Below are 56687 nucleotides of genomic sequence, written 5' to 3' on the forward strand. Positions count from 1 at the left end.
TTGCTGCCGAAGGTCCAGCCCGCGGCCGCGATCGTGGCGACCACGACGACGGCCGCGGCGATCCACGTGCTGCGGCGCCGGAACAGCTCGGCGAAGCGGTCGCGGCCCGCGAGGATCAGGGGCAGGGCGATGGCGAGCAGCACCCAGAGCGGCGACAGGCCGCGCGTGTTCACGGCGACCGCTCCGGCCACCGCGACGAGGGCCGCACGGCGCGGCAGGCGGGCGGGATCGGGGTCGAGGACCGCGGCGATCATCGCGGCGAACACGGCCAGGGTGGTGGTCGCCTCCAGGCCGTTGGGGTTCACCGAGCCGCCCAGGAACAGGAGCGCCGGGGTGACCCCGACGGCGAAGCCGAGCACGACCGCTCGGCGCTGGGGCAGCCTCCACAGCACCGCGAAGGCCAGCGCGGCGAACAGCGACGTGAGCAGCGCACCGACCACCCGCATGGCGTAGATGCCGGAGTCGTCATGGAGCAGGAGGGTCGGCCAGCCGACCGCGAGGTAGAACACCGGGTTGTAGAGTCCTGCCGTGGTCGCCGCCGTGGTGGTGTCGTCGTCCTGCGGGGCCCCCGCCGCGGCGGGGCAGTCGGCGCTCAGCTCGGGGTGGAAGGCGAAGCAGGTCGTCTGCTGCGTCCGCGCGACGTACCCGGGCACGCTGACGAGGTGACCGTCGGGGGAGGGCGTTCCCACCCACTCGCCGCGGGCGACGCTGGCGGCGCGCACCAGGTGGGCGGGCTCGTCGGGCGAGGCGCTGATCGGGGTCGCGAAGGCCCAGCAGACGGACAGCATCGCCAGCAGCGCCCACACCGCGAGGAACGGGCGCATCCCCCCTGACACGCGGGCTACTCCTTCTCGCGGGTGAGCTGCGCGACCCGCTCCTCGAGCTGCGAGATGCGCAGCTCCTGCAGGGCACTGCGCTCGGCGAGCGTGCGCGACTTGCTCTCGAGGGTCGTCAGCTCGGAGCTGTGCTGGATGCAGACCAGGAACAGCACGGCGATGCTGACGAAGAAGACGAGGTTCACCGGAGCCCCGACGCCGATCAGGCGGGCGAACCAGTCCAGAATGACCGGGAAGACCCCGACCAGCAGGGCCAGCGTCCCGGCGATGATCCACCAGATGGCGTGGCGCTCGCGCATGCGGCCGCGGCGCAGCATCTCGATGACCACGCCGAGCGTGAGCAGTGCGGCGAGGATGCCGAAGATGTAGCTGGTGATGGACATCAGGCGGTCGCCGTCTCCTTCAGAGCCGTTCGGGGGCGCATCAGCGCGACCAGCAGGGCGACGAAGGCCCTGGCCAGATACACCGCGGCCTTGATCGGGTTGTGCGAGGGCTGGCCGGCGGCGCGCGGGCGCATCGTCACGGGCACCTGGGTGACCTTCAGGCCCGCGCGGGCGGCGATCACGAGCGCCTCGACCGTGTCGCCGAGGTACTCGGCGGGGAACGAGTGGGCGAACAGCGCGACCGCCTTCGGTCCGTTGGCCTTGAAGCCGCTCGTCGTGTCTTTGAGAGGAGACTGGACGACGCGGCTGAGCACCCGAGACAGCACGGTCATCGCCCAGCGGCGCGGGCCCTTCACCTCGTAGTCGCCCTGGCCGGAGAACCGCGCACCGATCACGAGGTCGGCCTCGTCGAGGGCCGCCAGGAGGCTCGGAACGCCGTCCGGGTCGTGCTGTCCGTCGGCGTCGACCTGCACGACGACGGGGAAGCCGTTCTCCTTCGCGTACTGGAAGCCCAGCCGCATCGCCCCGCCGACGCCCATGTTGAACGGCATGGAGGCGACGCGTGCCCCGGCCGCCTTGGCGACCTCGGCTGTGCGGTCGAGAGAGCCGTCGTCGACGACGAGCACGGTGATGCCGGGCAGCTTCGCCTCGACCTCTGCGACGACGGCGGCGACCGACTCCTCCTCGTTGAAGGCCGGCATCACGACGAGCGTGTCGGAGAGAGAGAAGGGCATGGCAGTCACGGTACTAGATCGGGGGCGGCGGGCGGGGGTGGCGGGCTCGGGCGGGCTCCGTCGGTCGACTATTCTCGCACGGACCCCTGAACGGAGGGCACGCCCAGGCCGCCCTGCGCGCCGCCACGCAGCCCGCCGCGCACGGCCCGGTCGACCAGGACAGCGCCCGCGGCGGCGGCCAGGACGGCGACCAGGGTGACGGGGAACCAGCCGCCCGGCGGCTGCCAGAGCGGCGCCCTGACGAGGTCGAGCCACGTCGTCGTCGCCGTCATGCCGGTGACGTACCGGCGCAGCATCCAGAGGAAGGCGCCCGCCTGGCCGACGGCGAGCAGCACGATCATGACGCGCACGAGGAGCGCGGTGCGGCGGTCCTCCCCGGGCTCGCGGAGCGCGCGGTCGAGGCCGATCCCGGCGAGCACGAGCAGCATGACGGCGGGTGCGAGGGTGTAGCGCCCCTGCCAGATGAAACCGGCGACCTGGACCACGGCCGCTTGCGAGAACGGCGGCACGAGCACGATCGCGAGCCCGATCAGGAGGGCGGCGATGCGCAGCCGCACAGGGCCCAGGGTCACGCCGACGAGCAGCAGTCCGCCGCCGACGCACGCCCACACGGCGACGGAGACCGCCGGGACCGGGATCTCCATCCAGCCGAACTGCGCGATCCACCCGTTCATGAACGAGACGGTCTGGTCGGCCGCCCAGGAGAAGCCCTCGAACCAGGTACTGCCCGCGCCGGTCGGCTGATACGCGGGGGTGAGCGGGCGGGGGCGCAGGTAGAACAGCGCGACGGCGGCGCCCACGACGCCGATCACGGCGACGGCCACCCAGGCGGGCCACCAGCGGAAGACGCGGCGGAGGACGGCACGGTCCGACAGCAGGAGCGCCGCGACCAGCGCGAGCAGCAGCCACAGCAGCGCGATCATCCGGGTGTTGACGAGCAGGAGGCTGACCACGGCGATCCCCGCGACCCGCCACGCCAGCACGGAACGGGGGGTCTGCGCCGAGAAGGTCGCCACCAGGAGCGAGAAGACCGCGACCGTGGCCGCCACCTCCAGCCCGTTCGGGTTGACCGTGCCGCTCAGGAACAGGGTCATCGGCGTGACGCCCGCCGCCAGCGCCAGCGTCGCCCAGCGGAACCGGGGGAGGCCGCGCAGCGCCACGAAGGCGAGCGCCAGCAGCGCGGAGCAGAGCGCGGCGCTCATCAAGCGCATCGCGTACAGGCCCTTCGCGCCGTCGAGCACGAGCGTCGGCCAGCCGACCGCCAGGGAGAACACCGGCGTGCTCACAGCGGTGGAGGAATGGCCGGTCGCGGGACGGTCCTCTCCGGCGATGGGGGCGACGCAGGCCGGGGTCTGCGTGATGTCCCGCTTGAAGCACGGCATGTGCGACTCGAGCTGGGCGAAGTAGGTGGACACCCGGAGGTCGATGGTGCCGGGGACACTGCGCGAGTCGGGCCCGAACAGCTGGCCGTGAGCCGCTGCGTATGCGCGCATGGCGTGCGCGGGCTCGTCCGGGCTCGCGCCCTGCGGAGTGGCCGTCGAGTAGGCTCCCATGAGCAGGAACAGGACTCCGAACGCCAGCAGGAAGACGCGCCACGGCCCGCTCGCGACGCCCCGGCGGACCCGGTCGGCGGGCTGGGGAGCGGTCGTCGGCTGGTGGCTCATCGGCGGATCGTCTCGCTCGTGGGTCGGTGCTGAACGGGCGGCCGGAGGGCCGCGCGGACTCGTCCGGAAGGGACACGTGGACACTATCAGCCGGGGCTCCACGGGCCGTCGAGGCCGCCGCTCCGAACGGCGCCGCTCCGAGCGCCGCCGCTCCGCCTCCCGCTGGGTCACAGCGGGGGTTCTCGCGGTGCTCGCGGCCGCGGCGGGCTGGCTCGCCCTCTCCGGCGGCACCGTCTGGCCGCTCGCCCTGGTGGCGGCGCTCGCCGTGGCGGCCGGAGTCGCGGGCTGGGCGGGCTGGACGCTCGGCGTCGCCGCCGGTGTCGTCGTCCCGCTGACGGCGGAGTCGTCCGCCGTGCACGTCTTCCCTCCGCTGCGCCTGGGGCTGGTCATCGGCGACGCCGTGCTGCTGCTCGCGGTCGCGGCGGCCGGGCTCGCGCTCCTGCTGCCGGCACGGCGCTTCCGCCTGCCGCGACGCGGCGCGTGGCTCGGGCTGGCGGTCGCCTCGCCGGTCCCGGTCGCGCTCGGCGTCTTCTTCGCCCTCCTGCCGACCGTCCGGGACGGGCATGCGCTCTCCTGGGCCATGCGCAACGACGCCGTGTGGAACCTCGTCACCGCCCGCTTCATCCTGACCGACGACGGACTGGTGCCGGACCTCCACCCCAACCCGTCTCCGCTCACCGCCGTGCTGCTGGCCGCCGGGATGGCGCCCGGCCGGCCCGGTTCGGACGCCCCCGGGCTGCTCCAGCACGACATCGCGGGGATGGCCGGCGTGCTCGCGCTGTCGACCATCGCCGCGGCGCTGCTCGCCGGGCTCGTCGCGGCCCGCATGGTGTCGCCGGCGCACCCGGTGCTGCGCTCGCTGGGAGCCGTGCTGGCCTCCGCGCTGATCGCCTCCTGGTTGGTCGCCGGGTTCACCTTCCAGCTCGGCTTCTACAACGCCATGCCCACCATCGCGTGCCTGCTCGCCTGCTGGCTCGCCTGGCTCGGGTCCGCCAGGCGCCCGGCCGTCGCGATCGCCGTGCTGCTGGTCGGCGCGACCGCTCTGCTCGCGCTCTGGGCCTTCCTCGCGCTGATCCCTGCGGCGCTCGCGGCAGCGGCTGCGCTGCGCTGGCTGGTCGTGAGGGGCGAGCGCCGCCGCGTCCGGATCGGCTGGGGCGGCTGGATCGCCGTCGCGCTCGCCGCTGTGCAGCTCGCGGCCTACGTGCTGCTGTTCTCACTCCCGGATCTCACCAGGGAGGCGGGCGCTCTGTCCCAGGGCGGCACCATGGCGCCCGTGACGCCCGCGTTGCTGTTCGTGCTGCTGGGCATCGGGCTGGCGCTCGCGGGCGCCACCGCGACCCGGCCGGCCGCACGCAGCGAGCTGCTGGGCGTGGCCGCCATCGCCGTCGCCGCGACGGCCGCCTACTTGTACCTGGGCCGGGAGGTGCGGCCCGGCGCCTACGGCTGGGGCTACTACCCGGCGAAGCTCGTCTGGTTCTCCGGCATCCTGCTGCTCGTGGTCGTGCTCGGCCTGGCGCTCGACCGGGTCGCGCGGGTGCCGCTCGGCGTCTGGAGCCGCGTTGCCGCCGTCGCCGGGACCGTCGTCGCGCTCGTCGCCGTCGCGGCGAGCGTGCTGCCGAAGCCGCCCCAGCCCGGCGCGCTCGTGCCGTACCTCGACATCGCAGGCGGCACAGGGGTCGCGTCCGGCGACGACGTGCTCGGCACCCTGTTCGCACTGCCGGACCCGGCCGCCGCGAAGACCATGGTCGTCGGCTACGAGGACTGGCGGGCGGAAGGGTTCCTGAACTCCTGGCTGCTGGGGGCGTCGGCGACCGACGACCGCGACCCCATCCGCGAATACGCCTACTCGCTGAACACGACCGACCGGGAGGCGGTGTGCGACGCGGTGCGCGCCTGGGGCGACGGCGTCGTGATCCGCACCCGCGTCGCCGACCTCGCCCGGCAGCTCCAGGCGCAGTGCCCGGCGGTCCGCGTCACGGTCGTCGTGGGCGCCATCCGCTGATCCGCGCCGAAGAGCGCAGAGCGGGGCTCAGCAGGGGCTCACCACCCGCGGATCAGGTGCCGCGTCAGCGCTCGCGTGCCGGCGCCGTCGCGCTTCAGCAGCGCGCCGGGGAGCTTGGTGGCCGCGTTCAGGCGCGACGACCAGTGCGCTCCGGCGACCCGCGCCGCGCGCCGCCAGCCGTGCTGCAGCAGCCGCCGTTTGATCGCGAGGAAGAACGCGCGCTCCTCGTCGAACCGGGTGCCGTCGCTCGCGGTGAACGACGAGACGCTGGCGGCGTGCCGCCGGTAGCGGAACAGCCGCTCCGGGAGCACCACGAGCGTCCCGCCGTCGAGTGCGATGTCGAGCTGCAGCTTCAGGTCGAGCACGACGTCGAACGCCGGGTCGAAGCCGTGCCGGCGCACGGCCTCCGTCGTCCAGCAGATCGACGGGAAGTACGTCCAGTTGCCGCGCAGCAGGCTGACCGCGAGCCGCTCGCCGGTCAGCTCGACCGGCTCGCGCACGGTCGGTGCGTACCAGCCCTTCACCCGGTCGGCGAGAGGGAGGGAGGGCGTGCCGTCGTCCGCGATCACCGTCACGCCCGGCTGCAGGTACGACGCCTGCGGGTGCCGCGCGATCGCGGCGCGCACGGTCTCCACGTATCCCGGCTCCAGCAGGTCGTCGCAGCCCATGAGCACGAAGTGGTCGGAGCGGACCAGGTCGACCGCCTTCGAGAAGTTGCCGCTCACGCCGAGGTTGACGTCGTTGCGGACGTACTCGATGCGCTCGTCGCCGAGGCCGGAGACCCAGCGGCCCGGCTCGAGGTCGGGGTAGACGTCGTCGATCACCACGAGCCGCCAGTCGGGGTCGGTCTGCGCCCGCACGCTCTCCACGGCGTCGCGGAAGAGCTGCGGGTCGCCGTAGAACGGCATCATGATGTCGATCGTCACTGTGCTGGCCTTCGTGCTCAGGCATTCGTCATAGGGTGGGGCTGCCGTGCGTCGCCCGGCGCCGTCCATCCTTCCATGCGCCCCTCGGAGGCATCCCATCACCGCGTACGAGCCGCTCAACGAGCCGACCCCCGACCTCGAGGCCGCCGGCGTCGACGGCGGTGAGGGCGGGGCGGGGTCCACCCGCAACTCCGTCGTGCTGATCCTCGGCGCGACGGTGATCGCCGGGCTCGCGGGGTACGTCGTGACCTGGCGGGTGTACACGGAGGTCGGAGCGGCCGGCTACGGCGTCTTCTCGGTGTTCTGGTCGGCGCTGTTCCTGGTCGTCGGCATCCTCTTCGGCCTGCAGCAGGAGGCCACGCGGGCGACCGCGGCGACCCAGGTGCGGGCGCGGGAGAACGCGGCGCCGACGAGCACCGGACGAAAGCGCGTCTCCGTGCTGGCCTTCGCAGCCCTCCTCGCCATCGCCGTCGCGGTGGTCGTGATGCTGACCAGCCTGCTGTGGGCCGCGCCGAGCCTGGGGCAGGGCAACCAGGGCCTGTCGTGGTTCGTCGCGGTCGGCTCGGCCTTCAACTGCCTGGTCGCCGCGGCCTCCGGCGTGTTCGCGGGCTCCGGGATGTGGCGGCAGCTCGCCGGGATCGTCGCGCTCGACGGCATCCTCCGCGTCGTGGGCGTGGTCGGCGTGCTCACCTTCTCGCACGACCTCGTGCTGCTGGCGACGGCGGTCATCCTGCCGTTCCCGCTCGCGCTGATCGTCGTCTTCCTGAGCGCGCCGCGGCGCATCCTGGAGAACGCGCGGGTGGCCTTCGGCATCGGCGCGCTGCTGGCCAACACCGGCCGCACGATGCTCGCGGCCTCGGCGACGGCGGTGCTGATCAACGGCTTCCCGCTGGTGCTGTCGTTCTTCTCCGGCCCGCAGAACCACGCCGAGCTCGGCTCGCTGGTGCTGGCCGTCACGCTCACCCGGGCGCCGATCCTGGTGCCGCTGACGGCGCTCTCCAGCTTCCTGGTGAGCAGGTTCGCCCACCACCCGCAGCAGGTCGCACGCACCGTCACGCTGTTGCTCGGCGGGATCGCCGCCGTCATCGTCGTGCTCTGCGGCGCCGCACTGCTGTGGGGCGAGCCGGTGATGTGCTTCGTGTTCGGCGACGAGTTCGACCTGAGCGCCGGTGTGCTGGCGGCGCTGATCGCCTCCTCCGGCCTGATCGGCGCGCTGTTCGTCAGCGGCTCCGCCGTGCTCGCACGCGACGCGCACGGGCTCTACGCCGTCGGGTGGGTGGTCGCGTCGGTGATCACGCTCGCGGTGCTGTTCGTGCCGCTGGAGCTGCCCGTGCGCGCGGCGCTCGCCCTCGCGGCCGGCCCGGCCGTCGGCCTGGTCGTCCACCTGCTCGGGCTGCGGACCGTCAGACCAGCTCGCGGTGCGGCAGCCGGAGCCGCCAGCTCATCCCCTGCGACGCCTTGACCGTGCAGATCACCAGCAGCATCCAGCCCGACTCCACCAGGATCGAGCTCTCGAAGACGCTGGTCACGAGCAGCGCGACGAGCACCAGCGGCGCCCACGCGTAGACGACGCTGCGGCGGTTGGAGGCGAGCAGCCACGACCGGCTGAACGCCAGCGCGATCAGCGCCACGAAGAGCAGCACGCCGATGATGCCGGTCTGCAGGTAGACGTCGAGGTAGGCGTTGAGCCCATTGGGGTGGAAGACGCCTGTCGTCGCCTGGATCGCCGTGAACGGGTACAGCTCGGTCGGCCACGCGCCCACCCAACCCCAGCCGATGGTCTGGTTCACCGGGATGAGCTCCCAGATCTGGATCCACAGCTTGTACCGCACCTGGAAGTCGGCGCGCGCGTTGAGCAGGTCGATCACGCGCGTGCGGTAGATGTACGCGATCACCAGCACCGCGACCGTGAGCACCGCGAGCCCCCACTGCCAGTACGTGCGCTGATGGGCGGGCACCTTGCGCAGCCCGTACAGCGCGAGCGTCGCGAGCCCGACGACGACCGACACGGCCGCGATGACGGGGGAGTGGGCGAGCAGGATGCAGAGCGCGGCGAGCGTGATCGAGAACGCCGCGACCGGTGGCCGGACCGAGCGCGTTCGCAGCTCGACCAGGAAGGTCACGAAGGCGATCAGCGCGACGATGCTGAGCTGGTTGCGGCTTCCGAACAGGCCCTGGATCGGGCCGCCCTGCGCGAGGTTGCCGAGGATGCCGAGGAAGCGGATCGGGAGGTCGAGCAGCAGGCCGCTCAGCACCTCCAGCGCCAGGGAGACGGTGAGCAGGAACCGCAGCGCGTCGCCGACGACGCGCACGATCTGGATGGCGTCGCGCACGAGGGCGATGTACACCGCGAGGAAGGCGAAGATCAGCTGGTAGATGACCCCCGCCAGCGTCGCCCACTGGTACTGGCTCCACAGCAGGGTCAGCGCGCACCAGCCGACGAACAGCAGCGCGGAGATGGGCAGCAGACCGTGCCACTCGATCAGCTTCCACTGCGCGGCGAACGAGAACCCGGCCAGCACGACCAGCACGGCGAGGGCGCCGATCAGTCCCGGCCAGCCGACGAGGGCGCGGATGGCGTGCGTCGAGAAGCCGACGCCCACGGCGACGAGCGCGAGCGCCGAGTTGAACCGGGCCGATCCGAGGAACTCGGTCACCGCGGCGGGGACCAGGGTTCGGCGGGACGAGTCCATACCTGGAATCCTACGGCGCTGCCTGCTTGGTCTTGACGGCGAGCAGCACCAGCAGCGCCCAGCCGCCCTCGAGCAGCAGCCGGCTCTCGGCGAAGCTCTGGGCTAGCAGGGCGGCGAGCAGGAGGATCGGCAGCAGCGTCAGCGCGGTGTACGGCGGGTGGTCTGTCGCCGTGAAGCGGGGCCGGTCGACGGCGGTGAACCACGACCTCCACAGCGTCCCGAGCACGAGCAGCACGAACACGACGAGCCCGATCCAGCCGAGCTGCAGCCAGACGTCGAGCCAGGCGTTGTGCGCCTGCAGGTACTCGACGCCGTTGCGCACCGCGAGACCCTCGAACGGCGGGGTCCACGGCACCCAGTAGCTGATCCAGCCCCAGCCCGCCACCGGCCGCTGCTGCGCGAGGCCGATCACCTTGTCCCAGATGTCGAGCCGGCCGGTGAGGTCCTCGCTCTTGCCGAACAGGGCGGGGAGGCGGGAGGCGAAGACCGAGACGAGCACGACGCCTGCGACGAGCACGGCTGCGGCGGTCAGGTACACCGGGCGGCGGCGCTCGGGCCCGACGCGCCTGGTCCAGAGCGCGAAGCCGAGCGCGACGGCGGTGACCAGCCCGGCCACGATGACGGTGGAGGAGCGGGTGAGCGCCAGCGTGAGCGCGGCCACCACGATCCACACGATCCCCGGCACGCGCCGCACCGTGCGATCGGCGGCCTGGAGGGAGAAGACGATCAGCGCCAGCAGCGCGATCATGGCGAGCAGGTTGCTGTTGCCGACGATGCCCTGGATCGGGCCGCCGTGGAACAGCAGGTCGCGGCTCCAGTAGAACGCCTGCGGCAGCCTGCCCGACGGGATGGGCTGGGGCGGCGTCAACGGCAGCACAGGCTGCCGCACGAACAGCGCGATGATCAGCTCGAACAGCAGCGACAGCCCGAGGATCCAGCGGAAGGCCCCGCCCAGCGCGCGCAGGATGCCCTGCCAGCTCAGGCAGAGCGCCAGGAACACCGCGCCCGCGGTCGTCGCGAGCTGCGCGAGCACGCCGAGCGCGCTCCAGCCCGGGTAGGCGGACCAGGCGATGGAGACCAGCGCCAGCAGCAGGAACAGCACGAGGGTCCAGGGCGTACGACGCCAGCGGAACGGCGGGCGCGCACGCACGAGCAGCACGACGGTCACGACCGCGAGCAGCCCGGCCAGCACGAAGTAGCCCGGCCAGCTGATCAGGTCGCGCCAGAACTCGCCGGCGAACAGCGTGAACAGCAGGAGGGTCGCGAAGGCGGTCAGCGGCGTGCCGCCGGCGTCCCGGACGGCGCGCACCCGCTCGGAGAGCGCGGTCGTCGGGGTGGTCACCTCGGCAGGATATCCGACGGGGTCGCGCCCGGCCCGCGCCGGTTGGGGGTCGCGACGAACACCGTGCCGGCGCCCGACACGGTGAGCGACCCCTCCTGCTCGGTCACGACCGCCGCCTCGCCGCGCGCCAGCCGCAGCGAGCCGGTGGCGCCGCTCAGTTCGACCTCGCCGTCGGTGCACAGCGCGATCGCGGTGCCGGAGAGGGCGAGCGGAGCCGACGGCACCTCGCCGCCGACCATCGCCTGGGTGAGCGCGAAGTCGGGGACGTCAGGGCGGAACACCTGCACGCCGGGCGCAGGGACCTCCGGCTGCAGCGGCGTCGCCCGGATGGGCGCGAAGTCGAGCACGCCGACCAGCTCCGGCACGTCGATCCGCTTGGGCGTGAGGCCGCCGCGCAGGACGTTGTCGGAGGCGGCCATCAGCTCGATGCCGAGGCCCCGGAGGTAGGCGTGGATGTTGCCGGCCGGCAGGTAGAGCACCTGGCCCGGGTGGAGGCTCGCGCGGTTGAGCAGCAGCGCGAGCACGATGCCGGGGTCGCCGGGGAACGCGTCCGAGAGCATCCGGACCGTGTCGGCGTCGCGGTCCTCCGGGCCGGAGGCGGTCGCGGCCGCCACCACCGCCTCCACGAGCAGCCGGATGTCATCGCCGCCGCCGAGCAGCCGCTCGGTCGCGGAGCGCAGCACGGCGCCGGGCTCGCCGACGAGCGTCGCGGCGAAACCGGTGAGGCGCTCGCGGTGGTCGCCCGTGACCGCCTCGGCGAGGCCTTCGAACGCCGCCCTGCTCTCGGCCGGGTCGCGGAAGCCGCACAGCGCCTCGAACGGGTCGGAGAGCGCGAAGATCAGCTCGGGCTTGTGGAAGGGGTCCTTGTAGTTGCGCTCCGGGGAGTCCGGCGCGAGGCCCGCGGCGTTCTCGCGCTCGAAGCCGGCGCGCGCCTGCTCGGGGGAGGGGTGCGCCTGCAGCGACAGCGGGCCGGCGGCGGCCAGCACCTTCAGCAGATACGGCAGCGAGCCTCCCGTGACCTCCCAGTCGGCCAGGTGCTCGGCGCCGCCGGTCTGGGCGGGGTCGAGGATGCGGGCGGGGGAGCCGGGGTGGGCGCCCAGCCACAGCTCGGCCTCCGGGCGTCCGCTGGGCTCGGTGCCGAGCAGGCCCGCGATGGCGGTGGTGGAGCCCCACGCGTAGTCCCGCGGTGTGTTGCCGATGCGCACAAACATCTCTCGGTGTCCCTTTCGTCCGGTTGGACCAAACTACCAATCGCCTTGGCCGCGGCCCGCGCGGCTGCCTAGGCTGGCGGTCCCGTCCTCATTCCCTGCATGCACTGGAGCAGACATGGCCTTCGAGACCCTCGCCAGCGACTTCTACGGCTTCGAGGCGACGCTGACGGACCGCGAGAAGGAGTTCCTCGCGTCGCTCCGGGCGTCGGTCGAGACCGAGATCAAGCCGATCGTCAACGAGTACTGGGAGCGGGCGGAGTTCCCGCACCAGATCGTGGAGGTGCTGCACGGCGCCGGCGCGATCGGCCTCGGCTTCCCCGAAACGGCGCCGTTCGAGAACTCGGCGGTGTTCCGCGGGTGGGTGGCGCTGGAGCTCGCGCGCGTGGACGCCTCCGTCAGCACCTACGTCGGCGTGCAGAACGGCCTCGCGCTCGGCGCGATCGGGGTCTGCGGGTCGCCGGAGCAGCGCGCGGAGTGGCTGCCGAAGCTCGCGAGCGGCGAGGTCATCGGCGCCTTCGGGCTGACCGAGCCGCTGTCCGGCTCCGACTCGGCCCAGGGGCTGCGCACGGTCGCGACGCGCGACGGCGACGAGTGGGTGCTGAACGGCTCCAAGCGCTGGATCGGCAACGCCACCTTCAGCGACATCACGGTGATCTGGGCCAGGAACGCCGAGGACGGCCAGGTGCTCGGCTTCATCGTGCCGACCTCCACGCCGGGATACACGGCCACCAAGATCGAGGGCAAGCAGTCGCTGCGCATGGTGCAGAACGCCGACATCACCCTCGAGGGCGTACGCGTGCCGGAGGCGCTGCGGCTGCAGAACGCCAACAGCTTCCGCGACACGGCCGCCGTGCTCCGCCTCACACGCGCCGAGGTCGCGTGGGCCGCGGTCGGCGTCGCCATCGGCGCCTACGAGGCCGCGCTGCGCTACGCGAAGGAGCGCGTGCAGTTCGGCAAGCCGATCGCTAAGCACCAGCTCGTGCAGGACCTCCTCGTGAAGTCCCTCGGCGACATCACCGCGTCGATCGCGCTCTGCACCCGGGTCTCCGAGATGCTCGACAAGGGTGAGCAGCGCGACGAGCACTCCGCCCTCGCCAAGGCGTTCACGACCGCCAGGATGCGCGAGACCGTCGCCCGCTGCCGCGAGGTCCTCGGCGGCAACGGCATCGTCATCGAGTACGACGTCGCCCGCTTCTTCGCCGACGCGGAGGCGCTGTACTCGTACGAGGGCACGCGCGAGATGAACACGCTGATCGTCGGCCGCGCGATCACCGGCGAGGCCGCCTTCGTCTGACTCCTCCCGATAGGGTTCTGGTGGCCGCACGGCAGCGGCCCCGAACGGAGGAGGACCGGCGTGGCGTGGTTGGTGACCGGAGGAGCGGGCTACATCGGCTCGCACGTGGTGCGCGCGTTCCGGGAGGAGGGCATCGACGTCGTCGTGATCGACGACCTGTCGAGCGGCCACGAGGAGTTCGTGCCGTCCGGCGTGCCCTTCTACCGCGGGACCATCCTCGACGGGCCCCTGCTGGAGCGCGTCTTCGCCGAGAACGCGATCACCGGCGTCGTCCACGTCGCCGGCTTCAAGTACGCGGGCGTCTCCGTGCAGCGGCCCCTGCACACGTACGAGCAGAACGTCACGGCGACCGCCGTGCTGCTGGCGGCCATGCAGGAGGCGGGCGTCGACGCGATCGTGTTCTCCTCGTCCGCCGCGGTGTACGGCACGCCCGATGTCGACATCGTGACCGAGACCACCCCGAAGAACCCGGAGTCGCCCTACGGCGAGTCGAAGCTGATCGGGGAGTGGCTGCTGCGCGACCAGGGCATCGCGGCGGGGCTGCGCCACACCTCCCTCCGCTACTTCAACGTCGTCGGCTCCGGCGACCCGAGCCTGCGCGACACGAGCCCGCACAACCTGTTCCCGCTCGTGTTCGACGCGCTCGCCGACGGCCGCACCCCGCGCATCAACGGCACCGATTACCCGACGCCGGACGGCACCTGCGTGCGCGACTACATCCACGTCGCCGACCTCGCGGTGTCGCACGTCGCCGCGGCGAAGCGGCTCGACGCGCGCGAGCCGATCGAGCCGGTCTACAACCTCGGCAGCGGAGACGGCGTCAGTGTCGGCGAGATCATGGCGACGGTCGCCGAGGTGACCGGGATCGCCTTCACCCCAGAAGTGGGGCCTCGACGGCCGGGCGACCCCGCGAGGATCGTGGCATCGGGAGAGCTCGCAGCCCGCGACCTCGACTGGAAGATGCGCCACACCCTCCAGGAGATGGTGCGCAGCGCCTGGGAGGCACGCCAGGCGGCGTCCTGACATCGTCGTCATGGGGGTAGAACGGCCGGGCGTGTCGCGATCGTTGCCGACCCTCGGCGCGTCGCGAACCCTCGACCGGCGCTTAAGCCTTTACGATTCGCGACTTGACGGACGCGAATGACAACGGTGTAATTATTGAGACACGTTCAAGCGTGTCGGCAGTCGATGGGTGGGGAGAACCGATATGAGCGTTCCTGAATATCGTTCCGGGGTTCCCGACGACTGGTTCATCGATCCGGTGCGGCTGGGGGTGCCGGGGGTCCGGGCGAACGTCGACGACGACAATCCGCTCGCCTGGCAGACCGACGCTCTCTGCGCGCAGACGGACCCGGAGGCGTTCTTCCCCGAGAAGGGCGGCTCCACCCGCGACGCCAAGCGGATCTGCACCTCGTGCGAGGTGCGCTCCCAGTGCCTGGAGTACGCGCTCGCCAACGACGAGCGGTTCGGCATCTGGGGCGGGCTCTCCGAGCGTGAGCGCCGCAAGCTCCGCAAGCGCGCCGGCTGAACCACGTCGATTGCGCGCCGCGCCCGGATCAACACCCGGATCGGCGTGACCCCGACTTAGGCTGACTCGCGATGTATCCGAGAGTCACCGCCATCGTCGTCGCCCACAGCGGCGGCCCCCGCCTCCAGCGCACTCTCGACGCCATCGCAGCGCAGACCCGCAGGCCGGACGCCGTGATCGCCGTCGACTGCGCGACGAGCGACGACGCCGCGCGCCTGCTGGCGGACGCGAACCCGACCCAGTTGCTCTCCGTCGCCGAGAAGCTGCCCTTCGGCGCCGCCGTCGCGACCGCTGTGCGCGTCCTGCCGCCGGCGAACGCAGGCGCGTCCTCCACCGACCGATTGCCCGGCTCTGATCGACTGCTCTGGCTGCTCGCACACGACACCGCCCCCGAGCCGGAGGCGCTGGAGGCGCTGCTCGCCGCGCTCGAGGTCTCTCCCTCGGTCGCCGTGGTCGGCCCGAAGCTGGTCGACGCCGACGAGCCCGCCTTCATCCGCGAGTTCGGCGAGACGATGACGCCGTTCGGCGCGTCGGTGCCGCTGGTCGAGAACGAGCTCGACCAGGCGCAGCACGACGGGCTCAGCGACGTGCTCGCCGTCTCCAGCGCCGGCATGCTGGTGCGCCAGTCGCTGTGGGAGGAGCTGGACGGTTTCGACCCCGCCCTGCCGACCGTCGATGACGGCCTCGACTTCTGCACCCGCGCCCGCCTCGCCGGATACCGCGTGACGCTGGTCGCCCAGGCGCGCGTCGCGCTCGGCGGAGACGGCGTCGCCGGGCCCAACCTGTCGCGCAAGTGGTCGGTGCGCAGGCGGCTCGCCAAGGAGCGCCGTGCGGCGCAGCTGCACCGGCGGCTCGCCTACGCGCCCGGCTGGGCAGTGCCGTTCCACTGGTTGAGCCTGGTCCCGCTGGGCATCCTGCGCGCGCTGCTGCGCCTCCTGCGCAAGGAGCCGGGATCGATGGGAGGCGAGCTGCTGGCCGCCTTCCGGGTCGCGTTCTCCGGCATGGCCGTCGGCAACGCGCGCCGTCGCCTCGCCCGCGCCCGCACCGTGGGCTGGGCGGCCGTCGCGCCGCTGCGCATCCCGTTCTCGGAGGTCCGCCGTTCCCGTGCGCTCAAGCGCGAGGCGGCGATGGTGAGCCAGCAGGGCGAGCGCCAGGACCTCGACTTCTTCGGCGCGGGCGGCGGCTGGACCGTGCTCGCGGCCCTGGTCATCGGCGTGCTGCTGTTCTTCCCGCTGCTCAGCTCCCCGGCGCTGACGGGCGGCGGGATGCTGCCGCTCGACGCCTCCGTCGGCCGGCTCTGGGCCGACCTCGGCTACGGCTGGCGCGATGCGAGCCTCGGCTTCGTCGGCGCCGCCGACCCGTTCTCGGCGGTGCTCGCGGTGCTCGGGACGATCACCTTCTGGCAGCCGTCCCTGTCGCTCGTGCTGCTGACCGTGCTCGCGCTCCCGCTCTCGGCCCTCGGCGCCTGGCTGGCTGCCGCGCGGCTGACCGTGCGGCCCATGCTGCGCGCCTTCGGCGCCCTGGCGTACGCTCTCGCGCCGACGCTGCTCGTCGCGCTGCAGGGCGGGCGCCCGTCCGCTGTGCTGGCGCACGTGCTCCTGCCGTGGCTGTTCTTCGCCGGCCTGACCGCGCGCCGCTCGTGGACCGCCAGCGCGGTGACGGCGCTGCTGGCCGCCGCGACGGCCGCCTGCGCGCCCATCCTGATCCCCGCGCTCGTCGTCGCCTGGATCGCCACGATCGCCTTCGCAGGCCGGCGCGCCGCGCGCATCGCCTTCATCCCGGTGCCGGCGATCGTGCTGTTCGCGCCGCTCGTCTGGCAGCAGGCGCAGCGTGGCGCGTGGCTGTCCGTGCTGGTCGATCCTGGCCTCCCGGTGGCGTCGCGCGAGACCTCCGGCTGGCAGCTCGCGATGGGCTTCCCCGACGGCGGCCTCGGCGGCTGGCAGCCGCTCGCCGACGCCCTCGGCATCCCGGCGCTCGCGCCGACGATCGCGGTGCCGCTGCTGCTGGCTCCGCTGGGCGTGCTCGCGCTGCTGGCGCTCTTCCTGCGCGGCACCGTGCGCGCTGTCGTGGCGCTGGTCGTCGCGCTCACCGGCTTCGTCACCGCGGTGGCCGCCGCGCAGCTCCAGCTCGCCGCGACCGGAGGCACGGTCGTCGCGATCTGGCCCGGCAGCGGGCTCAGTCTCTACTGGCTGGGACTCGTCGGCGCCGCCGTCCTCGCCCTCTCGGCCCTCGGTCGCGCCGCGATCTACCCGCTGTGGGTCGCGCTGGTCGCCCTGGCGGTCGTCGCCGTTCCTGCGGCGATCGGCCAGCACAGCGATGTCGTGCCCGCGGCCGTGGCCGGGAGCGACGGCCGGACGATGCCCGCCGTCGTGGGCGCCAAGGCGGCGACGCAGCCGCGCACCGGCACGCTCCGCCTGACCCCGCAGGCCGGGGGAGGGCTGGCGGCGGAGATCGTGCGCGGCTCCGGCGAGACGCTCGACGCGCAGACGACCCTCAGCTCGACGCAGCGCACCCTGACCGGCGAACAGCGCGACCTCGCCACACTGGCCGGCAACCTCGCCTCGCGCAGCGGCTACGACGCCTCCGCGGAGCTCAAGGACCTCGGCATCGACTTCGTGCTGCTCGCGCCACCGGCGACCGGGCCCGCCTCTGTCGCGGGCATCGCACCGGAGGAGGCGAAGCCGGCGTCCACGCTCGCCGCCGATGAGGTGGGATCCCGGGCCGCCATCGCGCTCGACGCCAACGCCCTGCTCGCGCCGGTCGGCACGACCGCCAGCGGCCAGCTGTGGGCGTTCGACCGCGGGACCGCCGCCGTGCCGGAGGCCGCTCGCATCCCGGGCGACGCCGGAGGGATCTGGCGCCTGCTCGTGCTGCTGGTGCAGGGCGTCGTGATCGGCGCCACGCTGCTCATGGCGATCCCGACCACGCGCTCCGCCGACCGCGTCTCCGAGTTGACGGGCCGCCGCCCCGACCGCCGCCCGAGCCGTCGTGCCGCCAAGCGCGCTGCGGCCGGCGCCGGCGCTGGTGCGACGGAAGCCGCTGCCGCCGACGAGACTTCCGAGGGCGCCGGCGGCGAATCCGACGCCACGGGGTCCGACGGTCGCGAGGTCCCGGTCGAGGAGGCGGAGCCGGAGGAGCTGGGCGCCGTCGAACCCGACGACGCCCTCGACGAGCCGCCGGCCGGTGACACCCCGATCGCGGACGAGAGCCTGCAGGAGTACGAGGCCGAGCCGCTCGACGAGGCGTCGGTCGAGGCCGCGGATGAGGAGGGCCTGCCCGCTGAGCCCGTGCCCGCGCCTGCGGCGGATTCCGAGCCTGCACCCGCCCACGCGCCGGTGTTCGAGGCGCGGCCGGCGTGGGAGGTGGCGCCCGCTGCCGCGCAGGAGCCCGCTCCCGCTCCCGAGCCCGGCGCCCCAGCCGACCCCGCACCCGACTACGACCCGGACGAGACGATCGACCGCGCCACGTTCGAGCGCCTGCGTCCGGCGTGGGTCACCACCCCGAGCACCCCGACGACGCTCGAGGACGGACTGGAGGAGACCATCATCCGGCCCCGTCGTGCGTCCGGCCCGATGAACGACGGAGGCGACCGTGGCTGACCGCAGAATGCTGACGCGGATCGGCATCCGCACCGCCGGCGGTCTCGTCGGCGCCGGGATCGCCGTCGTCGTCGTCGCCGGCGCGAGCCTCCTGCCGCTCCCCGGTTTCGCCATCGGCGCCCCGCAGCAGACGGTGCGCCCCGTGCCCGCCGACCAGCAGCGGGTGTGCCCCGGCCCGATCCTCGCACTCGCGGCCGACGCGGGCGAGGCGACCCGCCCGACCTCGCTCGGCGAGCCGACCGTCGCCGCGGGGACCGACGGCCCCGAGATCCAGACCCGCAGTCTTACGCCGGACGCCGACAGCGCGGGGGAGGCCGAGGCCCCGGAGCTGCTGAGCACCGCCACCCCGCAGGGTGCGACCACTCCGCCGCTGTTCGCCGCCGCCCAGGCCCAGGTCGCCCAGACCGAGGACCTCGCGGGCCTCGCGTCCGCCGCGTGCGCGGAGCCCTCTGCCGACACCTGGCTGGTCGGAGGCTCCACCGCGCTCGGCCAGACGAGCCTCGTGCTGCTCGCCAACCCGACCTCCGTCGACGCGAGCGTCGACCTCACCATCTACGCCGAGACCGGCCCCGTCGACGCCCCTGGCGCGACCGGGATCGTGGTCCCGGCGGGGGCGCAGAAGGTCGTGCCGCTCGCCGGGCTCGCCCCCTCCGCCGCCGCGCCCGTCGTGCGCGTGCGGACCAGTGGCGGCGAGGTCGTCGCCTCGCTGCAGCAGAGCTACGAGCAGGGCATCCAGCCGCGCGGCGTCGAGCTGACGGGTGCGACGGCCGCCCCCGAGCGACAGCAGATCATCACCGGCGTCACGATCGCGAACCTCGCCGCCGTGACGGCCGGGCAGTCGGGGGAGAGCGTCGGCGTCGACTTCCCGACCGTCCGCCTCCTCGTGCCCGGGGATGCGGACGCCGACGTGCAGATCGGCGCGGTGGGCGAGAACGGGACGGCCGCAGGCAACTCCTACTCCCAGACCGTGAAGGCCGGCAACGTGGCCGAGATCCCGCTCCAGGGGCTCAAAGACGGCAGTTTCACGGTGACCGTGAACTCCAGCGTCCCCGTGGTCGCCGCCGTACGCACCTCCGTCATCGGGTCGAAGGCGCGCGACTTCAGCTGGTTCGCCGCCTCCCGCGCGCTCGCCGACAAGGCCATGTACGTGGCCCCGAGCGGTCCTGGCGCGATGCTGCACCTTTCGAACCCGACGGAGGCGGACCGCACGGTCACCATGACGCCGCAGAGCGGCGCTGCCAAGAAGATCACTGTCCCGGCCGAGGGCGGCTCCAACCTGGTCGTCGCGGCCGGGCGGTACACGCTCGACGACGCGAAGGGCCTCTACGGCAGCGTCAGCATGGGCGCGGACGGCGTCGCGAGCTCGTTCGCGCTGAACCCGCCGGGTCCGCTCGCCGCGCCGATCGACGTCTACCCGCGCTGAGCCTCCGCCCGCCGGGGCGGCGGGCGCGGATCGTTCAGAAGCGCCGGCTCAGAAGTGCCGGAACCGGTCGGGCGCCAGGTCCCACGGGTCCTTGCCGAGCAGCTCGGCGACCGCGCGGAAGACGCAGCCCTCGATGTACATGCGCCGGTGCTGCTCGTCGTCGCGGTGCAGCTTGGTGAGCCGCTGGATCGGCACCCGGTAGAACACCACCCGGCGCCGCGCGTGGTCGACCGACCAGCGGTCGACGCCGTCCGAGCCGGTGTTGCCGATCGGAGTCGCAGCGACCTCGAAGTGCACGTCGGCCAGCTCGTCCGGCCAGACGCCTTTGAGGTAGTCGGCGGTGGAGGCGATGGTCATGTCGAAGAAGTCGATCCGGTTGTTCAGCATCGGCAGATGCGGGCCGGTGACCGGGCCCCTCGCCCCGCGTCCGTGCCTGCTCCGCCAGCGGCTCGTGGCCGGCGGCTGACTGCTGGTGCGGCGGTTGCGGGGCATGTCGCCATCCTACGTCGGTGGTGCTCCGGTAGTCTGGCCCGGATGTTGAGCCGGCCCTGTTCCCGCGTCGCGTGTCCCCGAGACGCCGTCGCGACTCTGACGTACGTGTACGCGGACTCGATGGCCGTGCTCGGACCCCTCAGCCTCTCGCACGAGCCCCACTCGTACGATCTGTGCGCCATCCACGCCGAGCGGCTGTCCGCCCCGCAGGGCTGGCAGATCGTGCGTCACCAGGTGTTCGGTGAAGTAGGTTATGGGGCGTGAACGCGCTCAGTGACTCCCGCTCCCGCCTCCACTCCGTCGTCAAGGCCTACGACATCCGGGGCCTGGTCGGCGAGGGGCTGACCGAGGAGGTCGTGGAGGCCATCGGCGCCGCATTCGTCGACGAGGTGGGCGCCGCCGGCCGTGACGTCGTCGTGGGGCACGACATGCGCGACTCCTCGCCCGGCTTCGCGGCCGCCTTCGCCCGCGGGGTGCAGGCGCGCGGGGGAGACGTGGTCTCGATCGGGCTCTGCTCCACCGACGAGTCGTACTTCGCCTCCGGGTTCCTCGACGCGCCGGCGGCCATGTTCACCGCCAGCCACAACCCGGCGACCTACAACGGCATCAAGCTCTCGCGGGCGGGCGCGCAGGGCCTCAGCATGGACACCGGCCTCGCCGCCGTCCGCGACCGCGCAGGCGACTACCTCGAGAGCGGCATCCCCGCCGTCGATCGCCCTGGCACCTTCCGCGAGCAGGACGTGCTCGCCGACTACGCCGGCTACCTGCGCTCGCTGGTCGACCTGAGCGGCATCCGCCCGCTCACCGTCGTGGTCGACGCGGGCAACGGGATGGGCGGCCTCACCGTGCCGGCCGTCCTCGGCGAGGCCGCGGGCCTCCCCGCGCTGCCGATCACCGTCATCCCGCTGTACTTCGAGCTCGACGGCTCGTTCCCCAACCACGAGGCCAACCCGCTGGAGCCGAAGAACCTGGTCGACCTCCAGCGCGCCGTCCTCGACCACGGCGCCGACCTGGGGCTCGCCTTCGACGGCGACGCCGACCGCTGCTTCGTGGTCGACGAGCTGGGGCAGGCCGTCACCCCCTCCGCCGTCGCGGCCATCGTCGCGCTGCGCGAGATCGCCCGGGCGCGCGCGGAGGACCCGGAGGCCGAGATCACGGTCATCCACAACCTGATCACCTCCAACATCGTCCCCGAGACGATCGAGGCGGCCGGCGCGGTCCCGCTGCGCACGCGGGTGGGTCACACCCTGATCAAGGACGCGATGCGCGCCTCCGGTGCGGTGTTCGGCGGCGAGCACTCCGCCCACTACTACTTCCGCGACTTCTGGAGCGCCGACAACGGCATGCTCGCGGCGATGCACGTGCTCGCCGAGTTCGGCCTGCAGGACGAGCCCCTGTCGGCGCTGGCCGCCCGGTTCACGCCGTACGCGATGTCGGGCGAGATCAACTCGACCGTCGACGACGTCCCGGCCGCGTACACCCGGGTGGTCGAGGCGTTCGCGAGCCGGGCGGAGTTCGACGAGCTCGACGGCCTGACCGTGACCGGCACCGTCGGCCAGGACGAGCCGTTCTGGTGGTTCTCGGTCCGCCCCTCCAACACAGAGCCCCTGCTCCGGCTCAACGTGGAGGCGCAGGACGAGCGGACGATGGCCGCCATCCGCGACGAGGTGCTCGCGCTCATCCGCGCCTGAGCACCGGGTCGGCCCGTCATCGGGGAGGTGCCCCGGGAGGGGGATGCCACAATGGGAGCATGCCCGCTTCCAGCTCCGCCACGCCGCTGACCGGCGCCCTTCCGTACCGCGTCGCCGACCTCTCGCTCGCCGAGGCCGGCCGCCACCAGCTCCGCCTCGCCGAGAACGAGATGCCCGGCCTCATGGCCCTCCGCGAGGAGTTCGGCCCGTCGCAGCCGCTCGCCGGCGCGCGCATCGCCGGCTCGCTGCACATGACCGTGCAGACCGCCGTCCTGATCGAGACGCTGGTCGCCCTCGGCGCGCAGGTGCGCTGGGCCAGCTGCAACATCTTCTCCACGCAGGACGAAGCGGCCGCCGCCGTCGCCGTTGGGCCGACGGGAACGGTGGAGGCGCCCGCCGGCGTCCCCGTCTTCGCCTGGAAGGGCGAGACGCTGGAGGAGTACTGGTGGTGCACCCAGCAGATCTTCGACTGGTCCGCCGAGTCTGAGGCAGCAGGTGCCGACTGGACCGGCCCCAACCTGATCCTCGACGACGGCGGCGACGCCACCCTCCTCGTGCACAAGGGCCGCGAGTTCGAGCTCGCCGGCGCCGTGCCCGACGACGCGCCCGGCGACAGCCACGAGTACCGCGTGATCCTCGCCGCGCTGCGCGCCTCCCTCGCCGAGTCGTCCGACCGCTGGACGAAGGTCGCCGACGGCATCCTCGGCGTCACCGAGGAGACCACCACGGGCGTGCACCGCCTCTACGAGCTGGCGAAGGCGGGGCAGCTGCTGTTCCCGGCGATCAACGTCAACGACTCGGTCACCAAGAGCAAGTTCGACAACAAGTACGGCATCCGCCACTCCCTCCCGGACGGCCTCAACCGCGCCACCGACGTGCTGATCGGCGGCAAGGTCGCCTTCGTCGCCGGCTATGGCGACGTCGGCAAGGGCGCTGCGGAGGCGCTGCGCGGCCAGGGCGCGCGCGTGATCGTCAGCGAGGTCGACCCCATCAACGCCCTCCAGGCCGCGATGGACGGGTACCAGGTCGCCCGGCTGGAATCGGTGATCGACCAGGTCGACATCCTGATCACGGGAACCGGCAACGTCAACGTCGTGACGCTCGACCACCTGCTCGGCCTCAAGCACCTCGCGATCGTCGCGAACGTCGGCCACTTCGACAACGAGATCGACATGGCCTCGCTCGAGGCCCTGCCCGGCGCCGAGAAGGTCGAGATCAAGCCGCAGGTGCACGAGTGGAGGCTGCCCACCGGCCGCAGCATCCTCGTCCTCTCCGAGGGCCGCCTGATGAACCTCGGCAACGCGACCGGCCACCCCAGCTTCGTCATGAGCAACTCGTTCGCCAACCAGGTGCTCGCCCAGCTGGAGCTGTACGTCTCGCGCGAGGACTACCCCGTCGGCGTGTACGTGCTGCCGAAGCGGCTCGACGAGAAGGTTGCGCGTCTCCACCTCGCCTCCCTCGGCGTCGAGCTGACGACCCTGACCGACGAGCAGGCCGCGTACATCGGGGTCCCGGTCGAGGGCCCGTACAAGGTCGACCACTACCGGTACTGACGGGACGCGGGGGATGGAGCTCGACTTCCAGGACCGGGAGCTGCCCGGCGGCATCACGCTGCGCCTGCGCCGCGAGGACGACGCGGCCGCCCTGGCCGAGGCGTACGCGCGCAACCGCGCGCACCTCGCGCCGTGGGACCCGACGCGCTCGGAGGACTTCTACACCGAGGAGGGCCAGCGCTCCCGGATCCGGGAACGGCTCGCGCTGCGGGCGCTGGGCACAGCGGTGCCGCTCGTGCTGGTCGACGGCGACGAGATCGCCGGCGCCATCGATCTCAGCGACATCGTGCGCGGGGCGTTCCAGTCGGCGATGGTCGGCTACTGGCTGGACCGCTCCCACACCGGGCGCGGACTGGCCTCCGCCGCCCTCTCCGCGGTGATCGACACGGCGCGCGACGACCTCGGGCTGCACCGCATCCAGGCGGCCACACTGCTGGCCAACCACGCCTCGCAGTCGGTGCTGGCCCGCGCGGGCTTCGAGCGGATCGGTGTTGCGCCCTCGTACCTGCAGATCGCGGGGCGCTGGCAGGACCACGTGCTGTTCCAGCGCATCCTGCACGACTGAGGCGCCGCCTCCCGCGGCTGCACTCGTACCGAGTGCGCGCCTTGCCGTCAGCGGTCGGGGAAGGCGTGCGGCAGGGCGTCGAGGACCGGCGTGAGGCGGTCGAGCCGGTCGTGCTCCAGCTGCAGCGCGCGCGTGTCGCGCTGGCGCCGCAGCACGGCGACGCCCACCAGGAACGTCTCGGCGTCGACCGGGGGAAGCGGCGAGACATACGCCGACGCCTCCCGCGCCAGCTCCGTGCTGAGCCCCACGCGCGCCGCCGGGGTGAGCTGGGGCGCCTGCCGCACGAACTGCGCGATGCGGCGCGACAGCCGGTCGGGAAGGCGCGCGACGTCCGCCGTCTGCGCCCACCCCGCCAGCTGCGGCGCGAGATACAGGTCGAGCGGCCGCGCCTTCGGGACCCGCTCCAGCTGGCTGTAGGCGCCCGCCATCAGGTCGCCGAGCCGCTTGGAGCGCGTGCTCAGGAGGCCGGTCAGGGCCGCGATGCCGCCGAACGTCATGAAGATCTCGAGCACCCCGGCGAGGGCGCGGATGAAGGCGTGCCGGAAGCCGATCGCGCCGCCGTCGTCGCGTACGATCCGCGCACCCACGGCCAGCTTGCCGAGCGACCGGCCGCGCGTCGCCAGCTCGATCGTGGTCGGCAGGATCACCATCCCGAACACCAGGATGAGGATGACCAGCGCCCGCACCAGCGCGCCGTCGAGCCCGCCGCCGGTCGCGACGAGCAGCATCAGGCAGCCGAACATGATCAGGAGGTACGTCAGCCAGTCGATGATGGTGCCGGCGGCGCGGAGCAGGTAGCTGGCCGGGCGGACGTCGAGCGCGACGGCCTCGCCGGTGAGCAGCTCGCGCTCGGCCGGAGCGGAGGAGGCGTCCGTCGCTGCCGTCATGGCTATCATTCAAGCAGATGGATCTCGACGCGTTCACGGCCTCCCGCAGCGCCGACTGGGACAGGCTCTCCCGGTTGGCGAAGCAGCGTCGCCTCGACGGCCGCGACGCCGACGAGCTGATCGACCTGTACCAGTCCGGGGCGGCCGACCTGTCGGCCATCCAGACCAGCGCCGGGTCCACCGCCGTCGGCGACCGGCTGTCGCTCGCACTGGCGTCCGCCCGGCTGCGGTTCACGGGGACGAGCGCGAACCTCCTGTCGCAGCTGCCCCGCTTCTTCGTGCTGCAGCTGCCGGCCGCGCTGTACCGCATCCGCTGGATCGTCCTCGCGGTCGCCGTCGCCACGGTCGTGATCGCGACCCTGTACGCGGTGTGGATCACCGGGAACCCGGACGTGCTGCGCAACCTCGGCAGCGACGCGAACCTCCGCCAGTACGTCGAGCACGACTTCATCGACTACTACTCGAACAACCCGGCGTCGTCGTTCGCCGGGCAGGTGTGGACCAACAACGCCTGGATCGCCGCCCAGTGCATCGCGTTCGGGATCACCGGCGCGTGGGTGCCGTACGTGCTCGTGCAGAACGCCGTCGGCGTCGGCACCGCCGCCGGCGTGATGTTCGCGTACGGACGCGGCGACGTGATGTTCTCGTACATCCTCCCGCACGGGCTGCTGGAGCTGACGAGCGTCTTCGTGGCGGCGGCCGCCGGACTCCGCATCTTCTGGGCCTGGATCGCGCCGGGCGCGCGCACCCGCACGCAGGCGCTCGCCGAGGACGGCCGCGCGCTGTTCACGGTCGCGGTCGGCTGCGCACTCAGCCTCTTCGTCTCGGGCCTGATCGAGGGCTTCGTCACGCCGTCCCCGCTGCCGGTCTGGGCGAAGATCACGATCGGCGCGCTCGCCCTCGCGGCCTTCTTGGCCTACATGCTCGTGCTCGGCCGCCGCGCGGTGCGCGCCGGCGAGACGGGCGACCTCACCGAGTTCGAGGCCGGCTCGCGCCGCGTCGTCGCGGGCTGAGCCGCGGCGCCGGAACGGAGGAGGCGACGCCCGCCGGGAACGGAGGATGCTGCGCTCGCCGCGCCGTCATCCTGCCGGGAACGGAGGAGACGGCGGTCTCGCCGCCGCGATTCACCTCCGTTTCGCGTAGCGGTCGCATTGCGCCGCCACACGCGCCTCCCGGCCGGAAGGGAGGACGGGGTGGCCATCGGGACCACCCTCCGCAGGAAGGGAGGAAACCGCCGGCCTCCCGCCGCGATCTGCCTCCGTTTCGCACCGTGGTCGCGCGGCGATGCCACGCGGGCCTCAAACCGGAAGGGAGGAGGCGACAGCAGTGCGGCCGAGATCCTCCTCCGTTCGGCGCAGCCCTCCGGCGTGTCGCCGCGAGGCTCCTCCGTTCCCTACCGCGCTCTACAGCCGCCCCGCGGCCTTCAGTGCGAGGTACCGGTCGGCCAGCGCGGGCGGCAGCTCGGCTGGCGCCCCGGTCACGACCTCTGCCCCGAGCCGCTGCACGGCAGCGGTGACACGGGACACGTCGAGCAGCGCGCGCTCCGCGGCGGCGGCGCGGTACACCTCCTCGCGGTCGCGGCGCTCGTGCACGGCGGCCAGGGCCGGGTCGGTGACGCTCGCCACGACGACGAGGTGCTTGCGGGTCAGCTGGGGCAGCACCGACAGCAGCCCGCGGGATGCCCCGGGCGCGTCGATCGAGGTCAGCAGCACGACGAGCGAGCGGCGGCTGGTGAGCGACGACACCTGCGCCGGCACCGCCGACCAGTCGAGCTCGATGAGCGCCGGTTCGATGGTCGCCATCCTGTCGACCATGCGCGACAGCAGCTCGGGGCCGCTGGCTCCGCTGACGCGGCCGCGCACCATCCGGTCGTACGCGAGGAAGTCGATGCGGTCGCCCGCGCGCGTGGCGAGCGCCGCGAGCAGCAGGGAAGCCTCGAAGGCCGTGTCGATGCGCGGCTCGTCGCCCACCCGGGCGGCGGAGGTGCGGGCGGTGTCCACCACGATGACGACGCGCCGGTCGCGCTCGGGGCGCCAGGTGCGGACCATCACGCGGCCGCCATGGCCCGTCACGGGGTCCAGTCGTCGCGCCGTCGCCCGCCAGTCGATCGAGCGCACGTCGTCGCCGCGCACGTACTCGCGCAGCGAATCGAACTCGGTTCCCTGGCCGCGCAGCTGCACGCTGGTGGTGCCGTCGAGCTCCCGCAGCCGCGCCAGCCGGGACGGCAGGTGCTTGCGCGAGGAGAACGGCGGCAGCACACGCAGCCGGCCGGGCGCGACCAGCGTTGCCTGCCGCGCCCAGAGGTGCAGCGGCCCCCACGAGCGGACCGTCACCTGCTCCACCCGCCGCTCGCCCCTCCGCCACGGCCGCAGCGTCGTCGTCACGCGGCGCCGCTCGCCGGCGGGGAGGTCGAGGGCCGTCCGCGTCGCGACCGCCCCCGCCGAGGGCTCCCACGCGTCGCGGACCGTTCCGTGCAGCCTCCTGCCGCCCGTGTTCGTCAGAAATAGCTCGGCCACGACCTCTGTGCCGAGCCTGACGCGCGACGGCACCGCTCGCTCCACCGCGACGCGACGGGGGGAGGCGGCCAGGCCGAGGTCGAGCACACCCAGCAGCACGCACAGCAGCACCCAGCCGCCGAGCACCGCGTACGCGGGACCGGCCTCGCCGCCCAGGAGCACGACGGGCACCACGCCCAGCGCGAGCAGGGCGACGAAGCGTCCGGAGAGGGTCATCGGGCGGGCCTAGATCGGGACCTGGACCTGCTGCACGATCGAGCGCAGGATCGCGTCGGCACCGACGCCCTCGAGCTCGGCCTCCGGGCGCAGCTGGAGGCGGTGCCGCCACACCGGGACGAGCATCGCCTGCACGTGGTCCGGGGTGATCGACTCGTAGCCGGAGAGCCAGGCCCACGCCTTCGCCGTCGCGAGCAGCGCGGTGGTGCCGCGGGGGCTGACGCCCAGCCGCACCGACGGGCTCTGCCGCGTGGCGCGGGCGAGGTCGACGATGTAGGCGAGCACGTCCGCATTCGCGCCGACGGAGGCCGCCGCGGCGCGGGCCGCGTGCAGCTCCGCCGCGCCGAGCACCGGCGTGACGCCCGCCGCGGTGAGGTCGCGCGGGTTGAAGCCGGCCGCGTGCCGCCGCAGCACCTCCACCTCGCTGTCGCGCTCCGGCACGTCGAGGGTCAGCTTGAGCAGGAAGCGGTCGAGCTGCGCCTCGGGCAGGGCGTAGGTGCCCTCGTACTCGATCGGGTTCTGGGTGGCGGCCACGATGAAGGGGTCGGGGAGGCGGCGGCTCACGCCGTCGACGCTCACCTGGCGCTCCTCCATCGCCTCCAGCAACGCCGACTGCGTCTTCGGGGGCGTGCGGTTGATCTCGTCCGCCAGCAGGATGTTGGTGAACACCGGGCCCTCGCGGAAGACGAAGCCGCCGGTCTGCGCGTCGTACACGAGCGATCCGGTGACGTCACCCGGCATCAGGTCGGGCGTGAACTGGATGCGCTTGGTGTCCAGGTTGAGCGCCTGACTCAGCGAGCGGACCAGGAGGGTCTTCGCCACACCGGGCACGCCCTCCAGCAGCACGTGGCCGCGCGCCAGCAGCGCGATGATCAGGCCGGTCACGGCGCCGTCCTGGCCGACGACCGCCTTGCCGACCTCGGCGCGCACGCGTGCGAGGGCCTGGCGCAGGGCGGCGGAGTCGGCGGCAGCGGTCGCGCCGGGGGCGGCGGTACCGCCGAAGGTGCCGGCCGCGTCGGTTCCGGTGCTGAGGTCGGTCATGAGTCCATTCTTCCGGTCGGGGGCAGGGGTCTTCCGCTCGTGGGCGACACGGCCGCGGCGGTGTCGCGTTCGAGCGCGGAGAGGGCGTCGGAGAGGGCGAGGAGGTCGCGGTCGGTCGCGGGGAGGTCGTCGATCAGGATGCGGCGCACCGTCGGCCGGTCGCGCCCGGTGAGGGCGGCGACGGCGAGCACGACCTCGTCGACGGTCGCGGTGCGGGGGAGCCCCGCGGTCCGGGCGAGCCGCCCGATCGCGCCGATGCGCAGCGCGTCGACGGCGCGCAGTCGGGCGGACGAGCGCTGGTACAGCCGGGCGCGGCCCTCCCTGGTCTCGTCGGCGCGGACGACCACGGGCAGGTTCTCGACCACGAGCGGGCCGAACCGCCTGCCGCGCCAGACGGCTGCCGCCAGGAACACGACGACCCCGAGCAGCAGCACCGGAGTGACCCACCCCGGGGTCAGGGCGGCGATGTCCGCCGGGCCGGTGACCGGCCGGTCGACGAGGCCCGGCAGATACCAGACGAGCGTGCGGTGCTCGCCGAGCACCCCGAGGGCGAGCGCGGCGTTGCCCTGGCGGTCGACGCCGTCGTTCATGAGCAGCGCCGCCGATCCGACCAGCGTCAGGTCGGCGCCCTGGTACGTCGTCCGGACGAGGGAGGCCCCGCCTCCGCCGTCGGTGAAGCACGCGACCGCGTCGCCATCCACGTCGAAGGTGCCGGGAAGCGACGAGCCCTCGGTCGTGCTGGTCGGTCGCGGATCGATCCGCCCGGCTCGCTGGGCCGCCGGGAGGTCGCACCCCGCCGACGAGGCGCCCTCGGGCGCACCGGCCGCGCGGACGCCGGGCGCGACCTCCTGCAGGGTCCGGAAGTCGGGCTCGATCACGACGAGCGCGGGAGCCGTGTCGGCGAGGGCCCGGTAGCCGTCGGCGGGCAGGTTGCCGGCCGGGTCGTAGACGAGGACCGTCGCGTCGGGCGCTGCGGCCTGCGCCTCCTCGAGCGTGGTCGCCGTGCGCACGTCGACGCCCTGCCCGCGCAGCACCTGAGCGACCGCCTTGCCGCCGACAGGGCCGGCGTTGCCCGCGTCGAGCGCGACGCCCGAGGACGAGCCGCCCCCGGTGAGCAGCAGGCCGAGCCCCGCGATCAGCAGGGCGATGACGCCGAGGACGATCCACGGCACGGCACGCCGGGCGGTCTGGCCGACCGTGGCCGAGCGCGCGGGCGCCGGCGCGGCGGGCGCCGGTGCCGCAGGAGGCGTGGAGGTCGTCGTCACGACACCACCGCCACCGGAGCCGGTCGTACCTGCTGCAGCCGCTGATCCAGCGCGACGAGCTGCTGGTATCCGGCCTCTGTCCCCGGGCGGTCGAGGTACCGGACGTCGTCGAAGGCGCGCGCGGCCTCCCGCAGACCCTCTCGCTCGGCGGGCGCGACGATGGCGGCGCGCTGCGCGAAGTCGGTGGCTGTCGTGCCGGGCGTCACGGTCACGAGCGTGCGCTCGTCGAGGGCGACCGCGATGGCCCGGAACTGCTCCTCGATCGCGAGCACCCAGTCCTGCGCCTGGGCCGCCGTCGCGGCGGAGCGGCGCAGCTCGTCGGCGGTGCGGAGGTCGTCGGCGCCGAACAGCGCCCGGCGCTCGCTCGCCCGCCGGTTGATCCGCGGACGACCGAAGATGAGGAACGCGGCCACGATGAGCCCGAGCACGATCAGGACGACCACGGCCAGCAGGACGGGACCGGCGTCTCCCGTCGGTCCGTTGAGCAGCGACCCGATCCAGTCCTGCACGGCTTTCGACGCCTGGTCGAACCAGGTCGGCTTGGCCGCCTGGTACTCGGGCTTGGCGAGCTCCTGCCGGATCCAGTCCTGCGCCTCCGGCCCGGACGGGTCGACCGGGACGTCGAGACGTGCCGCGCCCGTCAGCGCCGCGCCGAGCACCGCGCTCAGCTGCCCGGCCAGCCGGCGGGGGCGGAGGCGGGTGCGGCTCCCGGCGCGGGCTGCAGATACGGGTCCGGCAGCTCCTGCCCGGTCTGGCGCGCCTCCACGAACCGGACGAGCTGCAGGTCGAGCCCCTCTTTGCGCATCCGGAGGTCGATGTAGAGCAGGGAGACGGCCGCCGTCTGGATCACGCTGCCGATCGCGCCCACGATCGCGCCGACGACGCTCGAGAGCACGTTGACGCCGAGCTGGCTGACGAACAGCTGCGTGAACGAGGACTGATCGGGGGAGCTCAGCGAGGTCGGCGCGAAGATGCCGCCGAGCATCGTTCCGAGCAGCGCGAACGGCGTCGCGATCACCTGTGTCACCGCGTAGACGATGACGAACACGAGCGCGATCAGGCCGAACGTCTTCCAGAAGTACCCGGTCGTGAGCCGCCACGACCGGGCGATGGCGGCGCCGAAGGGGAGGCGTTCCAGCACGAGCGCGCTCGGGACCATCGCGAGCTTGGTGTTGATCCAGACCGCCAGGGCGATCAGCCCGAGGCCTCCGACGAAGCCGACGAGCACGGCTCCGATCACTCCGGCCGTGCCGCCCAGCGCGGCGAGGGCGACGATGATCGCCACCACCAGGCCGACCACGACCAGCCAGGCGAGTGCGAGCAGGAACGTGTAGCCGATCAGAGCCCACAGCCTCTCGCGGATCAGCCGCCAGACGGCGCCGAAGGTGAGCTTCTCGCCGAGCGTGCCGCGGGCGACCTCGCCGACGATGACGCCCTGCAGGATCGCGCCGGAGACCGTGGAGATGACGATGGAGAGCAGGCCGAGCAGGATGGCGCCGCCGACGGCTCCGGCCATGAGGGTGTCGCGGTCGCCCGCCTCGGCGTTGATCGCCCGATCGACGAGGAAGAACATCGCACCGGCCAGGAGCACGGACACCACGATCGTGGGGATGCTCTGGATGAGCAGAGCGCTGCCGACGGTGAGCTTCGGGTTGCGCCGGAGGGCCGCGAACGGCGCACCCAGCAGCGTGCCGAACGACATCGGGCGCAGCGGGACGAGGCCGGACTTGGGCGGTGGCGCCCAGCCGGGCTGCTGGCCGCCCTGGGGTGCGCCCTGCTGCCAAGCCGGCTGCTGCCACGCGGGCTGCTGCCAGCCGGGCTGCTGGCCGTAGGGGGCCTGCTGCGTGTACGGCTGCTGGCCGTACGGCTGCTGCCCGTACGGCTGCTGTCCATAGGGGGGAGGCGGAGGCTGCTGCCCGTGACCGGGCTGCCCATACCCCGGCTGCCCATACCCGGGCTGCGCGCCCTGCGGCGGCTGGTACCCCGGCGCGTACTCGCCATAGCGCGGCTGCGGCGGCTGCGGCACCTGCTGCTGCCCGGCCTCCTGCCCGGCCGTGTGCCGTCCCGCCGTCGACCGGTCGTCCTGATCGCTCACGCCGCGCCCTTTCATCCCCGCCCGTCGTGTCCTGCCCCCAGCCTGGCACATCCGGGCTCGTCGCACTGTCCCATCCACAGGGGCCGCGGCCCTCCACAGCGCCGAGGTATCGAGACCCACAGCACGCACGCGGCGCCCGCACAGCCGCCGCCCGGCCCGTCTTCGGTGCGGTCGCAGGCGTCTCGACTACGCTGGACCCGTTGCTTCTGCGGCCGACGGCCGCCCGAGAGAGGTTCGGGAGAACTTCAGGGACATGACTAGCCGCATCCTGGTGGTCGACGACGACACCGCACTCGCCGAGATGATCGGCATCGTGCTGCGCACCGAGGGCTTCGACCCGGTGTTCTGCGAGGACGGCGCGCAGGCGGTCGACATCTTCCGCACGGCCAAGCCGGACCTCGTCCTGCTCGACCTCATGCTCCCCGGCCTCGACGGCATCGAGGTGTGCAGCCGCATCCGTGCCGAGTCCGGCACCCCGATCATCATGCTGACCGCGAAGTCCGACACGGCCGACGTCGTGAAGGGTCTCGAGTCCGGCGCCGACGACTACATGGTGAAGCCGTTCAACCCGAAGGAGCTGGTGGCGCGCATCCGCACCCGGCTGCGCCCCGCTCCGGCCCAGCCTCCCGCGGAGCAGCTCCGCGTCGGCGACCTCGTCGTCGACGTGGCCGCGCACGAGGTCCGCCGCGGCGAGACCCGCATCGCGCTCACGCCGCTGGAGTTCGACCTCCTGCTCGCGCTCGCCTCCAAGCCGCAGCAGGTGTTCACCCGCGAGATGCTGCTGGAGCAGGTATGGGGCTACCACTACAAGGCCGACACCCGGCTCGTCAACGTGCACGTCCAGCGCCTGCGCGCCAAGGTCGAGCAGGACCCGGACAACCCGAAGATCGTCATGACCGTGCGCGGGGTCGGCTACCGCGCCGGCGCGGCGACCTGACGGAGGGCCTCCCATGCGCTTCCGCTGGCCCGACCGGGAGTGGTGGCGGCAGGCGCCGTCCCGGATGGCGCGCCTGTGGCGGCGCTCGCTGCAGCTGCGGACGATCACGATCACGCTCGCGCTGACCGGTGTCGCGATCCTGGTGACCGGCGTCTACATGGCGCTCAGCATCAGCAACGACCTGTACCAGTCGCGGCTGGATGAGGCGCTGCGCGACTCGAGCCGGGCGACGACCTCGGCCCAGTCGACGCTGAACGCCTCGGACGTGTCGTCGGCGGACAGCGGCAAGAACCTCCTGAACACCGCGCTGCAGTCGGTGCAGGCGTCGACCTCCAGCCGCCTCGTCGCCGCGTACCGCGTGCCGGGGCAGGACACCACGATCCTCGCGCCGCCGGACCGCGGCAGCCCCGCGCTCAACCCGGTCATCTCGGACGCCCTGCGCGAGCAGGTGCAGAACGGCGGGAACAAGCAGTTCTATCAGTCTGTCGCGCTGCCGGCCGGGGGTGACGCCACCGATCCCGGCATCGTGGTCGGGACCCAGCTGATCCTGCCGTCGTACGGCCGCTACGAGCTCTACGTCGGCTACAACCTGCGCGACTCCGAGAACACGTTGCTCTTCGTGCAGAGCACACTGCTGCTGGCGGGGCTCGCACTGATCCTCCTGATCGGCGCCATCACCTGGGTGATCGTGCGGTTCGTTGTGGAGCCGATCCGGGTGGCCGCGCAGACCAGCGAGCGGCTGGCCGCCGGCGACCTCGCGGTGCGCATCCCGGAGAAGGGGGAGGATGTGTTCGCCTCGCTCGCCCGCTCGTTCAACGGGATGGCCGACAGCCTCCAGAGCCAGATCAACCAGCTCGCGACCCTGTCGCAACTCCAGCAGCGATTCGTCTCGGACGTCTCGCACGAGCTGCGGACGCCGCTCACCACGATCCGGCTCGCCGGCGACGTCATCTACGACCAGCGGTCGTCGTTCCCGCCCGCCACCGAGCGCACCGCCGAGCTGCTGCACACGCAGATCGAGCGCTTCGACCGCCTCCTCTCCGACCTGCTCGAGATCAGCAGGTACGACGCCGGCTCTGTGGTCCTCGACCCCGAACCGACCAACCTCGTGCGGCTCGCCGAGGACGTCATCGACGAGCTGCGCCCCGTCGCCGAGCAGAACGGCTGCGAGCTGCGCCTCGACGCCCCCGGCGGCTACTTCGACGTCGGGATGGACCCCCGCCGCATCCGCCGCATCGTGCGCAACCTCGTCGGCAACGCGATCGAGCACGGCGAGGGCGCGCCCGTCGTCGTCACGGTCGACAGCAACGAGACGGCCGTGGCGCTCGCCGTGCGCGACTACGGCATCGGGATGAGCGCACAGGACGTCAACCACGTCTTCGACCGGTTCTGGCGCGCCGACCCGTCGCGCAAGCGCACCCTCGGCGGCACCGGGCTGGGGCTCGCCATCTCGCTCGAGGACGCGACCCTCCACTCGGGCTGGCTGCAGGTCTGGTCGGCGCCGGGCCAGGGCTCGTGCTTCCGGCTGACGCTGCCGCGCGTCACCGGGCGCGAGATCACCTCGTCGCCGCTGCCGCTGCCCCCGGCCGATGCGGGGGATCCGGCTCCGCACTCCAGCGAGACGGAGGCGCGCGCATGACACGCAGAACCGCCCAGGGCCGGTCCCGCGGCCGGGTCGCGCTCGCCGCGCTGACCTCCGTGCTGCTGCTGGCGCTCGCCGCGTGCGCGAGCATCCCCGACTCCGGGCCCGTGCGGCAGGGCGGTCCTGTCGCCGAGGTGAACGACCAGCTCGATCTCGACTTCAACCCGTCTCCGCCGGAGAAGGGGGCGACGCCGCAGCGCATCGTGCAGGGCTTCATCGATGCCGCCTCCAGCCCGAAGAACAACTTCGCGATCGCCCGCGAGTACCTGACAACGCCGACCGCTGCCTCCTGGAACCCGGACGAGTCGGTCACCGTCGACGACGGCCGCAACCGCACCTTCGACCACACCGGCAACCAGTGGAGCGTGGACGTCACCCCGGTCGCCAACGTCGACGCGGTCGGCGCCTACCACCCGGTCAGCAGCACGAGCCCGGTCGGGCTGCGCTACGAGCTGGCCAAGGAGGACGGGGAGTGGCGCATCGCGGTCGCCCCGGACGGCGTCGTGATCGACGACCCGACCTTCCGAGCGGTGTACGCGCAGCAGACCCTGTACTTCTACAGCCCCGACTTCACCTACCTGGTGCCCGACGCGCGCTGGTTCCCCGCGAGGGTGGCGACCGCGGCCACGCGGGTGGCGAGCGCGGTCCTGGCCGGCCCGGTGAAGTGGCTGACGGGAGCGGTGACCTCCGCCTTCCCCAAGGGCACCGAGCTCGCCGTGCCCTCGGTCACCACGACCGGCGGCGTCGCGCGCGTCGATCTGAGCGCGGAGGCGGCGCAGGCCGACAGCCTCCAGCTCCAGCGGATGCAGCTGCAGCTCGAACGCAGCCTCGGCACCCTCGCGCCCAGCGTGCAGCTCTCCATCGAGGGCAATCAGGAGCAGATCTCGCCGCCGAGCGGCAACGACGTGCCGATCCAGAGCCCCTCGGTCGACTCGCACGCGATCGTGTACCGCGGCGACGAGTTCGGCCTGGTGAGCGGCTCGGGCGTCTCACCGCTCTCGGGGCTGAGCGACAAGGTGGTGGCGCTGCAGCCGACGGCGGTCGCGCTGACCCCGTCGCGGGATCAGGCCGCCGTGCTCTCCCGCGGCGCGGCGTATCTGGTGCGACGCAGCGGCGACCCGGTGCGGGTGGATGCCAGGGCGGGCCTCGTCGCGCCGGCCATCGACACCGAGGGTTTCGTGTGGACGGTGCCGTCCACGACGCCCGGCGCGCTGCAGGTGGCGGGGGCGAACGGCGAGCCGCACGCGGTCAAGACGGACTGGGGAGGCGCGACCGGCATTCAGGCGGTCGCCGTCTCGCGCGACGGCACGCGGCTGGTCGCGCTGCTGACGACGCCGTCGGGGCCGAGCCTCGTCGCGGCGGGGATCGTCCGCGGCTCCGGCGGCCTGCCGACCCAGCTGACCGAGCCGGTGGAGCTGGCGGTCGGAGCCGGCACGCCGCGGTCCGTCGCGTGGACGGGGGAGCTGACGGTCGCCGTGCTGAGCACGACCAGCGGCGATGCGACCAGCATCCTCGAGCAGACCATCGGCGGCGCTCAGACGGCGACGACGGGCCCGGGAGGTGGACGCACCATCGTCGGCGCCGGCGGGCTCTCGCGGTACCTCGTCCTCACGGCGGAGGGGTCGCTCCAGGCCCCGACGGGCACGGGATGGCAGCAGCAGGCGGACAAGGTCGGAGCGGTGGCGGTGCAGCTCGGGCAGCCGTGAGGCTTGTCCACAGCCCGGGTGCGTGAGCGCGTTCTCCACAGATTCCGCCGGGTCCGCCCGTGCCCGGACGCGCCGGACGAGGCTGATGCCATGACGACGACCACTGCATCCCACCCGTCCTTCCGCTCGCTGGCGCGTGAGTCCGCGCTCGACGCCGCCGCGATCCTGCTGCCGATCCGCTGCGCCGGGTGCGGCGCGCCCGATCGGCGGGTGTGCCCCTCCTGCACGAGGGCGCTCGCACCGCGCCCGGAACGCGCGAGCGTCGCCGGGCTGCCCGTCTGGGCGGGGCTCGACTACGACGGCGTCGCCAGGAGGGTGCTGCTGGCGTACAAGGACGGCGGCCGCGCCGACCTCGCCGCGGCGCTCGCGTCGCCGTTGAGGGCCGCCGTGGCGGCTGCGCAGCGCGAATACGGCGAACCGTCGCGGGAGTCCGCGCTGCTTCCCGTGCTGATCCCGTCGACAAGGGCCGCACGTCGAAGGCGGGGGTTCCATCCGACCGGGTCGGTGCTCGCCAGGGCGCACATCCTGGTGCCGCCGCTCTGGGGTGCCCTCCGGCTGACGCGGCAGACCGCGGACCAGGCGAGGCTCGGAGCAGCGGGGCGTGCCGCGAACCGCACGGGCAGTCTGGCCGCCTCCGCACGGCTCCGCGGGCGCTCCTGCCTGATCGTCGACGACATCGTCACCTCGGGGTCGACGGTGGCGGAGGCTGCCCGGGCGATCCAGGCCGTCGGAGGCCGTATTGCGGGTGTCGCGGCCATCGCGCGGACGCCACGCCGGGGCACAGCGATGGCAGGGGCGACGCCCGGCGAGCTCGGGGCGAATCCCGTGGTTCCTGCGGTTCCCTAACCGTGTGGTGGGCACTACGGTAGTCGAAAAGCAGGCGCGGGCGACCCGCCCCACGATGAATCCCGGGCGGGCCCTCGAGCCGGATCAGGGAGGTCTCCATGGACATCAACATCATCGGACGCAACCTGGGAATCACTGATCGCTTCCGCGAATACGCGACCGAGAAATCGGACAAGGTCGCGCATCTGGCAGAGCGGGCCCTCACCTTCGAGATCAAGGTCAGCCGCCACAACGAGAAGCTCGGTACCCAGAACGGCGACGACCGCGTGGAGCTCACCCTCGTCGGACCTCGGGCCACAGTGCGGTCGGAGGCGACGGGGACCGACAAGTACGCGGCGTTCGACATCGCGCTCGGGAAGCTGCTCGAACGGGTCCGTCGCGCCAAGGATCGGCGCAAGGTCCATCGCGGGCAGCACCGTCCGACCTCGCTCCGCGAGGCCAGCACGGACGGCTTCAGCGCTGTCGGCCTGGAGGCCGCCCCCGTGGCGGTGCTCGATCAGGTGCGCACCGGTAGCGTCCCGGTGGTGACGGGGGAGTCCTCGGGTGCCGAGGGCGACGCGGAGACCGAGGAGGAGTACTGCCCGGTGGTGATCCGCCGCAAGGTGTTCGCCTCCACCCCGATGACGGTCGACGACGCCCTCTATTACATGGAGCTGGTCGGTCACGACTTCTACCTGTTCGTCGACTCCGAGAACCAGCGCCCGAGCGTCGTCTACCGGCGCAAGGGCTGGGACTACGGCGTGATCGCGCTCGACGACGACGCCGAGGAGCTGCAGGAGGAGGTCACCGAGAACCGCAAGCTCGGCTGACCGGCTGCGCGCACCGCGCGCCGATGGCGTCCGCCCGGGCGGCGGCCGCCATCGGCCTCGCGGCGGCCGCCCGCCGCGCGCCCAGCGCCCTCCCAGGTACAGCGGGCCGAACGGACAAGCGCATCCCGTACGATGTGTCATGCGTCGGCGGCGCCTGCCGTCCGGCGTGCGCCCGCCCGGGCGCGGGCAGCAAACGCCCGCCGATCACAAGTGGAGTGCATCAGTGGCCTCAATTCTCGAAAAGGTTCTGCGCGTCGGCGAGGGTCGCACCCTCCGTCGGCTCGAGGCGTATGCCAAGGCGGTCAACGCGCTGGAAGACGACTTCGCCGCGCTGACCGACGACGAGCTCATGCACGAGACCGTCGAGCTGCGCGAGCGCTACAGCAACGGCGAGTCGCTCGACGACCTCCTGCCGGAGGCGTTCGCCGCGGTGCGCGAGGCGTCCAAGCGGACCCTCGGCATGCGGCACTTCGACGTGCAGATCATGGGCGGCGCGGCCCTCCACCTCGGCAACATCGCCGAGATGAAGACCGGTGAGGGCAAGACCCTCGTCGCGACCACGGCCGCCTACCTCAACGCCATCACCAGCCGCGGCGTGCACATCGTCACGGTCAACGACTATCTGGCCAGCTACCAGTCGGAGCTGATGGGCCGCGTGTTCCGCGCCCTCGGCATGACCACCGGCGTCATCCTGGCCGGCCAGACGCCGGAGGAGCGGCGCGAGCAGTACGCCGCCGACATCACCTACGGCACGAACAACGAGTTCGGCTTCGACTACCTCCGCGACAACATGGCGTGGCAGGCGAGCGACATGGTCCAACGCGGCCACTACTTCGCCATCGTCGACGAGGTCGACTCGATCCTCATCGACGAGGCGCGGACGCCGCTCATCATCTCCGGCCCGTCCTCCGGCGAGGCGAACCGCTGGTTCACCGAGTTCGCGTCGCTCGCCAAGCGGCTGACGCCCGAGGTCGACTTCGAGGTCGACGAGAAGAAGCGCACCGTCGGCGTGCTCGAGCCGGGCATCGAGAAGGTCGAGGACTACCTCGGCATCGACAACCTCTACGAGTCGGCCAACACCCCGCTGATCTCGTTCCTCAACAACGCGATCAAGGCGAACGCCCTGTTCAAGCGCGACAAGGACTACGTCGTCATGAACGGCGAGGTGCTGATCGTCGACGAGCACACGGGCCGCATCCTGGTCGGCCGCCGGTACAACGAGGGCATCCACCAGGCCATCGAGGCCAAGGAGGGCGTGGAGGTCAAGGCCGAGAACCAGACCCTCGCCACGGTCACCCTGCAGAACTACTTCCGCCTCTACAAGAAGCTGTCCGGCATGACCGGTACCGCCGAGACCGAGGCCGCCGAGTTCATGAGCACGTACAAGCTCGGCGTCGTCCCGATCCCGACGAACAAGCCGATGCAGCGCAAGGACCAGCCCGACCTCGTCTACAAGAACGAGGAGGCGAAGTTCGCGCAGGTCGTCGAAGACATCGCCGAGCGCCACGAGAAGGGCCAGCCCGTCCTCGTCGGCACCACGAGCGTCGAGAAGAGCGAGTACCTCTCCCGACTGCTGGCGAAGAAGGGCGTCCGCCACGAGGTCCTGAACGCCAAGAACCACGCGCGCGAGGCGGCGATCGTCGCCCAGGCGGGCCGGCTCGGCGCGGTCACGGTCGCGACCAACATGGCCGGTCGTGGTACCGACATCATGCTCGGCGGCAACGCCGAGTTCATCGCCGTCGCCGAGATGAACGCGCGCGGGCTCTCCCCGGTCGAGACGCCGGAGGAGTACGAGGCGCAGTGGGACGAGGTGTTCGACGCGGTCAAGGCCGAGGTCGCGACGGAGGCCGAGAAGGTCATCGAGGCCGGCGGCCTCTACGTCCTGGGCACCGAGCGTCACGAGTCGCGCCGTATCGACAACCAGCTCCGAGGCCGCTCCGGCCGTCAGGGCGACCCGGGCGAGAGCCGCTTCTACCTGTCGCTCACCGACGACCTGATGCGCCTGTTCAACGCCGGCGCCGCCGAGAGCCTCATGGGCCGCACCAGCGTGCCGGACGACATGGCCATCGAGTCGAAGGTCGTCAGCCGCGCGATCCGCAGCGCCCAGTCGCAGGTGGAGGCGCGCAACGCCGAGATCCGCAAGAACGTCCTCAAGTACGACGACGTCCTCAACCGGCAGCGCGAGGCGATCTACAGCGACCGCCGTCACATCCTCGAGGGCGACGACCTGCACGAGCGCGTGCAGACCTTCCTCACCAACGTCATCGACGACATCCTCGACCAGCACACCGGCGAAGGCAGCGGAGACGACTGGGACTTCGACGCGCTGTGGGCCGAGCTCAAGACGCTCTACCCGGTCGGTGTCACGATCGACGAGGTCATCGCCGAGGCCGGCAACAAGGGCCGCATCAACCGCGACTTCATGCGCCGAGAGATCCTCTCCGACGCGAAGCTGGCCTATCAGCGCCGTGAGGAGTCGCTGGGTGCGCCCGCGATGCGCGAGCTGGAGCGCCGCGTGGTGCTGTCGGTCATCGACCGCCGCTGGCGCGACCACCTCTACGAGATGGACTACCTCAAGGACGGCATCGGCCTGCGCGCCATGGCGCAGCGCGACCCGCTGGTCGAGTACCAGCGCGAGGGCTACGCGATGTTCCAGCAGATGATGGGCGCGATCCGCGAGGAGACCGTCGGCTTCCTGTTCAACCTGGAGGTCGAGGTCAACCAGGCGCCCGGCGAGGTCGAGTCCCCGGCGGTCGCCGCCAAGGGCCTGTCCCGCGGAGAGTCGGCGGAGGCCCGCCTCAGCTACTCGGCGCCCGGCGAGGGCGGCGGCGTGGAGGTGCGCAACCAGCGCGGCCAGATCGAGCAGGCCGCCACCGCCCGTGCTCAGCGCGCCCAGCGCCAGGCCGCCCAGGCCCCGGCCGAGCCGCCCGCGCAGGCGGCCACGCAGCGCGGCGCCTTCGGCCAGCGCGTCCCCGCCGCAGGCACGGAGGCGGAGGCCGAGGCCCCCGCCAACCGCGCCGAGCGCCGCGCCCAGGCCAAGAAGCGCTGACCGGGAGAAGTGCTGACCGGGAGAAGCGCTGACCCACCCCTCAGACAGAACGGCCCGCCGGCACCCCGGCGGGCCGTTCCGCTTGTCACGGGCGTGCCCCGCTCACAGCATCGACAGCGCCGTCGCGCGCCAGCGCGAGCGGTGGCGCTCCAACCGGATCGTCATCGCGCGGGAGCGAGGGGTCTGGTGGACCATGACCACCGCCTCCACGACGCCCTCCCGCGGCTCGAAGAGGTGCGGTGCGCCGATCCGCACCCGCGGACGCATCGGCTCCTCGGCGGCGACGGCGCGAGCCCGGGCGGCGATCACGGTGCGGCGGAGGAGGTGCACGTAGACCGCGTCGGTGACCCAGTACGCGACCTGATCGAGCGGCCGGGCCCCCGCGATGATCTCGACGACGCAGAGCGCGAGGGCGGCGCAGAGCTGCTCGGGGTCGTCCATGCGTCCCGCGCGCTCGACCGGGGCGACCTCGGGAACCGGAGCGATCGCGGTGGGGGAGCCCGGCTCCGTACCGGGCGCCTCCGCTTGCGTGTGAGGCTCTGCGGCTTGCGTGAGTGCGCTGCCCGCCATGTCTTCGACGGCTCGGAGCATCGGGCGTGCGTCCGAGTCCCAGGAGCGGCGGCTGGAGGGGTGCGCGGCGATCGCGCGGTCCCGGTCCGACGGCTCCCGCAGCGGCTCCACCGCACGGAGGTGCGGCGCGCGATGCGAGCGGCCCGACGACGCTACGACGGCCTTGTCTGCGGCGATCCGCGCCGCGTCGGCCGCGGTCGGCGCCGCCTCCCGGGCGGGCGTCGGCGCGTCCTCGACGACCATCGGCTCCTCAGCGGCGGCGTCGTCGACGAGGGTGTTCTGCAGTGCTGTGGCGGGCATGGTGACTCCTTGGTGCAAACGGTGCTGTGAGTTCGCGTGGTGCCTGGCGGGTCGCGAACGGATGACACTCTTTCAGGGGTAGTGCGCAAGGTCCAGGGCACCAACGCTGCTGTGGAGGGACGGCCGGGGCGTTCCGTGCGGTCCGCATACACTGAGGGGGTGTCGACGCTCAGTGATCTCGTCCATGCCCAGGGTCGGTCCTCCGAGGAGGACGTGGAGTGGCTGCACGGCCTCGTCGGCGACCTGCAGCTGCTCGCCGACCTGGCGTTCGCCGACATCGTGCTCTGGGTCCCGACGACCGATGACGACTTCGTGGCGGTGGCGCACTCCCGCCCGTCCAGCGCGGCGACGCTGTTCTACCGCGACTTCGTCGGCCAGCGGATCAAGCCCGAATGGCGGCAGCAGGTCACCGACGCGTACAGCACCAAGGCGATCATCGACACCTCCGCGCCGGACTGGTACGAGGAGACGCCGACCCGCGTGCGCGCGATCCCGGTCATCCGCCGCCTGACGGTCCACTCGCCGCAGACCGCCGACGAGCCGGTGGCGGTGATCACCCGGCACACGAACCTCAGCGAGGCGCGCACGCCGAGCCGCCAGGAGCTCACCTTCAACGCCTGCGCCAACGACCTGTTCGACATGATCGCGACCGGCGACTTCCCGGACCTGGGCGCGCCCGCCGCCCCGCGCCGCGGCCAGCCGCGTGCGGCCGACGGCCTCATCCGGCTCGACGTCGACGGCATCACCACCTTCGCGAGCCCGAACGCGCTCAGCGCCTTCAACCGCATGGGCTTCACCGGTGAGCTGGAGGGGGAGTCCCTCGCCACCGTCACCACGGGCCTCCTCACCGGCTCCATCACCACCGACGAGTCGCTGCCGCTCGTCGTGACCGGCCGCGCGCCCTGGCGGACCGACATCGAGGCGCGCGGGGTGACCGTCTCGCTGCGCGCCATCCCGATCCGCAACCGCGGCGAGCGGGTGGGCGCGATCGTGCTCTGCCGCGACGTCTCCGAGCAGCGGCACCAGGAGCGCGAGCTGATCACGAAGGACGCGACGATCCGCGAGATCCACCACCGCGTCAAGAACAACCTGCAGACCGTCGCGTCGCTGCTGCGCATCCAGGCGCGCCGCACGCACTCCGAGGAGGCCAGGGAGGCGCTGAGCCAGGCGATGCGCCGCGTCGCGGCGATCGCGGTCGTGCACGACACGCTGTCGACCGGCCTCGCGCAGATCGTGGACTTCGACGACGTGTTCGACCGGGTGCTGCTGCTCGTGGCGGAGGTCGCGGCGAGCCACACGACGACGGTGCACCCGAAGAAGTCGGGCACCTTCGGCAAGCTGCCGAGCGAGTACGCCACCCCGCTGGCGCTGGCCCTGACCGAACTCGTGACGAACGCGGTGGAGCACGGTCTCGCCGGGCGCGAGGGCCAGGTGGAGATCGTGGCCGACCGCTCCGAGGACTCGCTCACCGTGAAGGTCGTCGACAACGGCTCCGGCCTGCCGGAGGGCAAGGTCGGCTCCGGGCTCGGCACGCAGATCGTGCGCACGCTGATCCAGGGCGAGCTCGGGGGAGCGATCGACTGGCACACGATGATGGGGCAGGGGACCGAGGTCACCATCGAGGTGCCGCTGCGCTACCTCACGAAGGCGTAGCGGGCGGCCGAAGAAACAGCCGAGGGGCGCTCCATCCTGCTAGGTGTTCGGAGCGCCGCCTCGGCGGGGAGTGCTGTCCGGCGGTTTCGGGTCGCCGGGTGGATCAGCCGGCCTCGGTCAGGAGGCGCGGCGGGCGCGGGCGGCGCGGCGCTTGAGGGCGCGGCGCTCGTCCTCGGAGAGACCTCCCCAGACGCCCGAGTCCTGACCGGTCTCGAGGGCGTACTGCAGGCAGATCTCGGTGACGGTGCAGCGGGCGCAGACCGCCTTCGCCTTGTCGATCTGGTCGACGGCGGGGCCGGTGTTCCCCACGGGGAAGAACAGCTCGGGGTCCGCGGTCAGGCAGGCGGCTTTGTCGCGCCAATCCATGAAGATGTGCTCCTTGTTTCGCTGGGTGTCTCCCGGCCCGATGGGCCTAGAATTCAGATAAGCAGCCGGGTTGCAGGGTTCTTCAGATCCGATGAACTAAGACCTGCCCACAACCCTGTGAGCATCAACTCGACCTCGAACATGCTCCCATAGCAGTTGATCCGGATCAATAGTTTTGTATGGGATAACGCTGTGAACACCCGCCCGAAACGTCAGGATGCTATAGTGCCGGACCCCCGCAGCGCCCCTTCACCGCGGCCAGCCACCCTGCTCGTCCTCGCCGCGATCCTGTTCCTGGAGGCCGCGCTCGTCGTCGGGCTGGCCGTCTGGCTGCTCATCGACCTCCTCACGCTCACGCCCCAGTCGTACACGACGGCCGTCGCGATCCTCGTGCTCGTGCTGCTCGCCGCGGTGTGGGTGATCGCGACCGCGGTCGGCATCCTGCGCAGGCGCTCGTGGGCGCGCGCGTCGGCCGTGACCATCCAGGTGCTGCAGATCGCGGTCGCCGTCGGCTGCTTCCAGGGCCTCTACGCGCGGCCCGACCTCGGCTGGGCGCTGCTCGTGCCGGCACTGGTGGCGGGTGTGCTGGCGCTCACGCCGCGCGTCGTGCAGGCGACCGCGCGCAACACGGAGCAACACGAATCGTGAACGGGTGGGAACAAGTCGCAGACTCGGATGGTTATGCCCGACATCGTGACTGATCTCTCCGCATCCCCCGCCACCGCCTCCCACACCCTCCGCTCCACCGTCGCCGACGCGCGCGACGGCTACGAGGAGTGGCGCGCATGGAGGCTGCGCAGCGTCGCGGAGCCCACCGGCAACCTGGCGCTGATCGAGACCCGCTGGCTGGAGCCGGGCGACGAGACCACGCCGGAGCAGGCGCTGGCCGGGCAGCCGGAGACCGTGACCGCCACCGAGCTCAGCCGCCGCGACCTCGACACGGGCGAGCCGCAGCGCGGCATCCGCCTCTGGGATGCCGCATCGCCCGCCATCCAGGCGTACGAGACGATCGAGGCGTTCCCGTTCGACCCCGCGTGGGTGATCGAGGCGACCTTCACGCCGGTCGAGGGCGACCGCACCATCCCGTTCGAGCACATCCGCGACAACGGCCTCACCCGCGACCTCGTGGTCCCCGGTGACATCACCTTCACGCGCGACGGCGTCGACTACACGCTGAGCGCCTTCGACGACGACGGCACGCTGCTGCTCGTCTTCGGCGACCCGACGAACGGCGCGGAGGGCGAGGACGGCACGTACGCCTCCGGCCGCTTCCTGTTCGTCCGTCGCGACGGCGACCGCGCGGTGCTCGACTTCAACCGGGCGTTCGTGCCTCCGTGCGGCTTCTCGGACCAGTACAACTGTCCGCTGCCGCCCCGGAACAACCGCTTCGGCGTGCCCGTCAGGGCCGGAGAGAAGCGCGTCGTGCTCCGCGGCGGCGCCGCCCACTGACCGCCGGCCCCCGGCACATCCTCCGCTCCACTCACAGCACACAGGAGAACTCCGTGAGAAAGACCCCCTTCATCGCGACGCTCGCGATCGGCCTCGCCTCGGCCCTGGCCCTCGCCGGCTGCGCGGGCGGCTCGTCGTCCAGCGCCTCCGGCAGCGACGCGACCATCGCCGTCGGCTCGCAGAACGAGCCCGTCAACCTCGACAACACGGCCGGCAGCGGCAGCGGCGTCACCGAGGCGTTCAACGGCAACGTCTACGAGGGCCTGTTCAAGCTCACCGACGACGGCAAGGTCGAGCCCCTGCTGGCCACGAAGTACACGACCAGCCCCGACGGCCTGACGTACACCTTCACCCTCCGCGAGGGCGTGAAGTTCCACTCCGGCGCCGAGTTCACCTCCGCCGACGTCAAGCGCAGCATCGAGCGCGTCACCGCCGAGAACTCGCAGTCGGCCCGCAAGTCGCAGCTGGCGGTCATCTCGGGCATCGACACCCCGGACGCCCACACCGCCGTCATCCACCTCTCCGAGCGCTCCATCTCGCTGCCGTACAACCTCAGCTACGTGTGGATGACCGGCACCGGCGTGAAGAACCTCAAGACCGCCGAGGACGGCACGGGCCCCTACAAGCTCGGCACCTGGAAGCGCGGCAGCTCGCTGAACATCGTCCGCTGGGACGGCTATTGGGGAGAGAAGGCGAAGAACAAGGAGGTCGTGTTCGACTACTTCACCGACGCCTCCGCCCTCTCCAACGCGCTGGTGACCAACCAGGTCGACATCGTCACGAACATCCAGAGCCCCGACACGCTGGACCAGCTGAAGGACAACAAGGACTACACGATCAACGACGGCAAGTCGACGGTCAAGGAGCTCCTCGCCTTCAACGACCGCGTCGCCCCCTTCGACAAGCCCGAGGTCCGCAAGGCCGTCTACTCGGCCATCGACACCAAGAAGCTGCTCTCGTCCATCTGGGGCGACTACGGCACGCTCATCGGCTCGATGGTCCCGCCGAGCGACCCCTGGTACGAGGACCTCACCAAGGTGAACCCGTACGACGTGAACCTCGCCAAGAAGGAGCTGGCCGCGGCCGGCCTGCCCGACGGCTTCACGTTCACGCTCGACACCCCGACCTACGACCCGCACCCCGCGGTGGCGGAGTTCGTGAAGAGCGAGCTGGCGAAGGTCGGCATCACGGTCAACATCAACTCCATCTCGGCGGACGAGTGGTACTCGAAGGTCTTCAAGGACCACGACTTCGAGGCGACCCTGCAGGAGCACGTCAACGACCGCGACGTGGTCTGGTACGGCAACCCGGACTTCTACTGGGGCTACAACAACCCGCAGGTCACCCAGTGGGTGAAGGAGGCCGAGCAGTCCTCGACCACGGACGAGCAGACCGCGAAGCTCAAGCAGGTCAACGAGCAGATCGCGAAGGACGCCGCGAGCGTCTGGCTCTACCTCACGCCGCAGATCGTGGTGGCGTCGAGCGACCTCAGCGGGTACACCGTGAACGGTCTGAACTCGACGTTCTACACCTACGACATCGTCAAGAAGTAACACCGCTCCACGAGTTGTCCACAGATGCTCGGAGGGCCGCGAGGGCGGCTCTCCGAGCATCTACGCTGAGAGGATCATGGCTTCCTACCTCCTGCGCCGCACCGGCTTCCTGCTGGTGTCGCTGCTGCTCGCCATGGTCGTCCTGTTCTTCCTGCTGCGCGTACTTCCTGGCGACCCGGCCAACGCGCTGCTCTCGGTCAACGCGACGCCGGAGCAGGTGGAGGCCGCACGCGCCCAGGTGGGCAGCGACAGGCCCCTGCTCGAGCAGTTCGCGACCTGGTTCGGCAGCCTGCTGTCGCTGAACCTGGGGGAGTCGTTCGTCAGCTCCCTCCCGGTCGGGCCCGAGATCGCGTCCCGGCTCGCGGTCACCGTGCCGCTCACGCTCCTGTCGTTCCTGCTCGCGCTCGTGCTCGCCCTCCCGATCGGCTTCGTCGCCGGCTGGAAGAGCGACCGCTGGTACGGCATCGCGCTGTCCGCCTTCTCGCAGCTCGGCATCGCCGTTCCAGTGTTCTGGGTCGGCATCCTGCTGGTGAGCGTGTTCTCGATCAACCTGCGCTGGTTCCCGGCGGGCGGGTTCCCGCGCGACGACTGGGCCGATCCGGCGGCGGCGCTCGAGGCGCTGGCGCTGCCGATCATCACCATCGCGATCGTCATGAGCGCCTCCATCTCGCGGTACGTGCGCAGCGCGACGCTCGACGTCATCGGGAGCGACTACCTGCGCAACGCGCGCGCCCTCGGTTCCGGCTTCGGCGCGGCCATGTGGAGGCACGGGCTGCGCAACGGCGCCGTCCCCGTCATCTCCATCCTCGGCATCGAGCTCGCGACCACGTTCCTCGGAGCGGTGGTCGTCGAGAGCGTCTACACCCTGCCCGGGCTCGGGAGCATGCTGCTCAACGCGATCGAGCAGCACGACTATCCGAACATCCAGGGCATCCTGTTCGTCTCCACGTTCGCCGTGCTCGTCATCGGCTTCGCCGCCGACATCGTGCAGCGGCTCGTGGACCCGCGCCTGCGGCACAGCATCTCGGGCAACCGATGAGCGCGGTCGTCGAGCAGGCCGCGGCGCAGGGCGCCGCTCCCGACCCCCGAACGGTGGCGCGCCGCCGGCGTCGCCGGTCCGTCACGCTGGGCATCGGGCTGGTGCTGGTCGGACTCGTGGTGCTGGTCGCGCTGGTGTCGTTCTTCTGGCTCCCGTACGCGCCGAGCGACACGGGCGGCGGGAGGCTGGAGCACCCCGGGCCGGAGCACTGGCTGGGCACCGACCGGCTCGGGCGCGACCTCCTCGCGCAGCTGATGGTGGGCGCGCGCATCGCGATCGCCGTCGGGCTCGGCTCTGTCGCGATCGGCGCGCTCGTCGGCGTCGTGCTGGGGCTGCTGGCGGCCTTCGCCACCTCGTGGCTCGACGACACCATCTCGGCGTTCCTCGACATTCTGATCGCCTTCCCGACCCTCCTGCTCGCCATGCTGATCGTGGCCGCCCAGGGGGCGTCGCTCGGGACGGCGATCGTCGCGATCGGCCTGGCGATGTCGTCGGTGATCGCGCGGCTGACGCGCGTGCTGGCGAAGCGCGTGCTGTCGCAGCAGTACGTGACCGCGGCCCGCACGTCGGGCACGTCGTGGCCGGGCGTCATCGGGCGGCACATCCTCCCGAACATCTGGCCGACCCTGCTGGTCAACCTCGCGCTGCAGTTCGGGATCGCCGTGCTGGCTGAGGCGAGCCTGTCGTACCTGGGGCTCGGCGCGCCGCCGCCCAACGCATCGTGGGGGCGGCTCCTGCAGGAGGCCCAGGGAACCGTCGGCACCGCGCCGGTCGGCGCCATCGCACCCGGTGTGGCGATCGTCGTGCTGGTGATCGGGGTCAACATGGTCGCCGACGGCCTGCGCGACGTCGCCGACCCGACGAGGAGGCGATCGCGATGATCCTCGACGTGCGCAACCTGCGGGTGTCCGCCCGCGACGGGTCGCCGCTCGTACACGACGTGTCGTTCTCGCTCGACGCGGGGGAGCGGCTGAGTCTGATCGGCGAGTCCGGCTCCGGCAAGTCGCTGACCTCCTTCGCCGCGCTCGGGCTGCTTCCCGAGGGGCTGACCGCCTCCGGGAGCGTCGAGCTGGCGGGCGTGCAGGTTGTCGGCGCGAAGGAGCGCGACCTGGTGCCGCTGCGCGGGCGCACGGCGTCGATGGTGTTCCAGGAGCCGCTCACCGCGCTCGATTCCCTCATGCGGCTCGGCGCGCAGGTCGCCGGCCCGCTGCGCCGGCACCTCGGGCTGAAGGGGGCCGCGCTGCGGGAGGCCGTGCTCGGCGCGCTGACGGAGGTCCGCCTCCCCGAGCCCGAGCGCATCGCCCGCGCGTACCCGCACGAGATCTCCGGCGGCCAGCGCCAGCGCGTCGCCATCGCGGCCGCGCTGGCGTGCCGCCCGCAGCTGCTGATCGCCGACGAGCCGACCACGGCGCTCGACGTGACCGTGCAGGCCGACATCCTCGCCCTGCTCGACACGCTGGTCGCCGAGCGCGGCATGGCCCTGCTCTTCGTCAGCCACGACCTCGCCGTCGTCTCGCGCATGACCGACAGGGCGCTCGTCATGCGCGGTGGACGCGTCGTGGAGGAGGGGCCGCTGGCGCGCCTGCTGACCGCGCCCTCCGACCCCTACACGGCCGAGCTGGTGCGCAGCGCCCGCGAGCTCGACGCAGCCCTGGAGGCGCGATGACGGCCATCCTCGAACTCCGCGACGCCGGGTTCCAGTACCGGCGTGCTGCGGCGCCCGCGCTGCAGGGCGTGTCGCTCGCCGTCGAGGCGGGCCGCAGCGTCGGCCTCGTGGGGGAGTCGGGCGCGGGCAAGACGACACTCCTGTCGCTCCTGCTCGGGCTGTCGACGCCGACGACGGGCGAGATCCTGTTCGACGGCGCCCCGCTCGACCGGCGCGACCGCGCCCGCATGCGGGAGTTCCGACGCAGCGTGCAGACCGTCTTCCAGGACCCGTACTCGTCCCTCGACCCACGGCAGAGCGTCGGCCGCATCGTGGCGGAGCCGCTGCGGTCGCTGCGCATCGCGTCCGGGGCGGACGCGCGCGATCGCGTGGCGGCGGCGCTGCGCGAGGTCGCCCTTCCGGCCGACGCGGCCGAACGCTATCCGCACGAGTTCTCGGGCGGGCAGCGTCAGCGCATCGCGATCGCCCGCGCGATCGTCTCGCGTCCGCGGGTCCTGCTGGCCGACGAGCCGGTGAGCGCGCTGGACGTGACGACGCGCATCCAGATCATCGAGCTGCTCGGCGAGCTGTCCGAGCGCGAGGGCCTGACGGTCGTCATGGTCTCGCACGACCTCGGCGTCGTGGCGTCGCTCTGCGAGCAGACCGTCGTGCTGCAGGGCGGCCGCGTGGTCGAGCAGGGCCCGACCGCCGAGGTGCTGCGCTCGCCGGCCGACGCCTACACGCGCCGCCTGCTGGCGTCGGTGCCCCGCCTCCCCGCACCCTGATCGGCGCGGTCGGCGGGGCGCTCGGCGTCAGTCCAGGCCGAGCTTCTTGCGCAGCGACGCGACGTGGCCGGTGGCCTTCACGTTGTAGAGCGGGAGGCGGACGCTGCCGTCGGGGTCGATGACGAACGTCGAGCGGATGACGCCCTCTACCACCTTGCCGTAGAGCTTCTTCTCGCCGTAGGCGCCGTACGCCTGGTGCACGGCGAGGTCCTCGTCGGAGAGCAGCGGGAAGTTGAGGCCCTCCTGCTCCTGGAACTGCTTGTTCTTCGCGGGCGCGTCCTTCGAGATGCCCAGCACGGTGTAGCCGCTGGACTTCAGCGAGTTGAGGTTGTCGCGGAAGTCGCACGCCTCCTTCGTGCACCCCGGGGTCATGGCCGCCGGGTAGAAGTACACGATCACGTTGTCGCCGGCGTAGTCGCCGAGCGAGACGGGCGAGCCGTCCTGGTCGGTCAGGGTGAATGCGGGAGCCGCCTGGCCCGCTTCGAGTCGCACATCAGTCATGCCCCCATTCTCCCAGCGCAGCGCACTCAACGCGCAGCGCGCTCCGCGCGCAGCGCGCTCAGCGCGCAGCGCTCTCAGCGCGCGAAGGTCAGCAGGAGGCGCTGCAGCGAGTCCAGGCGCGCGCGGCCGGTCTCACCCAGCGCGCCGGCGTCCACGGCCTCCTGGATGGCGCAGTCCGGCGCGTCCGGGAGGTGCGTGCAGCCGCGCGGGCAGTCCTCCGCCAGCGCGGCGAGGTCGGTGAAGGACTTGAGGATGCTGTCGGTGTTCACGTGGCCGAGCCCGAACGACCGCACGCCGGGGGTGTCGATGACCCAGCCGTGCCCCTCCCCGTTCTCCACGCGCAGCGAGACGGTGGAGGAGGAGGTGTGCCGTCCGCGACCCGTCACGGCGTTCACGTGCCCGGTCGCCCGGCCCGCGCCCGGCACGATCGCGTTGACGAGCGTGGACTTGCCGACGCCCGAGTGTCCGACGACGACCGTGTCGTGGCCGACCAGCGCCGCGCGGATCTCGTCCACGGGGATGTGGTCCTCCCGGCTGGTGAACACCGGCAGGTCGAGCCCTGCGAAGTTCTCCAGGAACGGACCGGGGTCGGCCAGGTCGATCTTGGTCACGCAGAGCATCGGCTCGATCGCCGCGTCGTATGCCGCGACGAGGTAGCGGTCGACGAGCCGCGTGCGCGGCTCCGGGTTGGCGGCGGCCACCACGATGAGCATCTGGTCCGCGTTCGCGACCACCACCCGCTCCACCTCGTCGGTGTCGTCGGCGCTCCGTCGCAGGAGGGTGGTGCGCGGCTCGATCCGGACGATGCGGCCGAGCGTCCCCTCCTCGCCGGAGGTGTCGCCGACCACGGCCACGCGGTCGCCGGTCACGATGGCCTGGCGGCGCAGCTCGCTCGCCCGCGCGGCGGTCAGCTGGCGCTCGTCGTCGCCGCCCTCGTCCAGGAGCACGGTGTATCGCCCGCGGTCGACACCGAGCACGCGCGCGATCTCCGCGTCCGCATGCTCAGGACGCGTCTTCGTGCGAGGACGGTTGCCCTTCGGATTCGGACGGGTGCGGACGGCCGACTCGTCGTACTCCGCGTAGGCGCCCTCATCCTCGTCGTCGTCGTCCGCCCACCACGACATGATTACGCGGCGCCGTCCTGCAGCATGCGGCTCCAGAGCTCGGTGAACTGGGGGAGGGTCTTCGCCGTCGTGCCGACGTTCTCGATCTCGACGCCGGGCACCACCAGTCCGACGATCGCGCCGGCGGTCGCCATCCGGTGGTCCTCGTAGCTGCGCCACACGCCGCCGTGGAGGGGCCGCGGCTCGATGCGCAGGCCGTCCTCCAGCTCGGTGACGGCGCCGCCCAGCCCGTTCAGCTCGGCCGCCAGCGCCGCGAGCCGGTCGGTCTCGTGGTGGCGGATGTGCCCGATGCCCGTGATCTCGCTGGGCGACTCCGCCAGCGCGGCGATCGCCACCAGCGCGGGAGCCAGCTCGCCGCCGGTGGTCAGGTCGAGCTGGACGCCCTGGATACGCTCCGGACCCGTCACGGTGAGCCGGTCGCCGTCGCGCGTCACGGTCGCGCCGAACAGCGGCAGCAGGTCGATGAGGTCCGCCCCGACCTGGGTGGTCGACGCGGGCCAGCCGGTGATCGTCACCGAGCCTCCCGTCACCACCGCAGCCGCCAGGAACGGTGCCGCGTTCGAGAGGTCGGGCTCGATGTCGACGTCGCGCGCCGCGATGGCGCCGGGCCGCACGATCCAGTGCCCGACCTCCGGCGACTCCACGGTGACCCCGCGCGCCGCCAGCGCCGCGATCGTCATCTCGATGTGCGGGAGGCTGGGGAGGCGCTCGCCGGCGTGCGTCAGGTCGAGGCCCTCCTCGAACCGGCTCGCCGACAGCAGCAGGGCGCTGACGAACTGGCTGCTGCTGGAGGCGTCGACCTCGACGGCGCCGCCGCGGACCGAGCCGGTGCCGTGCACGGTGAAGGGCAGCGCGCCGCGGCCGTCGTCGTTCACGTCGACGCCGAGCGCGCGCAGCGCGGAGATGATGGCGTGCATCGGGCGCCCGCGGGCCGAGTCGTCCGCGTCGAACATCGTCGGGCCGAGCGCGAGGCCGGCGACCGGCGGCACGAACCGCATGACGGTCCCGGCCTGGCCGCACTCGATGGTCGTGCTGCCCAGCAGCTCCTCCGCCGGCGTCACCAGCAGGTCGGAGCCGAACTCGCCGGAGCCCGGCCGCTCCTCGATGGTCACGCCCAGCGCCCGCAGCGCCTCCACCATGTTCACCGTGTCGCGGGAGTGCAGCGGCGCGCGCAGCAGCGACGGCCCGTCGGCGAGGGCGGAGAGCACGAGCTCGCGTGCCGTCAGCGACTTGGACCCGGGGAGGGAGACGGAGGCCGACACCGGTCCGGCCGCGACGGGCGCGGGCCAGAGCGTGTTCGGCTCGTCCGTGCGGTTGTCGCCGTACGGGTCGAAGTCGGGGGCGGAATATTTCGAGATCAGCATTGTTGTCAAGATTATCCGTTTCCGACCAGAGGAAGGCTGCCCGTGGCTCTCGCGACCGCCGTGCTCGACGCTCCCCCCATCCCGGAGGCGCGTTTAGACTGGCCGGTGATGACCACAGAGACGCAGGATCAGGGCCGCCTCTTCGAGGAGCAGGCCCTGCCCTTCATGGACCAGCTCTACGCGGCGGCCCTCCGCATGACCAGGAACCCGTCGGACGCACAGGACCTGGTGCAGGAGACGTACGTGAAGGCGTACGGCGCGTTCGCCCAGTTCAAGCAGGGCACGAACCTGAAGGCGTGGCTGTACCGCATCCTCACCAACACGTTCATCAACACCTACCGCAAGAAGCAGCGCGAGCCGTACCAGGGCACGATCGACGAGCTCGAGGACTGGCAGCTGGGCGGTGCGGAGTCCATGTCCGCCGCCTCCAGCCGCTCGGCCGAGGCGGAGGCGATCGACCACCTGCCCGACAGCGCCGTCAAGGACGCGCTGCAGGCCATCCCGGAGGACTTCCGGCTGGCCGTCTACCTCGCCGATGTCGAAGGCTTCTCGTACCAGGAGATCGCCGACATCATGAAGACCCCGATCGGCACCGTGATGAGCCGCCTCCACCGCGGCCGCAGGATGCTGCGGGAGCTGCTGACCGACTACGCGCACGAGCGGGGGCTCTCTGCAGTCCAGGACTCCGCCGTGCAGACCCCCAGGAGAAAATGATGACCGACTGCGGTTGTGACAAGGCCAAGGCCGAACTCGAGGAGTACCTGCGCAACGAGCTCTGCAGCGAGGATGCTGCCGATGTGCGCGAGCACCTCGCGAACTGCGCCGGCTGCTCGGACGAGGCGCACCTCAACGTCGTGCTGACCGAAGTGGTCCAGCGGGCGTGCAAGGAGACCGCTCCCGAGACGCTGCGCACCGAGGTGCTGCTGAAGATCCGGTCCTTCCAGGCGACCGTCCACTAGGCTCGGGATCGCGCTGATCGATCCGCGGCTGAGCGCCCTGGTCGATGAGACCCGCGCGTTCTACGAGCGACGCGGCAGCGGCCGGGGCCCGCGCGACGCGGCGGAGCTGGCGGCGATCCGGGAGGGTGCGCGAGCACCGGAACCGTCGCCATCGGTGACGACCGAGACCGTCGAGCACGGCGGTCGGGCCGTCGACCTCCGGATCCTCCGACCCGGTCTCGATGCTCCTCGCGGAGTCGTCCTCGATCTGCACGGCGGCGGCTTCTATCTGGGGCTGACGGGTGCCGACGGCCGCCGCAACGGCGAGCTGGCGGAGGCGCTCGGCGTCGCCGTCGTGAGCGTCGACTACCGGCTCGCGCCCGAGCATCCCTGGCCCGCCGCGCCGGACGACAGCGAGACCGCGGCGCTCTGGCTCGCCGAGCACGCGGCCGAGCGGTTCGGGACGAACCGCCTCGCGATCGCCGGCTTCTCAGCGGGTGCGACGCTCGCGATGACGACCTTGGTCCGGCTGCGCGACCGCGGCGGCTCACCCTTCGCCGGCGCCGTGCTCCAGTTCGGCACCTACGACCTCAGCGGGCGGACGGCGGCCGGTCGCCTGATCCGCGACGAGTACTTCATCGAGGCCTATGCGGGCGGAGCGATCGACCGCACCGATCCCGACATCTCGCCGATCTTCGCGAGGGTGGAGGGGCTGCCTCCCGTGCTCATGATCGTGGGGGAGGAGGATGTCCTCCTAGCCGACAATCAGGCCATGGCTGAGCGTCTCGCGGCCGCGGGCGTGGACGTCGACCTGCGCGTCTATCCGGCAGCGCCGCACGGATTCACCGGTCACGCGACGCCCATGGCCGCGGCCGCACAGGCGGACCTGCGGGCCTGGCTGGACGCACGTCTCGGTCGGTGAGCCCCGTCACTCCCTGCTGCGCACCTGGTGCAGGAAGAACAGCCCGCCGAGGGGGTCGGTGACCTGCGCGAACGTCCCGAACTCGCTGTCCCACGGGTCGCGCACGACCGAGCCTCCCAGTTCGACCACGCGCTCGGAGGCGGCGGCCGCGTCGGCCACGCCGAAGTACACCACCCAGTGCGATGGCACGCCCGGCGGGAGCATCGCGTCGGCGTCATAGACACCGCCCGCGGGCGAGGAGGGGTCGCCGAAGGTCACGTAGCGGAAGTCGGCCGTGTCGCCGAGCACCTGCGTGCTCCAGCCGAACGCTCGCGTGTAGAACTCGACCTGGGCCGCGTAGCTGCGCGCGTACAGCTCGTGCCAGGCGAGTCCGCCGACCTCGGCGACCAGCTCGAAGCCGCGGTGCTGCTCCGGATCCCAGAGCCCGACGACCGCGCCGCCGGGGTCGGCGATCACGGCGAGGCGGCCCTGGTCGCCGACGGTCATGGTGGGCGCGACGACCTCGGCGCCCGCCTTCTTCGCCGTCTGCTCCGCCGCTTCCGCGTCCTCGACGAGCAGGTACGTCAGCCAGGTGTTCGGCTGCGCGCCCTCCATCGCGGGGCCGAGGCCGGCCACGCGGTGACCGTCCTTGAGGAACGTCAGATAGCCTCCATACTCCTCGCCCGCCTCCTCGGCCGTCCAGCCGAACAGGGCCGTGTAGAAGTCGCGGGCGCGGGGGACGTCGGAGGCGGCGTAGTCGACCCAGCAGGGCTCGCCGAGGCGGTGGGTGGTCACGACGGTCATGCGGTCAACCTACGCCGAGAGCCCCGGCCCTGACCAGGTGTCTGGTCGGAGCCGGGGCTCTCGTGCGTGCGTTCGGCCGTGGCTAGAGCGTCAGCGCCCGCTGGATGAGCAGCGACTGCTCCTGGGCGTGGCGCTTGGCCGAGCCAGCGGCCGGGGAGGCCGACGGCGGACGCGAGACGACGCCGAGCGGGCGCGGGCCCAGCTTGGAGGTCTCCAGGATCATGTACGGCCAGGCGCCCTGGTTCTCGGGCTCGTCCTGCACCCACACCAGTTCGGCGTCGGGGTAGGAGTCGACGACCGCCTTCAGCTCGTCGCCGGGCAGCGGGTAGAACTGCTCCACCCGGACCAGCGCGATCTCGGGGTTCGGGTTCTTCTCGAGCTCGTTGAGGAGGTCGTAGTAGAGCTTGCCGGCCATGAGCAGGACGCGCTTCACGGCGCCCTTGTCGCTGATCCGCTTGTCGTCGATCACCGGCTCGAAGCGGCCCGACGTGAAGTCGGCGACGTCGCTCGACGCCCCGCGGAGCCGCAGCATCGCCTTCGGGGTGAAGACGACCAGCGGGCGGCGGGGTCGGGCGTACGCCTGGCGGCGCAGCAGGTGGAAGTACGACGCCGGGGTCGACGGCCGCGCGACGGTCATGTTGTTCTCGGCGCACAGCTGCAGGTACCGCTCGATGCGGGCGCTGGAGTGGTCGGGCCCCTGACCCTCGTAGCCGTGGGGGAGGAGCAGCACCAGCGACGAGCGCTGGCCCC

51 protein-coding genes (2 of these 51 running past the window's edge) are annotated in these 56687 nt (G+C 72.3%); 29 read left to right on the forward strand and 22 right to left on the reverse strand.

All coding sequences use genetic code 11. From position 1 onward, the window contains the following. The 4 genes from P5G50_RS08195 to P5G50_RS08210 all read right to left on the reverse strand — a co-directional run. Positions 1–836: the 5' portion of a DUF2142 domain-containing protein gene (locus P5G50_RS08195; RefSeq protein ID WP_301211061.1), read on the reverse strand. Its footprint begins 730 nt before the window's first position; 836 of the gene's 1566 nt are visible here — the first part of the coding sequence; it begins with the start codon at positions 834–836; the stop codon falls past the left edge of the window. A gap of 5 nt (positions 837–841) precedes the next feature. Then, positions 842–1219 (reverse strand): DUF2304 domain-containing protein, encoded by a 378-nt coding sequence (locus tag P5G50_RS08200; RefSeq protein ID WP_301211058.1) that lies wholly within the window; start codon positions 1217–1219, stop codon positions 842–844. After that, positions 1219–1953, reverse strand: a complete 735-nt coding sequence (locus P5G50_RS08205; protein ID WP_301211057.1) for a glycosyltransferase family 2 protein — start codon at positions 1951–1953, stop codon at positions 1219–1221. The genes P5G50_RS08200 and P5G50_RS08205 overlap by 1 nt, the downstream gene beginning before the upstream one ends. A gap of 68 nt (positions 1954–2021) precedes the next feature. Next, the gene (locus tag P5G50_RS08210) at positions 2022–3617 is read right to left on the reverse strand and encodes a DUF2142 domain-containing protein (protein WP_301211054.1); all 1596 of its coding nucleotides are present in this window, start codon (positions 3615–3617) and stop codon (positions 2022–2024) included. Between the two features lie 76 nt (positions 3618–3693). Between P5G50_RS08210 and P5G50_RS08215 the strand changes: the two genes are divergently transcribed. Continuing rightward, positions 3694–5619: a hypothetical protein gene (locus P5G50_RS08215; RefSeq protein ID WP_301211052.1), complete on the forward strand. Its 1926-nt coding sequence runs from the start codon at positions 3694–3696 to the stop codon at positions 5617–5619. A gap of 38 nt (positions 5620–5657) precedes the next feature. On the opposite strand, the gene P5G50_RS08220 is transcribed toward P5G50_RS08215, so the two are convergent. Further along, positions 5658–6545 carry a glycosyltransferase family 2 protein gene (locus P5G50_RS08220; protein ID WP_301211050.1) on the reverse strand — a complete coding sequence of 296 codons (888 nt, stop codon included), beginning with the start codon at positions 6543–6545 and terminating at the stop codon, positions 5658–5660. A gap of 46 nt (positions 6546–6591) precedes the next feature. On the opposite strand from P5G50_RS08220, the gene P5G50_RS08225 reads away from it, so the two are divergent. Further along, a complete protein-coding gene (locus P5G50_RS08225) occupies positions 6592–8007 on the forward strand; it encodes a lipopolysaccharide biosynthesis protein (protein ID WP_301211049.1) in 1416 nt (471 codons plus the stop codon). Here P5G50_RS08225 and P5G50_RS08230 read toward each other — a convergent pair. From P5G50_RS08230 to manA, 3 genes are read right to left on the reverse strand one after another with little or no spacing between them, the layout of a single operon-like run. Then, on the reverse strand, positions 7949–9238 hold the full coding sequence (locus P5G50_RS08230; RefSeq protein WP_301211048.1) for an O-antigen ligase family protein: 1290 nt from the start codon (positions 9236–9238) through the stop codon (positions 7949–7951). The genes P5G50_RS08225 and P5G50_RS08230 overlap by 59 nt on opposite strands. 10 nt (positions 9239–9248) lie before the next feature. Beyond that, positions 9249–10580: an O-antigen ligase family protein gene (locus tag P5G50_RS08235; protein ID WP_301211046.1), complete on the reverse strand. Its 1332-nt coding sequence runs from the start codon at positions 10578–10580 to the stop codon at positions 9249–9251. Continuing rightward, on the reverse strand, positions 10577–11791 hold the full coding sequence (gene manA / locus P5G50_RS08240) for a mannose-6-phosphate isomerase, class I (RefSeq protein ID WP_301211045.1): 1215 nt from the start codon (positions 11789–11791) through the stop codon (positions 10577–10579). Before manA ends, P5G50_RS08235 begins: the two co-directional genes overlap by 4 nt. 115 nt (positions 11792–11906) lie before the next feature. Between manA and P5G50_RS08245 the strand changes: the two genes are divergently transcribed. From P5G50_RS08245 to P5G50_RS08265, 5 genes are all read left to right on the forward strand, one after another. Beyond that, entirely contained in the window at positions 11907–13085 is a 1179-nt protein-coding gene (locus P5G50_RS08245; RefSeq protein WP_301211043.1) for an acyl-CoA dehydrogenase family protein, read from the forward strand. Between the two features lie 60 nt (positions 13086–13145). Further along, a complete protein-coding gene (gene galE, locus P5G50_RS08250) occupies positions 13146–14108 on the forward strand; it encodes a UDP-glucose 4-epimerase GalE (RefSeq protein WP_301211041.1) in 963 nt (320 codons plus the stop codon). Between the two features lie 184 nt (positions 14109–14292). Beyond that, the gene (locus tag P5G50_RS08255; RefSeq protein WP_301211039.1) at positions 14293–14613 is read left to right on the forward strand and encodes a WhiB family transcriptional regulator; all 321 of its coding nucleotides are present in this window, start codon (positions 14293–14295) and stop codon (positions 14611–14613) included. 71 nt (positions 14614–14684) lie between these two features. After that, positions 14685–18212 (forward strand): glycosyltransferase family 2 protein, encoded by a 3528-nt coding sequence (locus P5G50_RS08260; protein ID WP_301211036.1) that lies wholly within the window; start codon positions 14685–14687, stop codon positions 18210–18212. After that, entirely contained in the window at positions 18205–19635 is a 1431-nt protein-coding gene (locus P5G50_RS08265; RefSeq protein WP_301211034.1) for a DUF5719 family protein, read from the forward strand. The genes P5G50_RS08260 and P5G50_RS08265 overlap by 8 nt, the downstream gene beginning before the upstream one ends. Before the next feature lie 48 nt (positions 19636–19683). Here P5G50_RS08265 and P5G50_RS08270 read toward each other — a convergent pair whose 3' ends face one another. Further along, positions 19684–20127: a metallopeptidase family protein gene (locus tag P5G50_RS08270; protein WP_301211033.1), complete on the reverse strand. Its 444-nt coding sequence runs from the start codon at positions 20125–20127 to the stop codon at positions 19684–19686. 42 nt (positions 20128–20169) lie between these two features. Between P5G50_RS08270 and P5G50_RS08275 the strand changes: the two genes are divergently transcribed. Genes P5G50_RS08275 through P5G50_RS08290 form a run of 4 tightly spaced genes read left to right on the forward strand, consistent with a single transcriptional unit; the run spans position 20170 to position 23936 of the window. After that, positions 20170–20391 (forward strand): DUF3499 family protein, encoded by a 222-nt coding sequence (locus tag P5G50_RS08275; RefSeq protein ID WP_301211031.1) that lies wholly within the window; start codon positions 20170–20172, stop codon positions 20389–20391. Further along, a complete protein-coding gene (locus P5G50_RS08280) occupies positions 20388–21818 on the forward strand; it encodes a phosphomannomutase/phosphoglucomutase (protein ID WP_301211029.1) in 1431 nt (476 codons plus the stop codon). Before P5G50_RS08275 ends, P5G50_RS08280 begins: the two co-directional genes overlap by 4 nt. Before the next feature lie 59 nt (positions 21819–21877). Further along, the gene (gene ahcY, locus P5G50_RS08285; RefSeq protein WP_301211027.1) at positions 21878–23371 is read left to right on the forward strand and encodes an adenosylhomocysteinase; all 1494 of its coding nucleotides are present in this window, start codon (positions 21878–21880) and stop codon (positions 23369–23371) included. A gap of 13 nt (positions 23372–23384) precedes the next feature. Then, on the forward strand, positions 23385–23936 hold the full coding sequence (locus tag P5G50_RS08290) for a GNAT family N-acetyltransferase (protein ID WP_301211025.1): 552 nt from the start codon (positions 23385–23387) through the stop codon (positions 23934–23936). Between the two features lie 47 nt (positions 23937–23983). Here P5G50_RS08290 and P5G50_RS08295 read toward each other — a convergent pair whose 3' ends face one another. Further along, entirely contained in the window at positions 23984–24823 is an 840-nt protein-coding gene (locus tag P5G50_RS08295) for an RDD family protein (RefSeq protein WP_301211024.1), read from the reverse strand. A 17-nt stretch (positions 24824–24840) separates the two neighbouring features. Here P5G50_RS08295 and P5G50_RS08300 point away from each other — a divergent pair, with 17 nt between their 5' ends. After that, positions 24841–25836, forward strand: coding sequence for a stage II sporulation protein M (locus P5G50_RS08300; protein WP_301211021.1), 996 nt, complete (start codon positions 24841–24843; stop codon positions 25834–25836). A 390-nt stretch (positions 25837–26226) separates the two neighbouring features. On the opposite strand, the gene P5G50_RS08305 is transcribed toward P5G50_RS08300, so the two are convergent. Genes P5G50_RS08305 through P5G50_RS08325 form a run of 5 tightly spaced genes read right to left on the reverse strand, consistent with a single transcriptional unit; the run spans position 26227 to position 31956 of the window. Next, on the reverse strand, positions 26227–27555 hold the full coding sequence (locus P5G50_RS08305; protein ID WP_301211019.1) for a DUF58 domain-containing protein: 1329 nt from the start codon (positions 27553–27555) through the stop codon (positions 26227–26229). Positions 27556–27564: 9 nt separating this feature from the next. Further along, positions 27565–28596 carry an AAA family ATPase gene (locus tag P5G50_RS08310; protein ID WP_301211017.1) on the reverse strand — a complete coding sequence of 344 codons (1032 nt, stop codon included), beginning with the start codon at positions 28594–28596 and terminating at the stop codon, positions 27565–27567. Beyond that, a complete protein-coding gene (locus P5G50_RS08315; RefSeq protein ID WP_301211015.1) occupies positions 28593–29861 on the reverse strand; it encodes a DUF4350 domain-containing protein in 1269 nt (422 codons plus the stop codon). The genes P5G50_RS08310 and P5G50_RS08315 overlap by 4 nt, the downstream gene beginning before the upstream one ends. Beyond that, complete coding sequence (locus P5G50_RS08320) at positions 29858–30520, reverse strand: DUF4129 domain-containing protein (RefSeq protein ID WP_301211014.1); 663 nt, start codon at positions 30518–30520, stop codon at positions 29858–29860. Before P5G50_RS08320 ends, P5G50_RS08315 begins: the two co-directional genes overlap by 4 nt. Before the next feature lie 5 nt (positions 30521–30525). Then, positions 30526–31956: a DUF7847 domain-containing protein gene (locus tag P5G50_RS08325; protein ID WP_301211012.1), complete on the reverse strand. Its 1431-nt coding sequence runs from the start codon at positions 31954–31956 to the stop codon at positions 30526–30528. A gap of 253 nt (positions 31957–32209) precedes the next feature. On the opposite strand from P5G50_RS08325, the gene mtrA reads away from it, so the two are divergent. The 6 genes from mtrA to secA all read left to right on the forward strand — a co-directional run bounded on the left by mtrA (position 32210) and on the right by secA (position 40945). After that, positions 32210–32893: an MtrAB system response regulator MtrA gene (gene mtrA / locus P5G50_RS08330; protein ID WP_301211011.1), complete on the forward strand. Its 684-nt coding sequence runs from the start codon at positions 32210–32212 to the stop codon at positions 32891–32893. A 13-nt stretch (positions 32894–32906) separates the two neighbouring features. Continuing rightward, complete coding sequence (gene mtrB / locus P5G50_RS08335; protein WP_301211009.1) at positions 32907–34532, forward strand: MtrAB system histidine kinase MtrB; 1626 nt, start codon at positions 32907–32909, stop codon at positions 34530–34532. Next, positions 34529–36241, forward strand: coding sequence for an LpqB family beta-propeller domain-containing protein (locus P5G50_RS08340; RefSeq protein WP_301211007.1), 1713 nt, complete (start codon positions 34529–34531; stop codon positions 36239–36241). Before mtrB ends, P5G50_RS08340 begins: the two co-directional genes overlap by 4 nt. 90 nt (positions 36242–36331) lie before the next feature. Continuing rightward, complete coding sequence (locus P5G50_RS08345; protein ID WP_301211006.1) at positions 36332–37087, forward strand: ComF family protein; 756 nt, start codon at positions 36332–36334, stop codon at positions 37085–37087. A gap of 98 nt (positions 37088–37185) precedes the next feature. After that, entirely contained in the window at positions 37186–37896 is a 711-nt protein-coding gene (gene hpf, locus P5G50_RS08350; RefSeq protein ID WP_301211005.1) for a ribosome hibernation-promoting factor, HPF/YfiA family, read from the forward strand. 223 nt (positions 37897–38119) lie between these two features. Beyond that, on the forward strand, positions 38120–40945 hold the full coding sequence (gene secA, locus P5G50_RS08355) for a preprotein translocase subunit SecA (RefSeq protein WP_301211003.1): 2826 nt from the start codon (positions 38120–38122) through the stop codon (positions 40943–40945). 102 nt (positions 40946–41047) lie between these two features. Here the strand turns inward: secA and P5G50_RS08360 are convergent, their stop codons facing one another. Further along, on the reverse strand, positions 41048–41815 hold the full coding sequence (locus P5G50_RS08360) for an Rv3235 family protein (protein WP_301211001.1): 768 nt from the start codon (positions 41813–41815) through the stop codon (positions 41048–41050). 159 nt (positions 41816–41974) lie between these two features. On the opposite strand from P5G50_RS08360, the gene P5G50_RS08365 reads away from it, so the two are divergent. Then, positions 41975–43468, forward strand: coding sequence for a sensor histidine kinase (locus P5G50_RS08365; RefSeq protein ID WP_301210999.1), 1494 nt, complete (start codon positions 41975–41977; stop codon positions 43466–43468). A gap of 117 nt (positions 43469–43585) precedes the next feature. Here the strand turns inward: P5G50_RS08365 and P5G50_RS08370 are convergent, their stop codons facing one another. Next, positions 43586–43834: a WhiB family transcriptional regulator gene (locus P5G50_RS08370; protein ID WP_018190103.1), complete on the reverse strand. Its 249-nt coding sequence runs from the start codon at positions 43832–43834 to the stop codon at positions 43586–43588. Between the two features lie 225 nt (positions 43835–44059). Here P5G50_RS08370 and P5G50_RS08375 point away from each other — a divergent pair, with 225 nt between their 5' ends. From P5G50_RS08375 to P5G50_RS08405, 7 genes are all read left to right on the forward strand, one after another. Further along, entirely contained in the window at positions 44060–44482 is a 423-nt protein-coding gene (locus P5G50_RS08375) for a hypothetical protein (protein ID WP_301210998.1), read from the forward strand. A gap of 33 nt (positions 44483–44515) precedes the next feature. Next, complete coding sequence (locus P5G50_RS08380; protein ID WP_301210996.1) at positions 44516–45283, forward strand: DUF1684 domain-containing protein; 768 nt, start codon at positions 44516–44518, stop codon at positions 45281–45283. A gap of 53 nt (positions 45284–45336) precedes the next feature. Beyond that, positions 45337–46836, forward strand: a complete 1500-nt coding sequence (locus P5G50_RS08385; RefSeq protein ID WP_301210995.1) for an ABC transporter substrate-binding protein — start codon at positions 45337–45339, stop codon at positions 46834–46836. Between the two features lie 76 nt (positions 46837–46912). Then, positions 46913–47875, forward strand: a complete 963-nt coding sequence (locus tag P5G50_RS08390; protein WP_301210993.1) for an ABC transporter permease — start codon at positions 46913–46915, stop codon at positions 47873–47875. Further along, positions 47872–48756, forward strand: a complete 885-nt coding sequence (locus P5G50_RS08395; RefSeq protein ID WP_301210991.1) for an ABC transporter permease — start codon at positions 47872–47874, stop codon at positions 48754–48756. Before P5G50_RS08390 ends, P5G50_RS08395 begins: the two co-directional genes overlap by 4 nt. Continuing rightward, entirely contained in the window at positions 48753–49541 is a 789-nt protein-coding gene (locus P5G50_RS08400) for an ATP-binding cassette domain-containing protein (RefSeq protein WP_301210989.1), read from the forward strand. The genes P5G50_RS08395 and P5G50_RS08400 overlap by 4 nt, the downstream gene beginning before the upstream one ends. Continuing rightward, complete coding sequence (locus P5G50_RS08405) at positions 49538–50305, forward strand: ABC transporter ATP-binding protein (RefSeq protein WP_301210987.1); 768 nt, start codon at positions 49538–49540, stop codon at positions 50303–50305. Before P5G50_RS08400 ends, P5G50_RS08405 begins: the two co-directional genes overlap by 4 nt. A gap of 27 nt (positions 50306–50332) precedes the next feature. Here the strand turns inward: P5G50_RS08405 and bcp are convergent, their stop codons facing one another. The 3 genes from bcp to aroA form a co-directional block, all read right to left on the reverse strand. Next, positions 50333–50806: a thioredoxin-dependent thiol peroxidase gene (bcp, locus tag P5G50_RS08410; RefSeq protein ID WP_301210985.1), complete on the reverse strand. Its 474-nt coding sequence runs from the start codon at positions 50804–50806 to the stop codon at positions 50333–50335. Positions 50807–50880: 74 nt separating this feature from the next. Next, positions 50881–51930 (reverse strand): ribosome small subunit-dependent GTPase A, encoded by a 1050-nt coding sequence (gene rsgA, locus P5G50_RS08415; protein ID WP_301210982.1) that lies wholly within the window; start codon positions 51928–51930, stop codon positions 50881–50883. 2 nt (positions 51931–51932) lie between these two features. Next, complete coding sequence (gene aroA / locus P5G50_RS08420) at positions 51933–53294, reverse strand: 3-phosphoshikimate 1-carboxyvinyltransferase (protein ID WP_301210981.1); 1362 nt, start codon at positions 53292–53294, stop codon at positions 51933–51935. A 108-nt stretch (positions 53295–53402) separates the two neighbouring features. Here aroA and P5G50_RS08425 point away from each other — a divergent pair, with 108 nt between their 5' ends. The 3 genes from P5G50_RS08425 to P5G50_RS08435 all read left to right on the forward strand — a co-directional run bounded on the left by P5G50_RS08425 (position 53403) and on the right by P5G50_RS08435 (position 55154). Then, positions 53403–54008 (forward strand): sigma-70 family RNA polymerase sigma factor, encoded by a 606-nt coding sequence (locus tag P5G50_RS08425; RefSeq protein WP_301211408.1) that lies wholly within the window; start codon positions 53403–53405, stop codon positions 54006–54008. Further along, the gene (locus tag P5G50_RS08430; RefSeq protein ID WP_301210979.1) at positions 54008–54253 is read left to right on the forward strand and encodes a zf-HC2 domain-containing protein; all 246 of its coding nucleotides are present in this window, start codon (positions 54008–54010) and stop codon (positions 54251–54253) included. Before P5G50_RS08425 ends, P5G50_RS08430 begins: the two co-directional genes overlap by 1 nt. Before the next feature lie 154 nt (positions 54254–54407). Next, the gene (locus P5G50_RS08435) at positions 54408–55154 is read left to right on the forward strand and encodes an alpha/beta hydrolase (protein ID WP_301210977.1); all 747 of its coding nucleotides are present in this window, start codon (positions 54408–54410) and stop codon (positions 55152–55154) included. Between the two features lie 6 nt (positions 55155–55160). Here P5G50_RS08435 and P5G50_RS08440 read toward each other — a convergent pair whose 3' ends face one another. Next, complete coding sequence (locus tag P5G50_RS08440; protein ID WP_301210974.1) at positions 55161–55937, reverse strand: VOC family protein; 777 nt, start codon at positions 55935–55937, stop codon at positions 55161–55163. Between the two features lie 82 nt (positions 55938–56019). Continuing rightward, positions 56020–56687, reverse strand: partial view of a multifunctional oxoglutarate decarboxylase/oxoglutarate dehydrogenase thiamine pyrophosphate-binding subunit/dihydrolipoyllysine-residue succinyltransferase subunit gene (locus P5G50_RS08445; protein ID WP_301210973.1) — the final stretch only. 3235 nt of this gene lie beyond the right edge of the window; 668 of the gene's 3903 nt are visible here — the last part of the coding sequence; the start codon falls outside the window, past its right edge; its stop codon occupies positions 56020–56022.

The sequence above is a fragment of the Leifsonia williamsii genome, assembly GCF_030433685.1.
In the GTDB taxonomy this organism is placed as follows: domain Bacteria; phylum Actinomycetota; class Actinomycetes; order Actinomycetales; family Microbacteriaceae; genus Leifsonia; species Leifsonia williamsii.

Bases quoted from the DNA above. Each gene is read 5' to 3' on its own strand.
- P5G50_RS08200 (WP_301211058.1), bottom strand. From the start codon at position 1,219: ATGTCCATCACCAGCTACATCTTCGGCATCCTCGCCGCACTGCTCACG.
- P5G50_RS08205 (WP_301211057.1), bottom strand. From the start codon at position 1,953: ATGCCCTTCTCTCTCTCCGACACGCTCGTCGTGATGCCGGCCTTCAAC.
- P5G50_RS08210 (WP_301211054.1), bottom strand. From the start codon at position 3,617: ATGAGCCACCAGCCGACGACCGCTCCCCAGCCCGCCGACCGGGTCCGC.
- P5G50_RS08230 (WP_301211048.1), bottom strand. From the start codon at position 9,238: ATGGACTCGTCCCGCCGAACCCTGGTCCCCGCCGCGGTGACCGAGTTC.
- manA (WP_301211045.1), bottom strand. From the start codon at position 11,791: ATGTTTGTGCGCATCGGCAACACACCGCGGGACTACGCGTGGGGCTCC.
- P5G50_RS08245 (WP_301211043.1), top strand. From the start codon at position 11,907: ATGGCCTTCGAGACCCTCGCCAGCGACTTCTACGGCTTCGAGGCGACG.
- P5G50_RS08255 (WP_301211039.1), top strand. From the start codon at position 14,293: ATGAGCGTTCCTGAATATCGTTCCGGGGTTCCCGACGACTGGTTCATC.
- P5G50_RS08260 (WP_301211036.1), top strand. From the start codon at position 14,685: ATGTATCCGAGAGTCACCGCCATCGTCGTCGCCCACAGCGGCGGCCCC.
- P5G50_RS08270 (WP_301211033.1), bottom strand. From the start codon at position 20,127: ATGCCCCGCAACCGCCGCACCAGCAGTCAGCCGCCGGCCACGAGCCGC.
- P5G50_RS08275 (WP_301211031.1), top strand. From the start codon at position 20,170: ATGTTGAGCCGGCCCTGTTCCCGCGTCGCGTGTCCCCGAGACGCCGTC.
- ahcY (WP_301211027.1), top strand. From the start codon at position 21,878: ATGCCCGCTTCCAGCTCCGCCACGCCGCTGACCGGCGCCCTTCCGTAC.
- P5G50_RS08290 (WP_301211025.1), top strand. From the start codon at position 23,385: ATGGAGCTCGACTTCCAGGACCGGGAGCTGCCCGGCGGCATCACGCTG.
- P5G50_RS08295 (WP_301211024.1), bottom strand. From the start codon at position 24,823: ATGACGGCAGCGACGGACGCCTCCTCCGCTCCGGCCGAGCGCGAGCTG.
- P5G50_RS08300 (WP_301211021.1), top strand. From the start codon at position 24,841: ATGGATCTCGACGCGTTCACGGCCTCCCGCAGCGCCGACTGGGACAGG.
- P5G50_RS08305 (WP_301211019.1), bottom strand. From the start codon at position 27,555: ATGACCCTCTCCGGACGCTTCGTCGCCCTGCTCGCGCTGGGCGTGGTG.
- P5G50_RS08310 (WP_301211017.1), bottom strand. From the start codon at position 28,596: ATGACCGACCTCAGCACCGGAACCGACGCGGCCGGCACCTTCGGCGGT.
- mtrA (WP_301211011.1), top strand. From the start codon at position 32,210: ATGACTAGCCGCATCCTGGTGGTCGACGACGACACCGCACTCGCCGAG.
- mtrB (WP_301211009.1), top strand. From the start codon at position 32,907: ATGCGCTTCCGCTGGCCCGACCGGGAGTGGTGGCGGCAGGCGCCGTCC.
- P5G50_RS08340 (WP_301211007.1), top strand. From the start codon at position 34,529: ATGACACGCAGAACCGCCCAGGGCCGGTCCCGCGGCCGGGTCGCGCTC.
- P5G50_RS08345 (WP_301211006.1), top strand. From the start codon at position 36,332: ATGACGACGACCACTGCATCCCACCCGTCCTTCCGCTCGCTGGCGCGT.
- hpf (WP_301211005.1), top strand. From the start codon at position 37,186: ATGGACATCAACATCATCGGACGCAACCTGGGAATCACTGATCGCTTC.
- P5G50_RS08360 (WP_301211001.1), bottom strand. From the start codon at position 41,815: ATGCCCGCCACAGCACTGCAGAACACCCTCGTCGACGACGCCGCCGCT.
- P5G50_RS08370 (WP_018190103.1), bottom strand. From the start codon at position 43,834: ATGGATTGGCGCGACAAAGCCGCCTGCCTGACCGCGGACCCCGAGCTG.
- P5G50_RS08380 (WP_301210996.1), top strand. From the start codon at position 44,516: ATGCCCGACATCGTGACTGATCTCTCCGCATCCCCCGCCACCGCCTCC.
- P5G50_RS08390 (WP_301210993.1), top strand. From the start codon at position 46,913: ATGGCTTCCTACCTCCTGCGCCGCACCGGCTTCCTGCTGGTGTCGCTG.
- P5G50_RS08395 (WP_301210991.1), top strand. From the start codon at position 47,872: ATGAGCGCGGTCGTCGAGCAGGCCGCGGCGCAGGGCGCCGCTCCCGAC.
- P5G50_RS08400 (WP_301210989.1), top strand. From the start codon at position 48,753: ATGATCCTCGACGTGCGCAACCTGCGGGTGTCCGCCCGCGACGGGTCG.
- P5G50_RS08405 (WP_301210987.1), top strand. From the start codon at position 49,538: ATGACGGCCATCCTCGAACTCCGCGACGCCGGGTTCCAGTACCGGCGT.
- bcp (WP_301210985.1), bottom strand. From the start codon at position 50,806: ATGACTGATGTGCGACTCGAAGCGGGCCAGGCGGCTCCCGCATTCACC.
- rsgA (WP_301210982.1), bottom strand. From the start codon at position 51,930: ATGTCGTGGTGGGCGGACGACGACGACGAGGATGAGGGCGCCTACGCG.
- aroA (WP_301210981.1), bottom strand. From the start codon at position 53,294: ATGCTGATCTCGAAATATTCCGCCCCCGACTTCGACCCGTACGGCGAC.
- P5G50_RS08425 (WP_301211408.1), top strand. From the start codon at position 53,403: ATGACCACAGAGACGCAGGATCAGGGCCGCCTCTTCGAGGAGCAGGCC.
- P5G50_RS08430 (WP_301210979.1), top strand. From the start codon at position 54,008: ATGACCGACTGCGGTTGTGACAAGGCCAAGGCCGAACTCGAGGAGTAC.
- P5G50_RS08440 (WP_301210974.1), bottom strand. From the start codon at position 55,937: ATGACCGTCGTGACCACCCACCGCCTCGGCGAGCCCTGCTGGGTCGAC.